The organism is Mesorhizobium sp. YM1C-6-2 (assembly GCF_003666685.1).
Taxonomy (GTDB): Bacteria; Pseudomonadota; Alphaproteobacteria; order Rhizobiales; family Rhizobiaceae; genus Mesorhizobium_K.
This window is the reverse complement of record NZ_RCIZ01000012.1, coordinates 1-56276: the sequence shown is the minus strand read 5'-3', so window position 1 is coordinate 56276 and position 56276 is coordinate 1. Positions and strand designations below refer to the sequence as shown.

At 63.2% G+C, this 56276-nt stretch carries 56 protein-coding genes and 2 tRNA genes (1 of these 58 running past the window's edge); 15 read left to right on the top strand and 43 right to left on the bottom strand.

Features of this window, described 5'->3' with window-relative positions:
* The 3 genes from D8676_RS22980 to D8676_RS22970 form a co-directional block, all read left to right on the top strand.
* Positions 1-601: the 3' portion of a LysR family transcriptional regulator gene (locus D8676_RS22980; RefSeq protein ID WP_245427086.1), read on the top strand. 374 nt of this gene lie to the left of the window's left edge; 601 of the gene's 975 nt are visible here — the last part of the coding sequence; its start codon lies beyond the left edge, outside the window; its stop codon occupies positions 599-601.
* Positions 602-956: 355 nt separating this feature from the next.
* Positions 957-1032, top strand: a tRNA-Lys gene (locus tag D8676_RS22975).
* 228 nt (positions 1033-1260) lie between these two features.
* Positions 1261-1749 carry a BA14K family protein gene (locus D8676_RS22970; protein WP_245427084.1) on the top strand — a complete coding sequence of 163 codons (489 nt, stop codon included), beginning with the start codon at positions 1261-1263 and terminating at the stop codon, positions 1747-1749.
* Positions 1750-1816: 67 nt separating this feature from the next.
* Here the strand turns inward: D8676_RS22970 and glpK are convergent, their stop codons facing one another.
* From glpK to D8676_RS22900, 14 genes are all read right to left on the bottom strand, one after another.
* Positions 1817-3307, bottom strand: coding sequence for a glycerol kinase GlpK (glpK, locus tag D8676_RS22965; protein WP_121583425.1), 1491 nt, complete (start codon positions 3305-3307; stop codon positions 1817-1819).
* 89 nt (positions 3308-3396) lie between these two features.
* Positions 3397-5118 (bottom strand): ABC transporter substrate-binding protein, encoded by a 1722-nt coding sequence (locus D8676_RS22960; RefSeq protein WP_121583424.1) that lies wholly within the window; start codon positions 5116-5118, stop codon positions 3397-3399.
* A gap of 73 nt (positions 5119-5191) precedes the next feature.
* Positions 5192-5599 (bottom strand): DUF2160 domain-containing protein, encoded by a 408-nt coding sequence (locus D8676_RS27465; RefSeq protein ID WP_245427082.1) that lies wholly within the window; start codon positions 5597-5599, stop codon positions 5192-5194.
* The gene (locus tag D8676_RS22950) at positions 5599-6417 is read right to left on the bottom strand and encodes a carbohydrate ABC transporter permease (protein WP_121583491.1); all 819 of its coding nucleotides are present in this window, start codon (positions 6415-6417) and stop codon (positions 5599-5601) included. The genes D8676_RS27465 and D8676_RS22950 overlap by 1 nt, the downstream gene beginning before the upstream one ends.
* 103 nt (positions 6418-6520) lie before the next feature.
* Complete coding sequence (locus D8676_RS22945; RefSeq protein WP_121583423.1) at positions 6521-7387, bottom strand: sugar ABC transporter permease; 867 nt, start codon at positions 7385-7387, stop codon at positions 6521-6523.
* 6 nt (positions 7388-7393) lie between these two features.
* Complete coding sequence (locus tag D8676_RS22940) at positions 7394-8464, bottom strand: ABC transporter ATP-binding protein (protein ID WP_121583422.1); 1071 nt, start codon at positions 8462-8464, stop codon at positions 7394-7396.
* 10 nt (positions 8465-8474) lie between these two features.
* Positions 8475-9557 carry an ABC transporter ATP-binding protein gene (locus tag D8676_RS22935; protein ID WP_121583421.1) on the bottom strand — a complete coding sequence of 361 codons (1083 nt, stop codon included), beginning with the start codon at positions 9555-9557 and terminating at the stop codon, positions 8475-8477.
* Between the two features lie 39 nt (positions 9558-9596).
* On the bottom strand, positions 9597-11129 hold the full coding sequence (gene glpD, locus D8676_RS22930) for a glycerol-3-phosphate dehydrogenase (RefSeq protein ID WP_121583420.1): 1533 nt from the start codon (positions 11127-11129) through the stop codon (positions 9597-9599).
* A gap of 106 nt (positions 11130-11235) precedes the next feature.
* Entirely contained in the window at positions 11236-12000 is a 765-nt protein-coding gene (locus D8676_RS22925; protein ID WP_121583419.1) for a DeoR/GlpR family DNA-binding transcription regulator, read from the bottom strand.
* A gap of 106 nt (positions 12001-12106) precedes the next feature.
* Positions 12107-13531 carry a pyridoxal-dependent decarboxylase gene (locus D8676_RS22920; RefSeq protein WP_121583418.1) on the bottom strand — a complete coding sequence of 475 codons (1425 nt, stop codon included), beginning with the start codon at positions 13529-13531 and terminating at the stop codon, positions 12107-12109.
* 67 nt (positions 13532-13598) lie between these two features.
* Positions 13599-14333: a proteasome-type protease gene (locus D8676_RS22915; RefSeq protein WP_121583417.1), complete on the bottom strand. Its 735-nt coding sequence runs from the start codon at positions 14331-14333 to the stop codon at positions 13599-13601.
* Between the two features lie 29 nt (positions 14334-14362).
* A complete protein-coding gene (locus D8676_RS22910; protein ID WP_121583416.1) occupies positions 14363-15157 on the bottom strand; it encodes a transglutaminase family protein in 795 nt (264 codons plus the stop codon).
* A gap of 13 nt (positions 15158-15170) precedes the next feature.
* Positions 15171-16112 carry an alpha-E domain-containing protein gene (locus tag D8676_RS22905; RefSeq protein WP_121583415.1) on the bottom strand — a complete coding sequence of 314 codons (942 nt, stop codon included), beginning with the start codon at positions 16110-16112 and terminating at the stop codon, positions 15171-15173.
* A gap of 18 nt (positions 16113-16130) precedes the next feature.
* Positions 16131-17525, bottom strand: coding sequence for a circularly permuted type 2 ATP-grasp protein (locus tag D8676_RS22900; protein ID WP_245427098.1), 1395 nt, complete (start codon positions 17523-17525; stop codon positions 16131-16133).
* Between the two features lie 309 nt (positions 17526-17834).
* Here D8676_RS22900 and D8676_RS22895 point away from each other — a divergent pair, with 309 nt between their 5' ends.
* A complete protein-coding gene (locus tag D8676_RS22895) occupies positions 17835-18254 on the top strand; it encodes a DUF4864 domain-containing protein (RefSeq protein ID WP_121583413.1) in 420 nt (139 codons plus the stop codon).
* 7 nt (positions 18255-18261) lie between these two features.
* Here D8676_RS22895 and tgt read toward each other — a convergent pair whose 3' ends face one another.
* From tgt to coaD, 7 genes are read right to left on the bottom strand one after another with little or no spacing between them, the layout of a single operon-like run.
* Positions 18262-19392: a tRNA guanosine(34) transglycosylase Tgt gene (gene tgt, locus D8676_RS22890; RefSeq protein WP_121583412.1), complete on the bottom strand. Its 1131-nt coding sequence runs from the start codon at positions 19390-19392 to the stop codon at positions 18262-18264.
* The gene (locus tag D8676_RS22885) at positions 19385-19654 is read right to left on the bottom strand and encodes a hypothetical protein (RefSeq protein WP_121583411.1); all 270 of its coding nucleotides are present in this window, start codon (positions 19652-19654) and stop codon (positions 19385-19387) included. Before D8676_RS22885 ends, tgt begins: the two co-directional genes overlap by 8 nt.
* A 2-nt stretch (positions 19655-19656) precedes the next feature.
* On the bottom strand, positions 19657-20733 hold the full coding sequence (gene queA, locus D8676_RS22880) for a tRNA preQ1(34) S-adenosylmethionine ribosyltransferase-isomerase QueA (RefSeq protein ID WP_121583410.1): 1077 nt from the start codon (positions 20731-20733) through the stop codon (positions 19657-19659).
* Positions 20733-21182, bottom strand: a complete 450-nt coding sequence (locus D8676_RS22875) for a DMT family transporter (protein ID WP_121583409.1) — start codon at positions 21180-21182, stop codon at positions 20733-20735. Before D8676_RS22875 ends, queA begins: the two co-directional genes overlap by 1 nt.
* Positions 21183-21207: 25 nt before the next feature.
* Positions 21208-21720 carry a peptidylprolyl isomerase gene (locus tag D8676_RS22870; protein ID WP_121583408.1) on the bottom strand — a complete coding sequence of 171 codons (513 nt, stop codon included), beginning with the start codon at positions 21718-21720 and terminating at the stop codon, positions 21208-21210.
* Positions 21721-21742: 22 nt separating this feature from the next.
* Positions 21743-22324 (bottom strand): peptidylprolyl isomerase, encoded by a 582-nt coding sequence (locus tag D8676_RS22865; protein ID WP_121583407.1) that lies wholly within the window; start codon positions 22322-22324, stop codon positions 21743-21745.
* An 18-nt stretch (positions 22325-22342) separates the two neighbouring features.
* The gene (gene coaD / locus D8676_RS22860; protein ID WP_121583406.1) at positions 22343-22846 is read right to left on the bottom strand and encodes a pantetheine-phosphate adenylyltransferase; all 504 of its coding nucleotides are present in this window, start codon (positions 22844-22846) and stop codon (positions 22343-22345) included.
* A 181-nt stretch (positions 22847-23027) separates the two neighbouring features.
* On the opposite strand from coaD, the gene D8676_RS27875 reads away from it, so the two are divergent.
* Positions 23028-23159 carry a hypothetical protein gene (locus D8676_RS27875; protein WP_281034297.1) on the top strand — a complete coding sequence of 44 codons (132 nt, stop codon included), beginning with the start codon at positions 23028-23030 and terminating at the stop codon, positions 23157-23159.
* Positions 23160-23199: 40 nt separating this feature from the next.
* Here the strand turns inward: D8676_RS27875 and gyrA are convergent, their stop codons facing one another.
* From gyrA to D8676_RS22805, 11 genes are all read right to left on the bottom strand, one after another.
* Positions 23200-25971 carry a DNA gyrase subunit A gene (gyrA, locus tag D8676_RS22855; protein WP_121583405.1) on the bottom strand — a complete coding sequence of 924 codons (2772 nt, stop codon included), beginning with the start codon at positions 25969-25971 and terminating at the stop codon, positions 23200-23202.
* Between the two features lie 210 nt (positions 25972-26181).
* Positions 26182-26652, bottom strand: coding sequence for a YbaK/EbsC family protein (locus D8676_RS22850; RefSeq protein ID WP_121583404.1), 471 nt, complete (start codon positions 26650-26652; stop codon positions 26182-26184).
* A gap of 23 nt (positions 26653-26675) precedes the next feature.
* A complete protein-coding gene (locus D8676_RS22845) occupies positions 26676-27485 on the bottom strand; it encodes an MBL fold metallo-hydrolase (RefSeq protein ID WP_121583403.1) in 810 nt (269 codons plus the stop codon).
* Positions 27486-27488: 3 nt separating this feature from the next.
* On the bottom strand, positions 27489-28295 hold the full coding sequence (locus D8676_RS22840; protein ID WP_245427079.1) for a TatD family hydrolase: 807 nt from the start codon (positions 28293-28295) through the stop codon (positions 27489-27491).
* A 5-nt stretch (positions 28296-28300) separates the two neighbouring features.
* Positions 28301-29848, bottom strand: coding sequence for a methionine--tRNA ligase (metG, locus tag D8676_RS22835; protein WP_121583402.1), 1548 nt, complete (start codon positions 29846-29848; stop codon positions 28301-28303).
* A 91-nt stretch (positions 29849-29939) separates the two neighbouring features.
* Positions 29940-30992, bottom strand: coding sequence for a DNA polymerase III subunit delta' (locus D8676_RS22830; protein WP_121583401.1), 1053 nt, complete (start codon positions 30990-30992; stop codon positions 29940-29942).
* Positions 30993-30996: 4 nt separating this feature from the next.
* On the bottom strand, positions 30997-31671 hold the full coding sequence (gene tmk / locus D8676_RS22825; RefSeq protein WP_121583400.1) for a dTMP kinase: 675 nt from the start codon (positions 31669-31671) through the stop codon (positions 30997-30999).
* 134 nt (positions 31672-31805) lie between these two features.
* The gene (locus tag D8676_RS22820) at positions 31806-32942 is read right to left on the bottom strand and encodes a D-alanyl-D-alanine carboxypeptidase family protein (protein ID WP_183097214.1); all 1137 of its coding nucleotides are present in this window, start codon (positions 32940-32942) and stop codon (positions 31806-31808) included.
* Between the two features lie 163 nt (positions 32943-33105).
* Positions 33106-34287 (bottom strand): septal ring lytic transglycosylase RlpA family protein, encoded by a 1182-nt coding sequence (locus D8676_RS22815; RefSeq protein WP_245427096.1) that lies wholly within the window; start codon positions 34285-34287, stop codon positions 33106-33108.
* A gap of 326 nt (positions 34288-34613) precedes the next feature.
* On the bottom strand, positions 34614-35357 hold the full coding sequence (locus D8676_RS22810) for a TylF/MycF/NovP-related O-methyltransferase (protein WP_183097207.1): 744 nt from the start codon (positions 35355-35357) through the stop codon (positions 34614-34616).
* 141 nt (positions 35358-35498) lie between these two features.
* On the bottom strand, positions 35499-35702 hold the full coding sequence (locus tag D8676_RS22805) for a hypothetical protein (RefSeq protein ID WP_121583397.1): 204 nt from the start codon (positions 35700-35702) through the stop codon (positions 35499-35501).
* A 1191-nt stretch (positions 35703-36893) separates the two neighbouring features.
* On the opposite strand from D8676_RS22805, the gene D8676_RS22800 reads away from it, so the two are divergent.
* Positions 36894-36983, top strand: a tRNA-Ser gene (locus D8676_RS22800).
* A gap of 403 nt (positions 36984-37386) precedes the next feature.
* Here the strand turns inward: D8676_RS22800 and D8676_RS22795 are convergent.
* The 5 genes from D8676_RS22795 to D8676_RS22775 all read right to left on the bottom strand — a co-directional run bounded on the left by D8676_RS22795 (position 37387) and on the right by D8676_RS22775 (position 43836).
* Positions 37387-38160 (bottom strand): alpha/beta hydrolase, encoded by a 774-nt coding sequence (locus D8676_RS22795; RefSeq protein ID WP_183097206.1) that lies wholly within the window; start codon positions 38158-38160, stop codon positions 37387-37389.
* Between the two features lie 387 nt (positions 38161-38547).
* The gene (locus tag D8676_RS22790) at positions 38548-41304 is read right to left on the bottom strand and encodes an autotransporter outer membrane beta-barrel domain-containing protein (protein ID WP_183097205.1); all 2757 of its coding nucleotides are present in this window, start codon (positions 41302-41304) and stop codon (positions 38548-38550) included.
* A 365-nt stretch (positions 41305-41669) separates the two neighbouring features.
* Complete coding sequence (locus tag D8676_RS22785) at positions 41670-42065, bottom strand: hypothetical protein (protein WP_245427077.1); 396 nt, start codon at positions 42063-42065, stop codon at positions 41670-41672.
* The gene (locus D8676_RS22780; protein WP_121583394.1) at positions 42062-43387 is read right to left on the bottom strand and encodes a recombinase family protein; all 1326 of its coding nucleotides are present in this window, start codon (positions 43385-43387) and stop codon (positions 42062-42064) included. The genes D8676_RS22785 and D8676_RS22780 overlap by 4 nt, the downstream gene beginning before the upstream one ends.
* The gene (locus D8676_RS22775) at positions 43384-43836 is read right to left on the bottom strand and encodes a DUF2924 domain-containing protein (protein WP_210210752.1); all 453 of its coding nucleotides are present in this window, start codon (positions 43834-43836) and stop codon (positions 43384-43386) included. The genes D8676_RS22780 and D8676_RS22775 overlap by 4 nt, the downstream gene beginning before the upstream one ends.
* A gap of 494 nt (positions 43837-44330) precedes the next feature.
* Here D8676_RS22775 and D8676_RS22765 point away from each other — a divergent pair, with 494 nt between their 5' ends.
* From D8676_RS22765 to D8676_RS22745, 5 genes are all read left to right on the top strand, one after another.
* Entirely contained in the window at positions 44331-45044 is a 714-nt protein-coding gene (locus D8676_RS22765) for a hypothetical protein (RefSeq protein WP_121583391.1), read from the top strand.
* Positions 45041-46924 (top strand): 7-cyano-7-deazaguanine synthase, encoded by a 1884-nt coding sequence (locus D8676_RS22760; protein ID WP_121583390.1) that lies wholly within the window; start codon positions 45041-45043, stop codon positions 46922-46924. Before D8676_RS22765 ends, D8676_RS22760 begins: the two co-directional genes overlap by 4 nt.
* Before the next feature lie 158 nt (positions 46925-47082).
* Positions 47083-47298, top strand: a complete 216-nt coding sequence (locus tag D8676_RS27975; protein WP_121583389.1) for a helix-turn-helix domain-containing protein — start codon at positions 47083-47085, stop codon at positions 47296-47298.
* A 206-nt stretch (positions 47299-47504) separates the two neighbouring features.
* Complete coding sequence (locus tag D8676_RS22750; protein ID WP_121583388.1) at positions 47505-48026, top strand: hypothetical protein; 522 nt, start codon at positions 47505-47507, stop codon at positions 48024-48026.
* Entirely contained in the window at positions 48023-49072 is a 1050-nt protein-coding gene (locus tag D8676_RS22745; protein ID WP_121583387.1) for an AAA family ATPase, read from the top strand. Before D8676_RS22750 ends, D8676_RS22745 begins: the two co-directional genes overlap by 4 nt.
* A gap of 191 nt (positions 49073-49263) precedes the next feature.
* On the opposite strand, the gene D8676_RS22740 is transcribed toward D8676_RS22745, so the two are convergent.
* From D8676_RS22740 to D8676_RS22725, 4 genes are all read right to left on the bottom strand, one after another.
* Positions 49264-49509, bottom strand: a complete 246-nt coding sequence (locus D8676_RS22740; protein ID WP_121583386.1) for a hypothetical protein — start codon at positions 49507-49509, stop codon at positions 49264-49266.
* 128 nt (positions 49510-49637) lie between these two features.
* Complete coding sequence (locus tag D8676_RS27870) at positions 49638-50255, bottom strand: cold-shock protein (protein WP_121583385.1); 618 nt, start codon at positions 50253-50255, stop codon at positions 49638-49640.
* A 196-nt stretch (positions 50256-50451) separates the two neighbouring features.
* Complete coding sequence (locus D8676_RS22730) at positions 50452-50757, bottom strand: hypothetical protein (protein ID WP_121583384.1); 306 nt, start codon at positions 50755-50757, stop codon at positions 50452-50454.
* Between the two features lie 68 nt (positions 50758-50825).
* Positions 50826-51338 (bottom strand): EF-hand domain-containing protein, encoded by a 513-nt coding sequence (locus tag D8676_RS22725; protein ID WP_245427076.1) that lies wholly within the window; start codon positions 51336-51338, stop codon positions 50826-50828.
* Positions 51339-51760: 422 nt separating this feature from the next.
* Between D8676_RS22725 and D8676_RS22720 the strand changes: the two genes are divergently transcribed.
* From D8676_RS22720 to D8676_RS22705, 4 genes are all read left to right on the top strand, one after another.
* Positions 51761-52477 carry a recombinase family protein gene (locus D8676_RS22720; protein WP_121583383.1) on the top strand — a complete coding sequence of 239 codons (717 nt, stop codon included), beginning with the start codon at positions 51761-51763 and terminating at the stop codon, positions 52475-52477.
* 218 nt (positions 52478-52695) lie between these two features.
* Positions 52696-53949, top strand: a complete 1254-nt coding sequence (locus D8676_RS22715) for a site-specific DNA-methyltransferase (RefSeq protein WP_245427075.1) — start codon at positions 52696-52698, stop codon at positions 53947-53949.
* A gap of 85 nt (positions 53950-54034) precedes the next feature.
* Positions 54035-54475 (top strand): hypothetical protein, encoded by a 441-nt coding sequence (locus D8676_RS22710; protein ID WP_245427074.1) that lies wholly within the window; start codon positions 54035-54037, stop codon positions 54473-54475.
* Positions 54472-54807 carry a hypothetical protein gene (locus D8676_RS22705; RefSeq protein WP_121583381.1) on the top strand — a complete coding sequence of 112 codons (336 nt, stop codon included), beginning with the start codon at positions 54472-54474 and terminating at the stop codon, positions 54805-54807. Before D8676_RS22710 ends, D8676_RS22705 begins: the two co-directional genes overlap by 4 nt.
* Before the next feature lie 558 nt (positions 54808-55365).
* On the opposite strand, the gene D8676_RS27460 is transcribed toward D8676_RS22705, so the two are convergent.
* Entirely contained in the window at positions 55366-55596 is a 231-nt protein-coding gene (locus D8676_RS27460) for a hypothetical protein (protein WP_121583979.1), read from the bottom strand.
* Between the two features lie 128 nt (positions 55597-55724).
* Positions 55725-56123 (bottom strand): hypothetical protein, encoded by a 399-nt coding sequence (locus tag D8676_RS22695; protein WP_121583379.1) that lies wholly within the window; start codon positions 56121-56123, stop codon positions 55725-55727.
* Positions 56124-56276 lie beyond the last annotated feature (153 nt).

Below are 56276 nucleotides of genomic sequence, written 5' to 3'. Positions count from 1 at the left end.
GATCGGCTTGGCCGTGCCGGCGATTCGGCGAATCCGGAAAAAATATCCGCGCATCGAGATCAGCGTCCAGGTCGACACCAGCGGAGTGCTGGCGCGCGAACTGCTCGCGTCGCGCCACGACTTCATTATCGCGCGCATTCCCGACGACCTCAATCCACGGCTCTTCGAGGCGCGCGTCATCGGCATAGAAAAGGCCTGCCTGATCGTCCGGCGCGGCCATCCGCTGGCCGACGGACGAGCTGCGGAACTCGAGCAACTGACCAATTACGACTGGGTGTTCCAGCCGGGAGGGTCGCTGCTCAGGCGCACCATCGAGACGATCTTCATGAGCCGCAACGTGCCGCTGCCCGATCGAATCCTGAACACGACGTCGCTGCTGCTGACGATGGTGATGGTGGCGCAGTCGGACGCCATCGCGCCGGTGGCGCTCGACATGGCGAAGTTCATCAATGCCGAAGACGGGCTCGACGGCGCCATCGAGATCCTGCCGATCTCCTTCGATATCGACGTGCAGCCCTACAGCCTGATCATGGCGCGCAACCGGGCGCTCTCGCCGGCGGCCAAGCTGCTCTACGACCACATACTGGAAGAGATACGATAGACGGCCGCCGCTTCCCTAGAAGAAGTGGTGCGTGCGTCCGCAGGAGGAGCCGACCATCGCGCAATTCGACGGGCTGTAGGGTTTCGCCGTCGATGTCGCCTGACAGGCCGTCAGTGCGAAGGCTGCGGTGATCAGGAGAAATGCGAACGTGGTGCGATGGCTCCGAAGCATAACGACCTCTTTCGATTGCTCCCAGCGACCGGAACGGGGATCAAATACCTGCCTTGCAGCGCTTGCAAGCGGAACAGTGTGGGCGGATGTCGATCCGGTTTAAAACCCGCCTTTTTCCGGTTGACCCGTTCGGGCACTCTCCCTATGTTCCGCCGCAATTTCGAGGGTGCTTCGCGCCCTGCGGGAGCGCGTAGCTCAGCCGGTAGAGCAACTGACTTTTAATCAGTAGGTCCTGGGTTCGAGCCCCAGCGCGCTCACCAACACAGCCTGGCCTCAATCACCTGTTCGCTTCCGATCCGCGACCGTCGTATCCTCCTCCTCAGGCGGTTACGCAGCGTAAGAAATCGAACATTAAAATTTTGCAATCTGGGGTGTAACGAGGAACTATTCGCGCCTATCTGCCGTTTGCCGCCTGAAGGGACCGTACGTCTGGTCCAGAATGAGGATTCGTTATGAAAAAATTCCTGTCAGCTTTATGCGCCACTGCGATGACGGCGTCGTTCGCCCTGGGCGGCGCCCTCCCGGCGAATGCGGCGCCGATCCATATGCCGAAGGCTCCGGCGGCGGAGCACTCCGATGTCGTAAACGTGCAGGACTGGCGCTGGAAGCGGAACCGCCCGAGTTTCGGCAACGAACGGGTGAACCGCAACATCCGCCGCGGCAACAGGCATTGGGACAATCGGAGATATGTGGACCGCAGGGGCAACTGGCACAACGGTCATCGCGGCTATCGCTACAAGAGGCATTGGGACGACCGCTACTACAACGGGTTCTGGTTCCCGGCCGGCGCCTTCATTGCCGGCGCCATCGTCGGCGGTGCGATCGCCAACAGCAACAATGGCGGCTACTACCGCGGCGGTGGCGGCAGCGCGCATGTCGAATGGTGCTACGACCGCTATCGGTCCTATCGTGCCTCCGACAATACGTTCCAGCCCTATAACGGGCCGCGCCGCCAGTGCTATTCGCCCTATAGCTGATCGCTGAACGCATATCGAAAGAAGGCCCGCGTCGGAAACGGCGCGGGCCTTTTCATGAGCGGCCGGATCAGACGGTGAGCGTGCGGCGGACGGCGTCGCGCCAGCCGTTCAGCTTAGCGTCGCGGGTCTTCGCATCCATCTTCGGCTTGAAGCGGCGCTCGAGCGCCCAGCTCCTGGCAAAGTCCTGGCCTTTCGGCCACACCCCTGCCCTGGAGCCGGCAAGCCATGCGGCACCCAAGGCTGTGGTCTCAAGGATCTCAGGCCGGTCGACCGGCGCGTCCAGTATGTCGGCCAGCCGCTGCATCGTCCAGTCCGACGCCACCATGCCGCCGTCGACCCTGAGCACGGTGGAATTGGAAGCGCCCTTCCAGTCCTTCTTCATCGCATCGAGCAGATCGCGCGTCTGGTAGGCGACGGCCTCGAGCGCTGCCCGCGCGAATTCGGCCGGCCCGGAATTGCGCGTCAGGCCGAAGATCGCGCCGCGCGCGTCGGCGTCCCAGTGCGGCGCGCCGAGGCCGACGAAGGCCGGCACGAGATACACGTTCTGCGTGTCGTCCGCCTTGGCCGCCAGCTCCCCGCTATGGGCGGCTTTCGAGATCATCCTGGCGCCGTCGCGCAGCCATTGTACGGCCGCGCCCGCGATGAAGATCGAGCCTTCCAGCGCATAGGTCGTCCTGCCGTCGAGGCGGTAGGCAATGGTGGTCAGCAGCCGGTTCTTCGAACGCACGATGTCGGCGCCGGTGTTGAGCACCGCAAAGCAGCCGGTGCCGTAGGTCGATTTCATCATGCCCGGCTTGAAGCAGGCCTGGCCGATGGTGGCGGCATGCTGGTCGCCGGCGACGCCGAGGATCGGGATCGCAGCGCCGAAGATGGCTTTCTCGGTAACGCCGAAATCATCGGCGCAGTCCTTCACGACAGGCAGGAGCGTCGCCGGGATATCCAGTATCTTCAGCAGTTCCGCGTCCCACTCGTTCTTCTCGATGTTGTAGACGAGCGTGCGCGAGGCATTGGTGGCGTCGGTGGCGTGGACCCTGCCGCCGGTCAGCCGCCAGATGAGGAAACTGTCAATCGTGCCGGCGAGCAATTCGCCTTTTTCGGCGCGCTTCCTGGCGCCTTTCACGCGGTCGAGCAGCCAAGCGATCTTGGTGCCCGAGAAATAGGGATCGAGCAGCAGGCCGGTCTTGCGCGAGAACTTCTTCTCCAGTCCCGCCTTCCTAAGCTTTGCGCAGAGCGGCGCGGTGCGCCTGTCTTGCCAGACGATCGCATTGTGGATCGGCTTTCCGGTCGCCTTGTCCCAGATGACCACGGTCTCGCGCTGGTTGGTGATGCCGATGGCTGCGATCCCGACCGCCTTCACCTTGGCCTTGCGCAGCGCTTCCTTCGCTGCCCAGAGCACGCTCTGCCAGATCTCCTCCGGGTTATGCTCGACCCAGCCCGAGGCCGGATAGAACTGCGTGAACTCCTTCTGGCCGACACCGGCGATCTTCATCTTCCCGTCGAAGACGATGGCGCGCGACGATGTCGTGCCCTGGTCGATGGCGAGAATGTAGCCTGTCATGATCCCTCCGATCAGCCGAACAGGGAGGCGGCATCACGCCGCCTCCCCGTTCTTCGTTCCGTCCGGGCGCGAACGCCCGACCGATATGCTTACTGCCAGCTCTTCACCAGTTCGTCGTAGTTGATGGTGATCGGCTTTTCCTTCTCGTTCTCGATCTTGAGCTGCGGCGCAAGGTTGCCCTTCGAGACGGCATCCTTGTTCCAATATTCGAGGTCGTGCTCTTCGGCGAGCTTCGGCCCCATGTCGCCCATGACGCCGGAGCGCTCCAGACGCGCGAGGACTTTCTCCTGCTCGGCGCAGAGCGAGTCCATCGCCTCCTGGGCGGTCTTGGCACCCGACGACGCGTCGCCGATCGCCTGCCACCAGAGCTGCGCCAGCTTCGGGTAGTCAGGAATGTTCGTGCCGGTCGGCGACCACTGGACGCGGGCCGGCGAACGGTAGAACTCGATCAGGCCGCCGAGCTTCGGTGCACGATCCGTGAAGGACTGGTGGCGGATCGAGGACTCGCGGATCAGCGTCAGGCCGACATGGCTCTTCTTCACGTCCACCGTCTTCGACGTCACGAACTGCGCGTAAAGCCAGGCGGCCTTGGCGCGGTCTTCCGGGGTCGACTTGAGGATCGTCCAGGAACCGACGTCCTGGTAGCCGAGCTTCATGCCGTCCTTCCAGTAGACGCCATGCGGCGACGGGGCGAAGCGCCACTTCGGCGTGCCGTCCTCGTTGACGACCGGCAGGCCCGGCTTCACGAAGTCGGCGGTGAAGGCCGTATAGGTGAACATCTGCTGCGCGACCTCGCCCTGGGCGGGGACCGGGCCGGATTCGGAGAAAGTCATGCCCTGGGCGGCGGCAGGCGCATAGGCCTTCAGCCACTGCAGGTACTTCTCGATCGAATAGACCGCAGCCGGGCCATTGGTGTCGCCGCCGCGGGCTACGCAGGAGCCGACGGGGCGCGAGTTCTCGTCGACCTTGATGCCCCACTCGTCGACCGGCTTGCCGTTCGGGATGCCCTTGTCGCCGTTGCCGGCCATCGAGAGCCAGGCATCGGTGAAGCGCCAGCCGAGCGACGGGTCCTTCTTGCCATAGTCCATGTGGCCGTAGACCTTCTTGCCATCGATCTCGCGGCCGGTGAAGAACTCGGCGATGTCCTCATAGGCCGACCAGTTGACGGGAACGCCGAGGTCGTAGCCGTACTTGGCCTTGAAGTCCGCCTTGTTCTTCTCGTCGTTGAACCAGTCGTAGCGGAACCAGTAGACGTTCGCGAACTGCTGGTCGGGAAGCTGGTAGAGCTTGCCGTCCGGAGCCGTGGTGAACGACGTACCGATGAAGTCGGCGAGATCGAGGTTCGGGTTGGTGACGTCCTTGCCCTCGTTCGCCATCCAGTCGGTCAGGCTGCGCGCCTGCTGGTAGCGCCAATGCGTACCGATCAGGTCCGAGTCGTTGACGTAGGCGTCATAGATGTTCTCGCCCGACTGCATCTGCGTCTGCAGCTTCTCGATGACGTCGCCTTCGCCGATCAGATCATGCGTGATCTTGATGCCGGTGATGTCGGAGAACGCCTTGGCGAGCGTCTTCGATTCATATTCGTGCGTCGTGATGGTTTCCGAGACGACCTTGATGTCCATGCCCGCGAAAGGTTTCGCCGCATCGATGAACCACTGCATCTCGGCCTCCTGGGCGGCGCGGTCGAGCGTCGACAGGTCACCGATCTCGGCGTCGAGGAAGGCCTTGGCTTCGTCCATTCCGGCGTAGGCTTGTCCAGCCCCAAGCAGCAGGACAAGGGCAGTCGTCGATGTTAACAGATGCCGTCGCATTTCGTTTCCTCCACAAGGTTACAGTGCGATCGGAGCGGTCGCCGGCACGCGGCCGCTCCAACTATTTCCCCCTCTATACGTAGCGGAACACGCCAATCGCGTAGACCACGGAGAGAGCGAGAGCCCACCACAGGTTGGAGCCCACAAGCCCAAGCCATGCGAGGTGGATGAATGCGCTGCCGAGCAGCGATAGGAACAGACGGTCGCCGCGGGTCGTCTCGAAGCGCAACAGGCCGACGCGCGGATTGCCGCCCGGCGAGGCGTATTCCCACACCGCCATCAGCGCGAGCAGCAGGAATATCGTCAGGAAGAACAGCGCGGTCGGGAAGGTCCAGGCCATCCAGCCGCCGGGGATCAGGGGCGCGCCCCAGTCGCGGGCTTCGTCGCGCAGTGGCACGAAGGAGGCAAGCGCGGCGGCGAGCACAAGGTAGGCGGCGAGCACGGCAATCAGCGGGATGGGCCAGCGGCGGGCGGTCGTCATCATACCCTCCCCAGGGCGAAGCCCTTGGCGATGTAGTTGCGCACGAACCAGATCACCAGCGCGCCCGGGATGATGGTCAGCGCACCGGCGGCGGCGAGCACGCCCCAGTCCATGCCCGAGGCCGACACGGTGCGAGTCATGATCGCGGCGATCGGCTTCGCATCGGTGGTGGTCAGGGTGCGTGCGATCAGCAGTTCCACCCAGGAGAACATGAAGCAGAAGAAGGCGGCGACGCCGACGCCCGACGCGATCAGCGGCATGAAGATCTTCACGAAGAAGCGCGGGAAGGAATAGCCGTCGATATAGGCGGTCTCGTCGATCTCCTTGGGCACGCCGGACATGAAGCCTTCCAGGATCCACACCGCCAGCGGCACGTTGAACAGGCAGTGCGCGAGCGCGACCGCGATATGCGTGTCGATCAGCCCGAAGGCCGAATAGAGCTGGAAGAAGGGCAGCGCGAAGACGGCCGGCGGCGCCATGCGGTTGGTCAGCAGCCAGAAGAACAGGTGCTTGTCGCCGAGGAAGCGGTAGCGCGAGAAGGCGTAGGCGGCCGGCAGCGCGACGGCGATCGAGATCACCGTGTTCATGACCACATAGATGATCGAGTTGATGTAGCCCTTGTACCAGGACGGGTCGGTGAAGATCACCGCATAGTTCCGGAGCGTCGGATCCCGCGGGAACAGCGAGAAGGCGCCGAGGATCTCCTGGTTGGTCTTGAAGCTCATATTGACCAGCCAGTAGATCGGCAGGAGCAGGAAGACGATGTAGATGGTCGGCACCAGCCACCAGAAGCGGGATTCCTCGCCGCGGCGGCGCATGGCCCTTGCGACGGCATCCTGTCCGGCGCCGCGGGCGCCGGCGGCCGGCGAGCCTATCTCAGCACGGACCGCCACGGCGACGTTGTCCTTTCCGTTCGCCATCTCAGCGCTCCTGCCCGTAATTGGTCATGACGGTGTAGAACACCCATGACAGCAGGAGGACGATGAGGAAGTAGACGATCGACATCGCCGCCGCCTCGCCGAGATTGAACTCGCCGATGGCGAGCTTGACGAGGTCGATCGACAGGAAGGTCGTGGTGTTGCCGGGGCCGCCGCCGGTGACGACGAAGGGCTCGGTGTAGATCATGAAACTGTCCATGAAGCGCAGGAGCACCGCGATCAAAAGCACGCGGTTCATCTTCGGCAGCTGGATGTAGCGGAAGATCGCCCAGCGCGACGCGCCGTCGATCTTGGCGGCCTGGTAGTAGGCGTCAGGGATGGAAACGAGGCCGGCATAGCACAGGAGGACGACGAGGCTCGTCCAGTGCCACACATCCATCAGGATGACCGTGATCCAGGCGTCGAAGGGATCGTTGACGTAGTTGTAGTCGATGCCGAGCGCGGCAAGCGAATAGCCGAGCAGCCCGATGTCGATACGGCCGAAAACCTGCCAGATCGTGCCGACCACGTTCCACGGAATGAGCAGCGGCAGCGCCATCAGCACCAGGCAGACCGAAACGCCCCAGCCGGAGCGCGGCATGTTGAGCGCGATGAAGATGCCGAGCGGTATCTGGATCGCCAGGATGATGGCCGAAAAGACGAGGTTGCGCCCCATCGAATTCCAGAAGCGGTCAGACGCCAGCACTTCCTGGTACCAGTCAGTGCCGGCCCAGAAGAACTCGTTGTTGCCGAACGTGTCCTGCACCGAATAGTTCACGACCGTCATCAGCGGGATGATCGCCGAGAAGGCGACCAGCAGCAGCACCGGCAGCACCATGAACCAGGCCTTGTTGTTCCAGGGCTTGTCCATGGCGCTCTAGCCTCCCATCTCGACGCGCCAGGAATCGGCGTAGAGGTTGATGCCTGCCGGATCGAATTCGATCCTGGGGTCGGCGGGAATCTCCGCGTCCTCGCCGACGATCACCGCGACGTCGCATCCTTCGAGGCTGGCCCGCACCACCTTGTGGCGGCCGATGTCCTCGACCTTGCGGATCGTTGCCGGCATGCCGGCGGCACCGAGCCGCACATATTCGGGACGTATGCCGAGTTCGATCGCGCCGGCGCCGGCCATCTTCGGCGCACCCGGAAGTTCGATCGTCTGGCTGCCGAGCTTCGCGTTGCTGCCGTCGACCGAGACGGGCAGGACGTTCATGCCCGGCGAACCGATGAAGTAGCCGACGAAAGTGTGCTTCGGCCGCTCGAAGAGTTCGGCGGGCGTGCCGATCTGCACGACCTCGCCCTCATACATGACGACGACATGGTCGGCGAAGGTCAGCGCCTCGGTCTGGTCGTGCGTGACATAGACCATCGTGTAGCCGAAGCGCTTGTGCAGCTGCTTCAACTGCGAGCGCAGCACCCACTTCATGTGCGGGTCGATGACGGTCAGCGGCTCATCGAACAGGATGGCGTTGACGTCGTGGCGCACCAGCCCGCGGCCGAGCGAGATCTTCTGCTTCTGGTCGGCGGTGAGCCCCCTCGCCCGGCGCCTCACCATGTCGGCGAGCCCGGTCATCTCAAGCGTTTCGCGCACGCGGCGGTCGACGTCCGCCTCCGGCACGCCGCGGTTCCTGAGTGGGAAGGCCAGATTGTCGTAGACGGACATGGTGTCGTAGACGACCGGGAACTGGAACACCTGGGCGATGTTGCGCTCCTGCGTCGACAGGTGGGTGACGTCCCTGCCGTCGAACAGCAGTTCGCCGTGCGAGGGATGCAGAAGGCCCGAGATGATGTTCAACAGCGTGGTCTTGCCGCAGCCGGACGGCCCGAGCAGCGCATAGGCGCCGCCGTCCTCGAAGGTGTGGTGCACCTCCTTCAGCGCATAGTCTTTCGGCGAGCTGGGATTCGCCCCGTAGGCGTGGCGGATGTGGTTGCATTCGATGCGCGCCATCCTCGCCTCCCTAAGCCGCCAGCTTTTCGCGCGCCGCGGCCGACCGGCCCTCAGCGTCGAAGACCATGATGTGGCGTGGATCGATGAACACCTCGACCTCCTGATCCGGCTCGAACGAGAGCACGCTGTGCTCGAGCATGACCCAGCGGACGTCGGCGAAATCGAGATGCACGAAGCTTTCCGAGCCGGTGATCTCGGTGACCGAGACCTTGGCCTTCACCGGCACGGCAGAAGCGCTCGGTCGCGACAAAGAAAGATGGTGGGGTTGAAAGCCGACCGTATAGCTCGCGTCGGCGATGCCGGCGAGGTCCTCCGGCACAGGGAGGTTCACCCCACCATCAAGCAGGAAGCTCGATCCGCTCTTCCTCAGGACGATCGTGTTGAGCGGCGGATCGGCGAAGGTTTTCGCGGTGACGAGGTCCACCGGCCGGCGGAACACATCGATGGTCGGGCCGAACTGCGTGACGCGGCCTTCGGACAGCGTCGCGGTGTTGCCGCCGAGGAGCAGCGCCTCGTGCGGTTCGGTGGTAGCGTAGACGAAGATGGTGCCGGCTTCGGCGAAGATCTTCGGCAATTCCTCGCGCAGTTCCTCGCGCAGCTTGTAATCGAGGTTCGCCAGCGGCTCGTCGAGCAGGACCAGCGACGCATTCTTGACGATGGCGCGGGCAAGCGCGGTGCGCTGCTGCTGGCCGCCCGACAGGTTGAGCGGCGTGCGGTCGAGATAGGGTGTGAGCTTCAGGAGCGAGGCGGCGCGCTGCACCTCGCGCTCAATCGTCGCCTTGTCGGCGCCGGCGACCCTGAGCGGCGATGCGATGTTCTCGTAGACCGTCATCGCCGGATAGTTGATGAACTGCTGGTAGACCATGGCAATATTGCGCTTCTGCACCGGCATGCCGGTGACGTCGGCACCGTCGAACCAGACAGAGCCCGACGTCGGCGCATCGAGCCCGGCCATCAGGCGCATCAGGCTGGTCTTGCCGGAGAGGGTCGGTCCGAGCAGCACGTTCAGCGAGCCGTGGCGAAGCGTCAGCGACACGTCGCGGATATGGTCCGCGCCGGACACGGTCTTCGTGACATTTCGCAGTTCGAGCATTCCGCCGCCTCCCTTGGCCGATACTCTCGAGTTCAGCTTCTACTCCGCGGCTGCAGTGTGCAAGCCGGGCTTCAGTCCCTTCATGTATTCGTCGAGCGCGGCTGCCTCCTCGCGGGAGAACGTCAGCCCGCGCTTCGTCCTGCGCCACAGCACGTCCTCGGCCGTTACCGCCCATTCCTGGTCGATCAGATGGCGGACCTCCGCCTCGTAGAGGTCCGGCCCGAATTTGCGGCCTAGATCGGCTTCCGACCTCGCAAGGCCGAGCAAGGTTTTCGCGCGCGTGCCGTAGAGACGGCTGAGACGGCGCGCGAGATGGCGATCGAGGAAGGGGTAGTCGGCCTTCAGCCGCGCGACCTGGGCGTCGAAACCGGTCGCAGGGAAATCGCCGCCGGGCAGCGGCGCATTCGCGGTCCAGGACTTTCCCTTCGGGCCGAGGAAATGCTCGATCTTCTCCAGCATGTGTTCGGCGAGGCGGCGATAGGTGGTGATCTTGCCGCCGAAGATGTTGATGACAGGCGGGCCGTCCTGCGGGTGATCGGCCTTCAGCACGTAGTCGCGCGTCGCTTCCTGCGCCTTCGACGCGCCGTCGTCATAGAGCGGGCGCACGCCCGAATAGGTCCAGACGATGTCCTCCGGCATCACCGGCGCTGCGAAATATTCGCTCGCGGCATCGCAGAGGTATTTCGTTTCGGCATCGCTGATCTTCGCTTCGTGGGGATCGCCGGAATAGTCCCGGTCGGTGGTGCCGATCAGCGTGAAATCTTCCTCATAAGGGATGGCGAAGATGATGCGGCCGTCATTGTTCTGGAAGAAATAGGCGCGGGGATCGTCGTACTTCTTGCGCACGACGATGTGGCTGCCCTGGACGAGGCGGACATTGTGCACGTCGTTCTGGCCGAGCGCGGCGGCGAGCACATGGTCGACCCACGGGCCGGCCGCGTTGACGATGAGGCGCGCCCTCACCTCCTCGACCTGCTGGCTGCGGAGGTCTTCGACGGCGACGACCCAATGGTCGCCTTCGCGGCGCGCGCTCGCCACCTTCGCGCGGGTGCGGATCGTGGCGCCCCTGTCGGCAGCGTCGCGGGCGTTGAGCACGACGAGGCGGGCATCGTTCACCCAGCCGTCGGAATATTCGAAAGCCTTGGTGAAGATAGGCTTCAGCGGCTTGCCGGCGGGGTCGCTGCGCATGTCGATCGTGCGCGTCGCCGGCAGGAGCTTGCGGCCGCCGATATGGTCGTACAGGAAGAGGCCCAGCCGGACGAGCCAGGCGGGGCGCGGACCGCCCCTGTGATACGGCAGCACGAAACGCATCGGCCAGATGATGTGTGGCGCGTTGCGCCACAGCACCTCGCGCTCCATCAGCGATTCACGCACCAGCCGGAATTCGTAATGTTCCAGGTAGCGCAGTCCGCCGTGGATCAGCTTGGTGGAAAACGACGAGGTGCCGCTGGCAAGATCGTTCATTTCGGCGAGGAAGACGGAATAGCCCCGACCGGCCGCGTCGCGGGCGATGCCGCATCCGTTGATGCCGCCGCCTATGACAAAGACGTCGTGGATCGGGGATGCGTTCAATCTGTCCTCCACGCTTTCGCACCGCAGCATTCTTGCTTTTAGCGAAAGCGTTTTGGATTATTTCGAAAATGTAACGAATGTCAAACGAAATAGCGGAGACGCAGGGTCAGCTCGTCGTCTCGATCAGTTCTACCTCGGAGTCCCGGCAGATATTGCGGATGGCAGGCAGGTCGCAGCGGTCGGTGATGAAGGTGTCGACCTGGCTGAGATGGCCGATGCGCACCGGTGCTGTTCGCTCGAATTTCGTCGCGTCGGCAACGAGGATGACATGCCGCGCATTGGCGATGATCGCTTGCGCGACCTTGACCTCGCGAAAGTCAAAATCGAGCAGCGCCCCATCGTCGTCGATCGCGGAGGCGCCGATCACCGCGTAGTCGACCTTGAACTGCTTGATGAAATCGACAGCCGCCTCGCCCACGACGCCGCCGTCCGAGCCGCGCACGACGCCGCCCGCGATCACCACCTCGATCGAGGGATAGACCCGCATCCTATTGGCAACATTGATGTTATTGGTAATGACCATGAGCCCGTCATGGTCGAGGAGCGCCTTGCTGACGGCCTCCGTGGTGGTGCCGATATTGATGAAGAGCGAGGCGTGGTCGGGGATCAGCCGCGCCGCGGCGAGGCCGATCGCCTCCTTCTCGTCGGCAGCGATCTTGCGCCGCGCCTCATATTCCATGTTCTCGATGCCGGAGGGGAATAGCGCCCCGCCATGGATGCGCGTCAGCAGGCGCTGATCGCACAAATCGTTGAGATCCTTGCGGATCGTCTGCGGCGTGACCGCAAAATGCTGGGCAAGATCATCGACCAGGACGCGGCCGTTGTCCTTGGCCATCTGGATGATTTCGTTGTGACGCTCGGACAGGAACATGGGGAACCTCCGCTTTCGTTTTTAGCAGAATCACGTAAAAACGAAAGCGGATATCAGAGACTCACGACGGCCGAACGACCTTATCGCTAACGAAACGCGTCCATGGTCACGCCTTTCCGCCGTTCAGACCGGAGGCGATCTCGGTGATGGCGTGAAAGGCAGCATCGACGTCGGCCTCGGTCGCGTCGAACTGCCCCGCCTGGAAGCGGATGGCGACGCGGCCGTCGATGCGCGTCTGGGTGAGATAGATGCGGCCGTCGTCGTTGATAGCCGTGACGAGCGCGAGATTGTGCTCGTCGGTCATGTGCTCGTCGCGGGCCTGATGGCGGAAGCTGAACAGCGACAGCATCGGCTCGGTGACGATCTCGAAGCCCGGCACCTCGGCGAGCCGCGAGGCAAGCTTCTCGCTCCAGCGGACGTGATTGCGGATCATCTCGCGCAGGCCTTCAAGCCCGTGCGCCCGGAGCAGAAACCACAGCTTCAATGCGCGGAAGCGGCGGCCGAGCGGAACAGTCCATTCCGAATAGTTGACGACGCCATCCTTGCCATGGGTCTTCAGATATTCCGGCTTGATCGCCAGCGTGCGCACCAGGCTTTCGGGATCGCGCACGAAATGGATCGAACAGTCAAACTGCGCGCCGAGCCATTTGTGGGGGTTGAAGACGATCGAGTCGGCCTCCTCGATGCCCGTCCAGAAATGCCGGAACTCCGGACAGATCATGGCCGACCCGGCCCAGGCGGCGTCGACGTGAAGGTAGAGGCCGTACCGACGCGCGATGGCCCCGATCGCCGCGATGTCGTCGGTCGCACCGACGCTGGTGCCGCCGACGCAGGCGATCACGCCGGCCGGAAGATGGCCGGCCGCCACATCGGCCTTGATCGCAGCTTCGAGGGCATCCGGCGTCATCGAGCGCCAGCGGCCGCCGGTCGGCACGCGCACGAGATTCTCCTCGCCGATGCCCGAGACCCATATGGCGCGGTCTATGGAAGTGTGGACCTGGTCGGAGGAATAGACGCGCAGGCGCGGCTGACCCGACAGGCCGGAACGGTTGCCGGACCATCCGAGCGCGCGCTCGCGCATGACGAGCACCGCAGAAAGCGTCGCCGACGATGCCGAATCCTGGATGACGCCCGAAAAACCTTCCGGCAGGCCGAGCGCCTGGCGTAGCCAGTCGATCACCTTCGTCTCGAGTTCGGTCGCGGCGGGCGATGTCTGCCAGAGCATGCACTGGGCAGCGATCGCACTGACAAGGTATTCCGCGACGACGGAGACCGGCGCGGCGTTGGCCGGGAAATAGGCGAAGAAACGCGGGTGCTGCCAATGCGTCATGCCAGGCATGATGTCGCGCTCGAACTCGGAGAAAATCTTCTCCATCGGCTCGGGCGTTTCCGGCGCGGACGGCGCGATCAGCGCAGCGATGTCGCCCGGCTGCGCCTGCGCCCGCACCGGCCGCTGGCGCAGCGTACCGCGATAATCGGCGCCCCAGTCGGCGGCGCGATGCGACCATTTCCGGAACTCTTCGTGATCCAAGAGATGCCTCCCCGGCGACGCGATTTTCCCCGACAGTACCGGAAGACGACGGCGCCGGGAAAGGTGCTCAGGTGTCAGGGAAATCGGGCAGGCTCCGGAACGCCTGCCTGAGCGCGTTGGACCAGCCGTCCGAGATGGTGCGGTAATACGGGTCGTCCTGCGCGATGCGTTTCTTCAGCCCGATCCTGAAACTGTCCTTCTCGTAGAAGAGCAGGTCGAGCGGCAGGCCGACCGACAGGTTGGACTTCAGCGTGGAATCGAAGGAGACGAGCAGCAGCTTCACCGTCTCGGCAAGGCTCATCGTCCGGTCGTAGGCGCGCACGATGATGGGCTTGCCGTATTTGGTCTCGCCGACCTGGAAGAACGGCGTGTCGTCGCTGGACTCGATGAAGTTGCCTTCCGGATAGATCATGAACAGCCGGGGCTCGGTGCCGCGGATCTGCCCGCCCAGGATGAACGAGGCGTTGAAATAGGAATCGGCCTTTTCGCCTTCCGGAGACGAGTGGGCGATGACCTCCTTGACCACATTGCCGACCAGCTTGGCCGTCTGGAACATGGACGGCATCTCCAGAAGGGTCGGCGCGCGCTCGTTGGGAGCCTTGGTGCGCTCGTCGAGCATGCTGACCACGGATTGCGTGGTGGCGAGGTTGCCGGCCGACATCAACACGATGACGCGTTCGCCGGGCACCTCCCAGACATGCATCTTGCGGAAAGTGGAGATCGAATCGATACCCGCATTGGTGCGCGTGTCCGACATGAACACGAGCCCCCGGTCGATCTTCAGTCCTACGCAATACGTCATCGAATCGTTTCTGGCAGCCGCAACGCCGATTACTGCTCTACCGTGATCGCGACGGCAAGCTGTTCTTCGGCCGGCCCGAGGCGAATCCCCGACGCCGGCATGGCGTCGCGGTAGTCGCGCCCCACAGCCATGCGTACATAGCGCTCATCGGGTGAAATGCCATTCGAGGCGTCGAACGCTACCCAGCCGAGGCCGAGAACATGCGCCTCGGCCCAGGCGTGGCTGGCTGCCTGGTCGACCGTGTCGTTCATCATGAGATAGCCGCTGACGTAGCGCGCCGGGAAGCCGAGCAGGCGCGCCGCGGCGGCGAAGATATGCGCATGGTCCTGGCAGACGCCGGTGCCCTGCCCCAGCGCCTCCTCGGCGGTGGTGCCGGCATGCGTGGCGCCGATCGTGTAGACGACGTCGTTTTGGATGGTGTTCATCAGCCGGTGCAGGCGGTCGAGTTCCGAGCCTTCGCCGATCGAGGCGGCGAGTTCGCGTATCCCGTCGCCGGGCGCCGTAAGCGCGGTCTGGTACTGGAAAAGCCACAGCGGCGCGAAACCCTTGTGCTCGCCGAACACGCCGGCTGTATCGAACGTCTCGACCTCGCCCCAGGCATCGATGCCGATCATGGTCGCGTCGCCGGCGATGCTGACCAGCCGCGTCTCGTTCTCGAAATGATCGACGAAACGCGCCTCCTCGTTGGCACCGTCCACCTTCAGCGACCAGCTATGCACGGTCTGCGTCCTGCCGGTGCGCGGCACAAGCCGGAGCCGCTGCAACGCATAGGGAACCGGGATGTCGTAGCGATATTCGGTCCGGTGCGAGATTTTCAGCCGCATCGTGCCTCGCGATTCAGTGGAAGCGGTAATCTTTGGCGACCTCGTCGCCGAGACGGTAGTTGTCGCGGATGAAGTCGGTCAGGAATTCGTGCAGGCCTGCATCGAATATCTGCTTGATCGAGCCGACCTTGAGCTTCGCCAGCGTGCACTCCACCGTGTCGTGGCAGGGAAGCCTGAGACCGTAGTCCTGCTCGCGGAAATGCAGGTGCTCGGCAAGGAAACGGTAGCAGAATGTCAGCGAGCGCGGCATGCGGCCGTTGAGGATGAGGTAGTCGGCGATGTTGGTCGGACGATATTCGGCATCGTAGACCCAGCGATAGGAGCGGTGCGCCGAAACCGAACGCAGGATCGATTCCCACTGGTAGTTGTCGAGCGTGGAGCCGACCCAGGACACCGACGGCAGCAGCACGTAGTATTTGACGTCGAGGATGCGCGCGGTGTTGTCGGCCCGTTCGACATAGGTGCCGATCTGGGCAAAGTCGAAGATCTCGTTCCTCAGCATGGTGCCGTAGAAGCAGCCGCGGATCAGCGCCGTCTCGCGCTTGATGGCGTCGAGAACCTGCGGCAGGTCGCGCTCGTCGATCGGCTTGGCGAGCATGCGCTTCAGCGCCATCCAGGCCTCGTTGATGGCCTCCCATGTCTCGCGCGTCAGCGCGGTGCGCACCATGCGCGCGTTGAAACGCGCCGTCTCCATCGAAGACATCGAACTCGACGGGTTGGAGGTATCGCGGATCAGGAAATCCGAGACGGCGCCCACTGTATATTCAGCGTATTTCGCGCTGAACCCGACATCGGCGCCGGCCGACAGAAGCACCGATTTCCACTCGTCCTCGGCGCCCTGCGTGCGGGTGAGCGCCATGCGCAGCCCAGCGTCGACCAGACGCGCCATGTTCTCAGCCCGCTCGATGTAGCGGTTCATCCAGTAGAGGCCATTGGCGACGCGTCCGAGCAGCATTCGAAATCTTCTTCCCCCTCAGTCGTCTAGCACCCAAGTGTCCTTGGTGCCGCCGCCTTGCGACGAGTTGACTACAAGCGACCCTTCCTTGAGCGCTACCCTGGTGAGACCGCCCGGCACGATCTGGATGCGGTCGGAGACCAGCACGAAGGGCCGGAGATCGACGTGGCGGGGGGCGAGCCCGGCCTCGGTCATGATCGGGCAGGTAGACAGCGAGAGCGTCGGCTGGGCGATGTAGTTGCTCGGATTGGCTGCGATCTTTTTGGAGAATGTCTCGCGCTCGGCCTTGGTGGCGGCGGGGCCGACCAGCATGCCGTAGCCGCCCGACCCGTGGACTTCCTTGACCACGAGATCATGCAGGTTCTCCTGCACATATTTCAGGCTGTCCGGCTCCGAGCAGCGCCAGGTGCGGATATTCCCGAGGATCGCCTTGCGGCCGGTGTAGAACTCGATGATCTCCGGCATGTAGGAATAGATCGCCTTGTCGTCGGAGATGCCGGTGCCCGGCGCGTTGGCGATGGTGATGTTGCCGGCCCGGTAGACGTCCATGATGCCGGGCACGCCGAGCGCGGAATCCGGATTGAAGGTCAACGGGTCGAGGAAGGCGTCGTCGACGCGGCGGTAAAGCACGTCGATTTGCTTGTAGCCTTCCGTGGTGCGCATCGCGACATGCCCGTCTACGACACGCAGATCATGGCCCTCGACAAGCTCGACGCCCATCTGATCCGCCAGGAAGGCGTGCTCGAAATAGGCGGAATTGTAGCTGCCGGGGGTCAGCACCGCGATGGTCGGGGTCGTGCGCACGGATTCCGGCCGGACCGCGGCTAGCGACTGGCGCAGCAGTTGTGGATAGTTCTCGACCGGACGCACCCTGACCTGCTGGAACAGCTCGGGGAAGAGCTGCATCATCGTCTCGCGGTTCTCCAGCATGTAGGAAACGCCGGAGGGCGTTCGCGCATTGTCCTCGAGCACGAAGAACTCGTTCTCGCCTGTGCGTACGATGTCGACGCCGATGATGTGCGTATAGACGCCGGCCGGCGGCCGCACACCGATCATCTCAGGGAGGAAGGCGACGTTCTCGGCAACGAGTCTTTTCGGCACGCGGCCTGCGCGGAGGATTTCCTGCCGGTGGTAGATGTCGTCCAGGAACGCGTTCAGCGCCTGGACGCGCTGCTCTATGCCCTGCGTCAGCCGACGCCATTCGGAGCCCGAAAGGATGCGCGGCACGATGTCGAAGGGGATCAGCCGCTCGGCCGCCTCCGCCTCGCCATAGACGGCGAAGGTGATGCCCGTCTTGCGGAAGACGCGTTCGGCGTCGCGCATCTTCTCAGTCAGCCTGGCAGGATCCTGCTGTTTCAGCCAGCGGTCATAAGCCGCATAAGAATGTCGGAGGCCGGATTGCTCCGGCTGCATCTCGTCGAACGCTGCCAAGCGCATACTCCCCTGTGACGCCATTTCAAATCGCGTTTCCGGGAAAAGCAAGCGCAATCGGTGGTTTCGGCCTCGACTTCGGTCAGCCGGCTTGAATTGCATAAAATGCGGGCAGACCGCAGCGGCGCGGGTCACGTTGCGCCCAGGGAGCGTGCAAGACTAGTTCCAGTGCGGATCATCGCCACAGAAAGAACGGATGCGATCTATATGGCTTGCTGAAACCTCGAAGCACCTTCCTGCGTATGATATGGTGCAGGGCAAGCGACTGCATCGCCCGGCGAGGAGACGAGCATGCGCCCGATCGGTTCGTTCATTCTGGGGATGACTCTGCTGCTGCCGTCCGCGGCTTTTGCCGGGGATGCGGAGGTCAGGGCGGCGCGAGGCACGATCGAAGCGCAACTGAGAGCGTTCCAGGCGGATGACGGCGCTCTCGCCTATTCATACGCAGCGCCAGGCATCAAGCGCATCTTCCCGACCGTCGATATCTTCATGGGCATGGTCGAGAGCGGCTACCAGCCGGTCCGCAACCCGCGCAACTTTGCCTTCGGCAAGGCCGAGGAGGTGGGAGGTAACGCGATCGTGCAGCAGGTTCTGCTAACCGGCCCGGACGGCAAGGAATACGAAGCGCTCTACACGCTCGAACTTCAGCCCGACGGCGTCTACCGCATCACCGGCGTCAGCCTGAAGGCATCCAACGCACTAAGCACATGATGCGCCGCTAGAGTGCCGGCAAATCGCCCCGCGCCCAGCCTTCGGTGATCTCCGCGGCGCGATCGGCGAAGCGTCGCGCCTCGATGGCGTCGCGGATGTCCTGCATCAGCTGCTGGTAATAGGAGAGATTGTTCCAGGTGAGCAGCATGGCGCCAAGCGCCTCGCCGGACTTCACGAGGTGGTGGAGATAGGCGCGGGAATAGTCGCGCGCGGCCGGGCAGTTGCTCTCCTCGTCGAGCGGACGGGGATCGTCGGCATGGCGGGCGTTCTTCAGGTTGATCTTGCCGCGGCGGGTGTAGGCGAGGCCATGGCGCCCTGCCCTGGTCGGCATCACGCAGTCGAACATGTCGACGCCGCGCGCCACCGATTTCAGTATGTCGTCGGGCGTGCCGACGCCCATCAGATAGCGCGGTTTTTCCTCCGGCAGCTCCGGACAGGTGACGTCGAGCATGTCGAGCATGACGGCCTGCGGCTCGCCGACCGCCAGCCCGCCGATCGAATAGCCCTTGAGGTCCATCGCCTTCAGCGCCTGGGCCGAGCGTATGCGCAGTCCGGCCACGTCGCCGCCCTGCACGATGCCGAACATCGCCTTGCCCGATTGCTCGCCGAAGGCCGTCTTGCAGCGCTCGGCCCAGCGCAGCGACAGTTCCATGGCCCGCTCAATCTCCTTTGGCTTGGCCGGGAGCGCCACGCATTCGTCGAGTTGCATCTGGATGTCGGAATCGAGCAGTCCCTGGATCTCGATCGAGCGCTCCGGCGTCATCTCGTAGGGCGCGCCGTCTATGTGCGAACGGAAGGTGACGCCGCTCTCGGTCAGCTTGCGAAGCTGGGACAGCGACATGACCTGGAAGCCGCCGCTATCGGTGAGGATGGGATAGGGCCAGCGAGCGAATTCATGCAGGCCGCCGAGCCGGGCGACGCGCTCCGCGCCGGGCCTGAGCATCAGGTGGTAGGTGTTGCCGAGGATGATGTCTGAGCCGAGGTCGCGGACCTGGTCCATGTACATGGCCTTGACGGTGCCGCCGGTGCCGACCGGCATGAAGGCCGGCGTGCGCACGTTGCCGCGCGGCATCGACACTTCGCCGCGCCTGGCCTTGCCGTCGGTCGCGATCAGGCGGAAGGAAAATTTGCTACCCATTGAACTCCTTGTCGTGCACCGGCGCGTCCGGCGCCTGCGCATCGAGAGACTGGCGGTAGCGGATGCAGCCGCGCATGAATTTCGGCCAGGGCGGCACCGCGATCTCGGGCTCCGTTCGCTCCGGCAGCAGCTCCCAGAGGTCGGGATGATGCCAGCAAAGATCGTGGCCCGTGGAGTCCCGGTGCTTGCGGATGCCGTTCCGCAATTTCTTCACTTCCGCGACCAGTCCATCGCGGCTCATGGTGGCGATATCTTCGTCCATGATCATTCCTCCGTGCGAAAAAGCAGGCTTGCGTCGCCGTAGGAGTAGAATCTGTAGTGCGTTTCGATAGCGTGGGAATAGGCCGCGCGCATGCGCTCCAGGCCGGAGAAGGCCGAGACGAGCATGAACAGCGTCGAGCGCGGCAGGTGGAAATTGGTCATCAGCGCATCGACGACGCGGAAGCGGTAGCCTGGCGTGATGAAGATGTTGGTCGCACCCGACCATGCGGCGAGGCGTCCGTCCTCCGCAGCGGCGCTTTCGAGCAGCCGAAGCGACGTGGTGCCGACTGAGACGACGCGATTGCCGCGCGCCCTGGCGGCGTTGATCGCATCCGCGGTCGCCTGCGAGACATGGCCGGTCTCGGCATGCATCTTGTGGTCGGCCGTGTCGTCCGCCTTGACCGGCAGAAAGGTCCCTGCCCCGACATGCAGCGTGACGAAACGCCGCTCGACGCCGCGTGCGTCGAGCGCCGCGAACAGCTGCGGCGTGAAATGAAGCCCGGCGGTGGGGGCTGCGACGGCGCCCTCGTCGCGGGCGTAGATCGTCTGGTAGTCGGTGCGGTCGCGTTCGTCGTCATCGCGCTTGGAGGCGATATAGGGCGGCAGCGGAATGTGGCCGACCGCATGCAGAGCCTCGTCGAGGAACGGCCCGGAGAGATCGAAGCCGAGCAGCACCTCACCGCCCTCGCGCTTCTCGATCACGGTCGCGTCGAGTTGCCCGAGGAAGCAGGAATTGCCGTCATGGCCGAAATGGATGCGGTCGCCGGCTGCGACGCGCTTGCCCGGTCGGACGAAGGCGAGCCAGCGGTCAGGCGCGACGCGCATGTGCAGCGTCGCATCGATCTCGGCCGAGGCGTCGCCACGCCTGCGGATGCCAGTGAGCTGCGCCGGAATGACCTTGGTGTCGTTGAAGACGAGCACGTCGCCGGCATCGAGCAGCGACGGCAAGTCCTGCACGACGCGATCCTCGAACGCCTCCTGCGGACGGACCACGAGCAGCCTGGCCGCATCGCGCGGGGTCGCCGGGCGCAACGCGATGCGCTCCTCCGGCAGGTCGAAATCGAAGAGGTCGACGCGCATCAGGTAAGCCGGACAAGCACGGCGCCCGTCATGAGCAGCACTGCGCCGACCAGGCGGCCGAGCGAGATCTCGCGGACCGCCATGCCGAGGAAGCCAATGCGATCGAGCAGCATGCCGGCGACCAGCTGCCCGGCAACCAGGAACGCCATCAGCGCGGCAGCGCCGATGCGCGGGATGAGTATGGTGGAGATGGTGACATAGGCGCCGCCGAGGATACCGCCGGCGACAAAGAGCCAGGGCGCCGGCGCCTTCCAGTCGAGCGAGATGCCTTGGCCGCGCGTCACCAGCATGGTGGCGAGGCCAAGCACGATGGCGCCCGACAGAAAGGAGAAGGCGGCGGCCGCGACGGGAAGCCCGAGGCCGCGCGCGAGCTGCGAGTTGATCGGCGCCTGGACGGCGATGAAGGCGCCCGACGCTATGCCGAGCACCGACCAGAACAGTCCCATCATCGCCGTACCGCCCGCGCGTTCAGGTTTACTTTACGTCAGCCGCGACCTTCATCGAGACGATCTTGTCGGGATCCTGCACCGGCTCGCCGCGCTTGATCTTGTCGACATTCTCCATGCCTTCGATGACCTGGCCCCAGACCGTGTACTGGCGGTTGAGGAAGCCGGCGTCGTCGAAGCAGATGAAGAACTGCGAGTTCGCCGAATTCGGGTTCTGCGCGCGCGCCATCGAGCAGGTGCCGCGGCCATGGTTCATGTTGGAGAACTCGGCCTTGAGGTCCGGCCTGTCCGACCCGCCCATACCGGCGCGGCCAGGGTTGAAGTCCTTGCCGCCGGACTTGCCGAACTTCACGTCGCCGGTCTGCGCCATGAAGCCGTCGATGACGCGATGGAACACCACGCCGTCATAGGCGCCTTCGCGCGCCAGTTCCTTGATGCGGGCGACATGGCCGGGCGCCAGGTCGGGAAACATCTCGATGACGACATTGCCTTTGGTCGTCTCCACGATCAGCGCGTTCTCGCGATCCTTGATCTCGGCCATTCTGAAAATCCTTTCGTATGTGTCAGTTGTTGTCGGCGGCGATCCGCACCTTGACCATGCGGTCGGGGTCGGTGACGGTGCCGTTGTCTGCCTGGTCGCCCTTCTTGATGTTGTCGACCAGTTCCATGCCGCCCTCGACCTCTCCGACCACCGTATATTGGCCGTTGAGGAAGCCAGCGTCGCCGAAGGTGATGAAGAACTGCGAATTGGCGGAGTTCGGATCCTGGGCGCGGGCCATGCCGACCGTGCCGCGTACGAAGGGCGTGTCGGAGAATTCCGCCGGCAGGTCCGGCTTGTCGGAGCTGCCCATGCCGGCGGCCATCGCATCGTAGCCGTCGTTCAGGTCACCGTACTGCACGTCGCCGGTCTGCGCCATGAAGCCGTCGATGACGCGGTGGAAGGCCACGTTGTCGTAAGCGCCTTCGCGCGCCAGCGCCTTGATCTGCTCGACATGCTTCGGCGCGAGGTCAGGCCGCAGGGCGATCGTCACGTCGCCGTCCTTGAGCGTGATGATCAGCGTATTCTCGGGATCCGCGGCATAGGCGAGCTGGGAGGCGGCCAATGTCGCGGCTACGACGCACGCCGAAGCGAGCCTTTTCAGCATGGGATATTCTCCTGAACCTTATCTGGATTTGAATTTCGCCTTGAGCGGAGCGACCACCGCCTTCGGCACGAAGGGGCGGATGTCGCCACCCATCGATGCAATCTGGCGTACGAGTGTGGCGGTAATCGTGCGGACCGACGGGCTCGCCGGCAGGAAGACGGTCTGCAGGTCCGGCGCCATGGTCTCGTTCATGCCGGCCATCTGCATCTCGTAGTCGAGGTCGGTACCGTCGCGCAGGCCGCGGATCATGATGGATGCGCCGAGTTTCCTGGCGGCATCGATGACCAGTCCGTCGAAGGAGACGACCTTGATGCGCTTCGCATCCTTGCCGAGCTCCTGTTTCGCCACCGTCTCGATCAGCTTCAACCGCTCCTCGAAGGAGAACAGCGGCGTCTTGCCCGGATGGATGCCGATCGCGGCATAGATCGTGTCGGCGACCGCGAGCGACGCTTTGAGCACGTCGAGATGCCCGTTGGTCAGCGGATCGAAGGAGCCGGCATAGATGGCATGGCGGTCTGTCATTGGCGTGCTTCTAGAGCCTTTCAGTTCCGGATGGAAGCTGTACGCCCGACTACAGATGCAAATCGCATGAACGGCAGATGAACGGCCCGCTCACGCTCGATTAAAGGCGGCCCGACTAGATGTGAGGCGAGCTTATTGAAACCAAATCGCCCGCAATACGTTGTGGCGCAGGAGTTTCGCCATGATGATCTACATGCTAGCCGCCGCAATGACCATCGCCATGCTGATCGCCACCGCTTTCGGCCTTCACCAGGAAAGCGAGCGCATGAGGCTGAAGGAAAAGAGGACCAACCTGCGCGGCTTCGGCCACTGATTACCGCCTGCGAAGCGGCTTTGGGCCGCCTCGCATCAGCTTAACCTTGGTCTTCGGGCCCTTCTTCTTCAGACGCAGGCGCTTCCTCTTCCCCGCCATTCGGCTCGGAAATACGCTCTACCGAAACGACTTTCTCGCCTTCCGCCGTATTGAAGATGGTCACGCCCTTGGTGGCGCGGCTGGCGATGCGGATGCCCCCGACAGGCACGCGGATGACGGTGCCGCCGTCCGAAACCAGCATGATCTGGTCCTCATCGCCGACGGGGAAGGTCGCGACCAGGGGGCCGATCTCCTCGACCTTCGAGACGTCGGTGGCGCGGATGCCCTTGCCGCCGCGCCCGATGACACGGAAATCATAGGATGACGAGCGCTTGCCGTAACCGTACTCCGTGACCGTGAGCACGAACTGCTCGCGCGCCTTGAGTTCTTCATAACGCTCGTCGGAAAGGTCCGTCTCCTCGCCGACCTCCTCGTTGGTCAGCGCGATATCCTCTTCGCCTTCAGCATCCTCGGCCGAAGCTGCGCGGCGCTCCGCCGTAGCCCGCTTGAGGTATGCGGCGCGCTCGGCCGCCGAAGCCTCGACATGCTCGATGATGGTCATCGAGATGGCGCGGTCGTTGTCGCCAAGCTTGATGCCGCGCACCCCCTGCGAGCCGCGGCTCTGGAACACGCGGACATCCGTCACGGGGAAGCGGATGCACAGGCCGGAATCGGCCGTCAGCAGCACGTCGTCGTTCTCCGTGCAGGTCTCGACCGCGAGGATGGCGTCGCCCTCCTCTTCGAATTTCATGGCGATCTTGCCGTTGCGCTTCACGTCGGCGAAATCGGAAAGTTCGTTGCGCCGCACCGTGCCGCGCGTGGTGGCGAACATGACGTGCAGCTTGTCCCACTCGGATTCGTCCGGCAGCGGCAGGATGGCGGTGATGCGGTCGCCCTCCTCCAGCGGCAGCATGTTGCGCAGGAATTTGCCGCGCGACTGCGGGCTGCCGATCGGAAGGCGCCAGACCTTTTCCTTGTAGACGATGCCGCGCGAGGAGAAGAACAGGATCGGCGTATGCGTGTTGGCGACGAAGAGTCGGGTGAGGAAATCCTCGTCCTTGGTCGACATGCCGGAGCGGCCCTTGCCGCCGCGCGCCTGCGCCCTGTAGAGCGAAAGCGGCACACGCTTGATGTAGCCCTCATGCGTGACAGTGACGACCATGTCCTCGCGCTGGATGAGGTCCTCGTCCTCCATGTCGGCGCCGCCGTCGGTGATCTCGCTACGACGCGGCGTGCCGAACTCGTCGCGCACGGCGGTAAGCTCGTCCTTGACGATCTGCTGGATGCGCACGCGAGAGGCGAGAATGTCGAGGAAATCCTTGATCTCCTCGCCGATCTTGCCGAGTTCGTCGCCGATCTCGTCGCGACCGAGCGCCGTCAGCCTCGAGAGCTGCAGCGCGAGGATGGCGCGCGCCTGCTCCTCGGAGAGATTGTAGGTGCCGTCGTCATTGATCCGGTGGCGCGGATCGTCGATCAGCAGGATAAGCGCTTCCACGTCGCCTGCCGGCCAGCGCCGCTCCATCAACTGCTCGCGCGCCGTCGCCGGATCCGGCGCCCGGCGGATCAGCTTGATCACCTCGTCGATGTTGGCGACGGCGATCGCCAGACCCACCAGCACGTGGGCCCGCTCGCGCGCCTTGCGCAGCAGGAATTTGGTGCGCCGGCTGATGACCTCCTCGCGGAAGGACACGAAGGCCCTCAGCATGTCGAGGAGCGTCATCACTTCAGGCTTGCCGCCGTTCAGCGCGACGACGTTGGCGCCGAAGGACGTCTGCAGCGGCGTATAGCGGTAGAGCTGGTTCAGGATGACGTCGGAATTGGCATCCCGCTTCAGCTCGATGACAACGCGATAGCCCTGGCGGTCGCTTTCGTCGCGGATGTCGGAGATGCCCTCGATGCGCTTGTCGCGCACGAGTTCGGCCATCTTCTCGATCATGGTCGCCTTGTTGACCTGATAAGGCATCTCGGTGACGATGATCGCTTCACGGTCGTTGCGGATCTCCTCGACATGCACCTTGCCGCGCATGATGATCGAGCCGCGACCAGTCGAATAGGCGTTGTAGATGCCGGAGCGGCCGAGGATGATGCCGCCGGTCGGGAAGTCCGGACCGGGCACGATCTCCATCAGGTCGGTCAGGCTGATCGCCGGATTGTCGATGAGCGCCATCGCGGCATCGCACACCTCGGAGAGATTGTGCGGCGGGATGTTGGTGGCCATGCCGACAGCGATACCGCCGGCGCCGTTGACCAGCAGCGCCGGAAAGCGCGCCGGCAGCACCCGCGGCTCCTGGGCGGAGCCGTCATAGTTGTCCTGGAAATCGACGGTTTCCTTGTCGATGTCCTCGATCAGCTCGTGCGCCACCTTGGTCAGGCGAGACTCGGTGTAGCGCATCGCCGCCGGCGGATCGCCGTCGATCGAGCCGAAATTGCCCTGCCCGTCGATCAGCGGCACGCGCATCGACCAGTCCTGCGCCATGCGGACCAAGGCGTCGTAGATCGAGGCGTCGCCGTGCGGGTGATATTTACCCATCACGTCGGCGACGGGACGCGCCGACTTCACATATTTGCGGTTCCAGTGGTAGCCGCTCTCATGCGAGGCAAAGAGGATGCGCCGGTGCACCGGCTTCATGCCGTCGCGCACGTCGGGAAGCGCGCGCGACACGATCACGCTCATCGCGTAATCGAGATAGGAGCGCTGCATCTCCTCGATGATGGAGATCGGTTCGATGTCGGAAGGACCTTCCGGCCCGCCCGGTTTTTTCGGGTCGTTCAAATCGGTTCACGCGCAAAGAGAATCATTGATTCCTTATATAGGAGCGCGCCCGATTTCTCCAATCGCCGCAGCGATTTAAGCTGCGGCGGGGATCTTTTTCCAACGCTTAATCAGCGAGCTATTTCAAGCAGTTGGACGAGGGTGTCAAAAAGCCGCGGAAAGTCGGTTTCCAAAGGCGGCCGATCGCCACCGCCCAGCCTTCGCCGGCGGTTATTCGGCGATGTCGGCGACCGTCGCCTTCGCCGCGGCAAGAAGCTTGCCCGGCTCCGCCCTGAAGACGGCGTCGTGCGCGCCGGCGGCTGCCCAAACGGCGTCGTGCTTCAGCAAGGCATCCTCGGCGAAGGCCGGCACCGGCGCCGTATGCCCGATGGGCGACACGCCGCCGATCGCAAAACCGGTGCGGTCGCGGATCAGGCGCGGGTCGGCGCGCTTCAGCTTTTCGCCGGCAAGCACCTGGGCCTTGGCAAGGCTCAGCCGGCTCGACCCCTGCAACAGGAAAAGATAGAGCCCGTCGGTCGCTTCGCCCTGGAAAATCAAGGATTTGACGATCTGGTCGACGCCGCAGCCGCACTGCTCAGCAGCTTCTTCCGAAGTGCGGGTCGAAGCGCCCATGCGCCTGACCTCGATCTCCATGCCCGCTTGCCTGGCCGCTTCCGTCACGCGTTCGATGCTGCCTGCCATGGAATTTCCTATTCGATTTCGGCCTAAAAGGGGATTTCCAGAACCATGCCGTCATAGGCCGGCTCGACATAATCCGGCGTTTCGGCGGCAACCGTCGCATAATCCAGCGGCGTGTGCATATGGGTCAGCACGGCTCGCCCGGGTTTCAGCCGTTCGATCCATTCGAGCGCCTCGCCGAGCGAGAAATGGCTGGGATGCCCCCTGTATTGCAGGGCATCGACGACCAGCACGTCCAGCCCGCGCAGCCGCTCCGCCGTCGCCGGCGGAAAGCCGCTGACATCGGGACAATAGGCCAGCCGGCCGACGCGGAACCCGAGCGAATGGATATCGCCATGGATCTGCGGCAGCGGTTCGAGGGTGAGGTCGCCGCCCTCGCCTTCGATGGTGAACGGCGCTGGCGGATCGATCAGATGCGCCCTGACGATCGGCGGGTAGGAGCCGCCGGGCGGCGTCTCGAAGCAGTAGCCGAAGGCCTGCTTCAGCCGCGTCAACGTCTGCGCGTCGGCGTGGATGTCTATCAGCCTGCGCTGCTCCAGCCAGTAGCCGCGCAGGTCGTCTATCCCGTGGATGTGGTCGGCATGCGGATGGGTGTAGGCAACGGCGTCGATGCGATCGACTTTCGCCGCCAGCATCTGCGCGCGGAAATCAGGCCCGGTATCGATGACGACGCGGGTGACGCCGCCGTCCTCCGCCACGCGCTCGACCATGGCCGCGGTCCTGGTGCGGCGGTTCCTGGGATTGGCGGGATCGCAATCGCCCCAGTCGCCGATGATGCGCGGCACGCCCGGCGAGGAGCCGCAGCCGAGCACCGTGAAGCGCAGCCGGCTCGCCACCGTTCAGCCGTCCTGCCGTACGGCCTTGGCTGCCTTGGAGAACAGCCGAAAGAAGTTCGTAGTCGTTATTTCCGATATTTTTTCGTCACTTACGCCGATTGTCTCAGCAAGGACTTTGGCCGTGTTGACGACATAGGACGGTTCGTTGCGCTTGCCGCGCAGCGGCACCGGGGCAAGGTAAGGCGCATCCGTCTCGACCAGCAGCCGGTCGGGCGGGACCTCGGCTGCGATCGAGCGCAGTTCCTCGGAATTCTTGAAGGTGAGGATGCCGGAGAAGGAAACGTAGCCACCGAGCTTCACGCCGGTGCGGGCAAGCTCGCGTCCCGACGAGAAACAGTGCAGCACGAACGGGAATGCACCCTTCGCCGTCTCCTCTTCGAGCGTCGAGGCGATTTCCTCGTCGGCAGACCGCGCGTGGATGACCAGCGGCAGCCCTGTCCGCCGAGCAGCATCGATATGGGTGCGGAAACCCTTCATCTGCGCGTCGCGCGGCGACTTGTCGTAGTGGTAGTCCAACCCGGCCTCGCCGATCGCCACCACCTTCGGATGCGCCGATAGCCGCACCAGTTCCTCGGCGGTGACATCGAGTTCTTCCGCCGCATTGTGCGGATGCGTGCCGACCGAGCAGAAGACGTTGTCGAACTCCTCGGCGATCGAAAGCACCTGCGCGAAGCGCCGGACGCGCGTCGATATGGTCACCATATGGCCGACGCCGGCGGCTTTCGCCCGCGCGACCACCGCCGCCCGCTCCTCGGCAAAGTCGGGGAAATCGAGGTGGCAGTGGCTGTCGACGAGCGTCATCTCGGGCATGGACGTCAGGCTTCCTCGGCCTGCTCGACATAACGCGGGAAGACGGGCGTGGGCGCAGGCAGCGACGTGCCCGACACCAGCGCATGCGCGTCGGCGACATGCGCGAAGCTGCGCTCATCCTCCGGCACCGCCAGCAGGTCGAGCAGCTTGGCTGCCGATCCGGGCACGAATGGCTGGCACAGGATGCCGACCCGCCTGATGATCTCGGCCGTGGTCCAGAGAACGGTCTCCATGCGCGCCGGATCCGTCTTCTTCAGCGCCCACGGCTCCTGCCCGGCGAAGTAGCGGTTCGCCTCGGCGACGACGCCGAAGATGGCAGCCAACGCCTGGTGGATCGCCTGCTCGGCCATTGCCTTGCGCGCCGTGACCAACGCGTCCGCCGCCTGGCCAAGGATCGTCTTGTCGGCCTCGGCGAGACTGCCCTTTGCCGGCACCAGGCCGCCGCAGTTCTTGGCGATCATCGACAGCGAGCGCTGCGCCAGATTGCCGAGATCGTTGGCGAGGTCGGCATTGGTGCGGTTGACGATCGACTCGTGGCTATAGCTGCCGTCCTGACCGAAAGGCACCTCGCGCAGGAAGAAGTAACGCACCTGGTCGAGCCCGTAATGCTCGATCAGCGCGAACGGGTCGACCACGTTGCCGACCGATTTCGACATCTTCTCGCCGCGGTTGAACAAGAAGCCGTGCGCATAAACGCGCTTCGGCAGCTCGATCCCCGCCGACATCAGGAAGGCCGGCCAGTAGATCGCGTGGAAGCGTACGATGTCCTTGCCGATGATGTGGGTCGCCGGCCAGTAGCTCCACTTCTCGTTCGAGGTGTCCGGATATCCCGCCGCCGTTATGTAGTTGGTCAGCGCGTCGACCCAGACATACATCACATGCTTCTCGTCGCCCGGGACCGGCACGCCCCAGTTGAACGTCGAGCGCGAGACGGACAGGTCCTTCAGCCCGGACTTCACGAAGCTGACGACCTCGTTGCGCCGCTCCTGCGGACCGACGAAGCCCGGTGTCCCCTCATACAGGGCCAGCAGCTTGTCCTGGTAGGCGGAAAGCCGGAAGAAATAGCTCTCCTCCTCGTTCCATTCCACCGGCGACCCCAGCGGCTCGCGGCGCACGCCGTCGTCGCCGACGGTGGTTTCGCTCTCGTCGAAATAGGCTTCCTGGCGGACCGAGTACCAGCCGCTGTAGCGGTCGAGGTAGATGTCGCCATTGGCGGCCATGCGCTCCCAGATCGCCTGGCAGGCCTTGTAGTGGCGCTCCTCGGTGGTGCGGATGAAGTCGTCGTTGGACGCGCCGAGCGCGGCTTCCATGTCGCGGAAGATCGCCGAGTTACGGTCGGCGAGCTCCTTGGGCGCGATGCCTTCCTTCTCGGCCGTCTGCTGCATCTTGAGCCCGTGCTCGTCGGTGCCCGAAAGGAAGAAGACGTCCTTACCGTCGAGCCTCTGGAAGCGCGCCAGCGCATCGGTGGCGATGACCGTATAGGCATGCCCGATATGCGGCTTGCCGTTGGGATAGAAGATGGGCGTGGTGATGTAGAATTTTTCGCGGGACATGGGACAGCCGTTCAAAAAGCAAGACGGAATGTTGTGGGGCAGATAGCGCATCGGGACGGCAGAAACCATCCCGGGCCGCAAAGGCCGGGCTTCACATTCGGAACGTGTCTTGCAGGCGGACGATCATGTTCAGCGCGTGTTGTTTGCGATCGAGGTTATATGTCTCGGTCTCTTCCACCGCAACCCGTATTTCCTGCCAGTCCTGGGAGTAGCGATCCGCGCTGGCCGCATCGCCCTTGAGGGCAGCCGTGCTCGCGGCGTCTGCGAGAAGGTCGAGCAGATGGCGGTTGAAGATGTCGAACTGGATGGCGCGATCGCGCCCGGAGACCGCGTCGGCCAGCCGGTGCGCACCCGGGATATCCAGTTTCGAGGCGCGCACGATCGCGTCCGTCGCCTCGGCAATCTCCAGCCCGCCATACTGGGTGAGCAGGACGGCCATGCGCACGCTGCCGCCCGCGCGCTCCGCCAGTGCCTGGCGCGAAGGCTCGTCGGCAGGCGGCTGCACGTCGAAGGTGGAGAGCGCGGCGATGAGGTCGCCCTGGCTGAGCGGCGAAAGCCGGACTGTCTGGCAGCGCGAGCGGATCGTCGGCAGGAGCGCGCCTGGCGAATGCGAGATCAGGATGAACACGGTGCGTGACGGCGGTTCCTCGAGGTTCTTGAGCAGCGCATTGGCGGCGCTGACATTCATGTCGTCGGCCGGGTCGACGATCACGACGCGATAGCCGCCGTCGTGCGAGGTCATGGAGAGGAAGCGGCTGACCCGCCTTATCTCGTCCACCGTGACGACCGTCTTGAAACCCTTGGTCTTCTCGTTCTGGGGCCGTGTCAGGTGCAACACCGAAGGATGCGCGCCGATGGCGATCTGGCGGAACAGGGCCGAGTCCGGGTCGGGCGTCGCCAGTTCGACCGGCGCGAGTTCGTGTCGGGGAAACTTCAGCAAATGATAGGCGAGATGAAAGGCGAGCGTGGCCTTGCCGACGCCGAGCGGCCCCACGAAGAGCAGCGCATGCGGCAGCTTGCCGGAACGATAGGCGGCGGCCAGCATCCCGGCCGCCTCGCCATGGCCGTAGAAGCGGGCGTTCTCGGCGGGCTCGGGGATGCCGTCCAGCGTGTCGTGCTGCTCGGGTGCGATGCGTTCGAACATGCGCCTAGGCTCCCTGCGTCGCTTCCTGCTCGGCAGGCGACCGCGAATCGAGTGCCGCGAAAACGGCCTCCGTCACGGCGTTCTCGACGGTCTCCGTATCCGCCGACGCATCGATCACCACGCAGCGCTTCGGCTCCTTGCGCGCAATGTCGAGAAAAGCCTGCCGGCGCCGCTTGTGGATGGCGAGCGTCTCCTTCTCGAAACGGTCGGCGGCCTGATCGTCGCCGCGGCGCGCGGAGGCGCGCTTCAGCCCCTCCTCCGGGTCGATGTCGAAGATCAGCGTCAGGTCGGGCATGACGCCGTTGACCGAAACCCGCTCGATCTCCTCCAGCAATGCTGGATCGATGGTGCCGGTAGCCCCCTGGTAGACGCGCCAGGAATCGACGAAGCGGTCGCAGAGCACGACCTTGCCGCGCCGCAGCGCAGGACGGATCAACTGCTCGATGTGATCGGAGCGAGCGGCAGCGAAAAGCAGCGCCTCCATCTCCTGTCCGAAGGGCTCGGCCGCACCCGACAGGATGACGTGCCGCACAGCCTCGGCCCCGGGCGAGCCGCCGGGCTCCCGCGTCACCACCGTGGGGTAGCGCTTGTCGCGCAGCTTCTGCGCCAGCCGCGCTATCTGCGTCGACTTGCCGGCGCCCTCGCCGCCTTCGAATGTGATGAAAAACCCGCGCGCCAAATCCTGAAATCCATGTCCCGGCGACGCCTCACGCCGCCGACACCGTATCTAGAGCATCGAACGGCCGGTTGAAATCACTTCGGCACGCGCCGGGAACATTTGCCGGCCCAAATTTTGGCGCCGCCGCCAGCAAATTATCGCAGCCAGCCGACCATCAGCTCGCCGACGGCATCGAGCGCACGCTGCTGCAGCGTGCCGAGGCCGACATTCTCCGCCGCATAGAGCGGCGTTTCCTGGCTCATATTGTCGCCGATCCAGACCCTCAGCACGCCGACGGGGGTACCCGCCTTCACCGGCGCCGTCAGCGGCCCCTGGTAGACTATGCGGGCGACGAGGCGGTCGGTGTTGGTGAGCGGGATGAAGATGCTGATCGGGCCCTTGGCCTTGAGCGCCACGCCCGACTTCTCGCCGCCGAACACCTGGGCTTCGCCGATGACTTCATCAGCGGCGAAAAGCTCGGTCTTCTCGAAGGCGCGCAGGCCCCATTCGAGCAGCTTGCGCGACTCCTCGGCGCGATCCTGCTCGCTCGCCATGCCGCTCATCGCGGCGAAGACGCGGTTCTCGCCGCGCGCGACCGAGCCGACGATCGCGTAGCCGGAGGCCTCGGTATAGCCAGTCTTCATGCCGTCGGCGCCGATCTCCATGGCGAGCAGCGGGTTGCGGTTCGGCTGCGAGATCTTGTTCCAGGTGAACTCGCGTATCCCGTAGAAGCGGTAATATTCCGGATAGGTCTGCCACATGTAGCGAGCCAGCGTGACGAGTTCGCGCATGGTGACCACCTGCCCTTCGGCGGGCAGTCCGTTGGAATTCTTGAAGACCGATTTCGGCATTCCGATCATGCGGGCACGCTCGGTCATGAGAGCGGCGAAATTCTCTTCCGTCCCGGCCATGCCTTCCGCGATCGTGATGCAGGCATCGTTTGCCGACTGCACGATGACGCCCTTGATCAGGTCCTCGACCCGAATCTCCGAATTCACCTTTGCGAACATGGTCGAGCCGCCCGACTTGGCGCCGCCCTTCGTCCACGCGTTCTTGCTGACGGCGAACTTGTCGTCCATCGAAAGCCGCCCGACCTTCAACGCATGGAAGACCACTTCCATCGTCATCAGCTTGGCCAGCGAGGCCGGCGGGATCAGCTTGTCCGCATCCTTCGAGTAGAGGATCGTGCCGGTTTCGGCGTCGATCATCACCGCCTGCTTGGCGCGTGTCTCGAAAAGTTGGGACTGCGGCTGCGACTGCGCCGGTCCGATGCCCAACGGGCCGAAGATCATCGCGAGCGCGATGACGAAGGAGAATGCGCGTGTTGCCATGAGCGCGAAGTCCTGCAGTGTTGCGGCTGAGATGCGAAAGCCTATCAGGCTTCGCATCGCCCGATCAACGATCGATCAACCGGAAGCTGCAAAAATCGCGAATATGTGAGAAGCGACGCCGGGCTCAGTCGCGAACGGTTATGGCGTCCGGCGCTCCGTGCGACCAGGCGGCCTGCAGCAGGTCGTCGATCGACCGGCCGTTGCCGATTAGGTTGACGCCGTACCACATGACGCCGTCGATCTCGGTGGCTTCGATCTCGGTCTTGCCGAACGCCGCGAGCGTGCTAGCGAGTTTCCGGGCCTCGCCTTCGCTGGTGAACGAACCAGCCGCAATGTAGGGGCCGCGGGCAGCCACGTCGCCGTTCATGCGCTTCCAGGAACGCACGACCGCGGCGGCATCGAGTTCGTCGAACGAGGCGAAGGCGGAAGCCGCGCCTGACTTTCCGTCGGCGGCATAGGAGAGCGACGCCATGGCGACCTGCATCTCGCCGACGCCGCCCGGCCGCTCGGGCGCGATCGGACCGAGGGCCGGCAGGGCCAGCCCGCTCGATCCCGTGGACATCGTGTCGACCAGTTGTCCGGGGAAGCCGGCCGGCCCGACATTGGCCGTCGGCGTCGGCCCGTTCATGGCGATCATCACGCCGGTGGGCATCCCGTCGGACGGATCCGGTGCACGGTTGCCGGGGCGATAGGACGCCATCAGATATTGGTCGTCCTGGCCGTCGAGCGGCGCCCGGCCGACATATTCGACCTGCACCTTGGCGGTGCCGGCATGGGTGTAGTCGAGCATCTCGGCGGCGCGCTTCGACAGATCGATCAGCCGGTTGTGCGAATAAGGCCCGCGGTCGTTGACGCGCACGATGACCGAACTGCCGTTGTCGAGATTGGTGACGCGCGCATAGCTCGGCAGCGGCATGGTCGGGTGCGCCGCGGTCAGATGCGTCATGTCATAGACTTCGCCGTTGGCCGTGAGTCGGCCATGGAAGGCGTCACCGTACCAGGAGGCGAGACCCGTCTTCCTATAGTCGGTGTCTTCCTTCGGATAGTAGACCTTGCCGCGCACCTTGTAGGGCTTGCCGACCATGTCGCGGCCACCGCCACGTGTCAGATTCGCCATCTTCGTGGTGACACGCGGGCTTGCCTTCACTCCGTATTCGGCTTCCGAGAAATATTCCTTCGAAGGCTTTTTGACGTTCGCCATCGCCGTGGGCTGCGAGGAGGTGCAGGCGGCAAGAAAGCCTGCCGCGACGGTGACTGCAAGGACGGCTGTAGCGTTGAGGAGGCGCGAGCGCGCCGAAGAATCGATGGTCAAAATTGTCCCCTGACGACTCGCGAATGCGCCGTAACCTGTCCCCTAGCCCCTCAATATGCACGGGAAGGCTTAGCAGCTTGTTAAGCGATTATGTCGGGAAGCGGGCAGGAATGTGGCAAGGCCGGCTTTCGCCGGTGGCCCGTCGTTGCGGGGCCCTACGAACATTCGCTCTTCCGCAGCAGCGGGGCCGTTCGAACGGTGGCGTGGTGAAGTCCTGACAACCCTCAAACGCAAAAAAAATTCCCGCCGTGGGGACCAGCGGGACCGATTGATGACCTCGGCCTGAACGAGGTCACGACGGTGGACGGGGAGACGGGTCTCTACCGTTTAGAAACCAGAGCCTGCCCGGTGGGCAACTCGATAATCGTCTCTTTGCGGCCGGAGAAAAATTCGTCGAATGCCTTGCGGGCTCCAGGGCATTTTGCGGAGCCGTAATCGTCGCAGACGATCATCCCGCCCTTTACCGTCCGCTCGTAGAAAAACGCCAATGCGTCGCGGGTCGGCTCGTACAGATCGACGTCAATGTGGACGAAGGCGAACTTTTTGTCAGCGACCGCCGGCAAAGTGTCGGGGATCCAGCCAACATGGAAGGTGATGTGGTCAAAGCCCGAGAGGTTCTTTCGCGCAACAGCTTCGTCGGTGCCGAGGTCCCCAGCCGCCCAATGAACGTTCCCTTTTCCGTCGCGGTCCTCCTCGCTCGGCTTCGAAAGACCCTCAAAGGAATCGAACAGATGATAGTGGCGCTTGCCGAGGTCGGCCGTCAGCATGAAAAGCGTGGACCGGCCTTGCCGCACTCCGCATTCTGCAACGTCCCCTTGCACTTCGCTGATCGACCGCAGGCAGCTCTGAAGCACGAAGCAGCGCGGATCGGGGATGCCCTGAACGCCTTTTACGCGCCCCTTCGCCTTGACGTAGTAGGGCTGCGAACTCCAGAGCATGTGATCCTGATAGAGGTGAAGCCCGGCACGCTTCACATGCCTCTTTACCCGCCCTCTCCTCGCCTGCCGTTTTTCCTGCTCCGATCCGAACGCAATCGTGAGCTTCTCTTTAATTGAGCGAAACATAATATATCCCGATATGCCTGAACCTCCAGTTGCATCGATAGCCGGGAGCCTGTCAATATGGTCCCCGACCGCGGCGCCCATGGCTCTGGAGGGCGCCGGACCAACTCCGCTGTTGCGCCCCGATCTTCGGCTCCAGTTTCGCTATTCGCTCGTTGGTTGCATTGACACCGTCTTCAGCACCTCGGCAGGCGCAGTTGTTGTCTGCTCCTGGAATAGCACCTTATCCTCGCGGCCGCGGGCCGAGTTGTTTTCCAGGACCGTGACACGTGTTCGGAGCGTGTCCAGATCCTCGCCGGTGCCGCGGCCCGGCTCCACATGCCGATCGTCAAAGGGGACGATGAACATGTCGGCGTCATCCCGGCCTTGGTGACGTCGTAGAAGCTGGCGCAGCGGTCCGTGCGCGCGTTCTGCCAGTCGAGCGCCCTCCGCTCAGCTGACCGCCACGCGCACCGCCATGCCCATGGCAAGGACGGCAAGCGGCTCCTGCTTACGGCAGTCGGTCTGAGGTCGAGCAGCGTCAAGCCAGCCTCCGCCCTGCCCTACCGCGCCGCCACTTCCTCGGCAGCCGGTCATTCCCGCAGCCAGTCGAGATCAAATTGACCGAGACCGCACGCATGTCAGGTCCCTTCGATTGTGGGTTTGGCGAAAGATGTGTTAGTATTTCGGTGGGTAGGGGGAATATTTGATGCTTTATCATCTTCGCGGAATACTCGGCTTCCTGCGTGCTCTCTGGGATGTCAGAAAGGACGGCAGGCGACGGGATGATGACGAGGACGAGTTTGGTTCGGATCGATAGACCGCGCCGTTATTGCCAGCCGAACATTGAATTTCGGAGAAGCAGAGGGCGTGGGTAGAGCCCTCAGTATGCGTGGTAGTGCAGCACCATACATGGCCCAAAGGGTGGTGGTGATATCTGAGCTGATGACATGCCGCCTGGCACTCCCATTCGAGCGCTTCGGGGAACGCCAGACTGGCTCGTCGCAAAGCCGAGCGTCTTGCCGGCCATGCGCACAGTCGGGACATGCGCGCTTTTGAAGCCAGCCACGGCACCGATGCTCGGTCCGTCCAGCGGCTGCGCGCCCTTCTTGCGGATCAGTGACGAAACCACGAGCCGTAGCGTGGAGCGAAGGACGAGCTACCTTTACGGCCCGAAAATCGAGCGGAAGAAGATGCTGGCCTATGACGCCGCGCGGACCGGCGCCCTGCCGGTCGAGATGCGCCCTGCTCGCACGTCGTGCGGGCATGCAGGCAGACGCGGCCGAGCAGGTTGACGCTGCGATCCAGAAGGCGCTAAAGGCGGGCCCCTGAAATGGTTCGGTAGCAAATCCGGCAGCAAGATCTTTGACGAGGCACCGGGAAGCAGGACAACCCAACGATTTCAAGGACTGGATGGGTGGCCGAGCGGTTTAAGGAACCGGTCTTGAAAACCGGCATTGTATAGTATGAAAGGCGTGCTATTTCAGTGGTTTAACTGCAATATTTGTGGAAGAATGCAGCATAAATGCAGCAGCCACTACCAAATATACCGCAAACGATGGAAGAGTGGCCGAGTGGTTTAAGGCACCAGTCTTGAAAACTGGCGTACGGGGAACCGTACCGTGGGTTCGAATCCCACCTCTTCCGCCAGTTGCCCTCGCGAAAGCGTTCTCTCAATCTGGCTCCAGCTAGATTTTCTTGTTGTTTTCGAGGGTTATACCGGATGAGCCATTAACCGGCTCCGGCCTCTGGGGAAGCGGAAGCGTTCTCTCGGGCCCTATGCTCTCCAAACCTATTAACCGGCGCCTTTCGGTGAACAGCTTGCAACTAACTGGTTTCGCTTAAAAAGCCAACTTGCCCGCAGGCTTGGTTGACAAGACCAGTCGGATGGAGACGGGAACCGAAATCGAAGTGCCGACGGGCGTTGTTGGCCGAGACCAGAATGCGGCTTCTTCCGTCAAAACTTGGACACACGGACAACCCTGTCGGCGAGCATCGTGTCAACGTCGCCCTGCTCACCCCAATTCGAGTAGCCGTGGATCCCGTCGACGCGTTAGTTCCCCAGCAGCAGTCGCGTAGTTGTCTCGGCATAGAGGCGAGGCGCGGTGTTCATGGCCTCGTGGGCCTGTCCTTCCAACTCCTGGATTTCGACATGCGGCAGGTTGTTGGCAAGCGCATCGGTTGCGAAGGCATGTCGCGGGCTTTCGGTCCCGACCTGCAGCAGAACCGGAACCTGCAGGTCCCGGAAAGTGGCCGGATCGAACCGGTAGCTGCACAGGGCCAAAATGTCGTTCAGCGATGCTTCGGCATCGGAGACGATGGACGGCCATGCGTCCGCAATTCGGAGGTCGTCGATGTCATCCGCCGTCAGCCCCAGAACTTCAGAGAAGAAATCCTCCGCCAGCCCGTTCCAGTCCGAACCCTCCGCCCTCTGTTTGAGGCGGACCAGTACCTCCGGAGCGGCCGTATCCGGCCAGGGCGGTTCGTAGAGCACGAGCTTGCGAATGTGCCGGGGGCTGTCGGCGGCCGCTCGCAGAGCGACCTGCGCGCCGTACGAGTGCCCCAAGAGATAACCGGGTTCTGCCAGCGATGCCAGGAACGCCGCGAGGTCTTCAGCCTCCTCAGCCAGGCTCGGACCAGATGTCGTCTTCCCGCGACCGCGGCGTGCGATCGCATATACTGTAAAATGCTCCTCCAGGGCGGGGCGCACCATCGCCCAGTTTGTCTCATGATCGCTGAAGCTGCCGTGGACGAGCACCAGCGGAGGGCCCTTGCCGGCCTTTCCGTATGACAGTGTCGCGCCACTGGGGCAGGAAAAGAATTGCATCATCCTCATCCATGAAGTGGGGGATTGCTCGCAAGGGACGATTCGACCGGTGTCAACCATAACGCTCGCCACCCGCACCAGTAAGTCGAAGCGCCGGCGGTGTCGAGGCTAGTTGGGCGCGAGCGAGCAGCCGGAATGAACATACTGCGCTCGGCAGACTGGGGGCCGTTAGATGACGGTCGGCTTCTGGGCAGGCCTCGCACGACAGCAGACATTCCAGCACTACACCCGGCCCACAGGCGCATAGCGGGCCGCCTAGACAGGTTGTCCAAGACTAGAGCGGAGCGACTGGTGGATGTTCATTCGGACCCGCCGATAGATGCCGAAGCTTGGTAACTCCAGTTCCCCGGTCCGGTCCGAATGCATAAATCTCCCGAAAGCTTACACCTAGAATCTTGTGCTGAAGCCGAGCGTCCCCTTGACGCCATGGCTGCCCTCGAAGCTGGTCGAGGCGAGCGCCTCGCCGTAAAGCGCGTATTTTCCGCCGGCCCAGCGATAGGTACCGCCGACGCCGAGCTCCGCGCCGAAGGAGTCCGGCTCGAAGGCGACGTTGACGCCGGCCACGTCGACCGCCGTTCCGTTGAGGAACTCGTAGGTCAAATTGGCGATGCCGTAGACATGGCTGCGGCGGTCCGCGTCGGCCGCGTCATGGTTCAGCGCCACGCCGATCCGGCCCTTCAGGCTGTCGCCACTGTCGAGCGAGACGGTGGCGCCGAACGGATCGGTGAAGTCGTCGAAATCGACCGAGGTGTAGGCGAGCTGCGCCTGCGGGGTGAGCGACCAACTGCCGCCGACGCCGATCTTGCGGCCGGCCTCGATGCTGAAGGCGTAACCGACGCCGTCATTGCCGTCGGCGAGATCGCCGACGGCGTCGGCGGAAAGATCGCTCGACAGTCGATTAACCGAGGCTTGGCCGTCGACATAGATGCCGTCATTGCCGTACCAGGTCAGCGTCGCGCCGACGCCGTAGCTGTCGGTCGAACTGTCGCCGCTGCCGGTGTCCGACGAGATGTCGGCGTCGACCCGGCCATACTGCGCGTTGAAGCCGCCGATCAGCCTGCCCGAGCCGTTCTCGGCGAGCAGCCCGTCGATGCCGACCTGCAGCAGGAAGCGGTCGCTGTCATAGGAAGCGCCGGTGGTCGACTCCCCCTCGACATGGCCGTGGGCGCCTTCGATCCGGGTCCACAAATTGCGCGGGCCGGCATAGCCCGCCGCCGCGTCGGCGACCTCGTCGCCCGGCCAATAGCGGTCGCCGACGCGCTGCTGGAGGGTCGGCAGTTCGGTCAGGCCGAGCATCACGATCGGGTAGTTCTCGTAGACCGGCACCGTCGGGGCGAGGATATCGGTCGTGCGCAGGTACCAGTCGCCGTCGACGACAGTGGGCGTGCCCTGGAAGAGACCGTAGAGATAGGCGCCGCCGATCGCCGGCGCGCCCAGGGTAAACAGGCCCGCTTGTGAGGCGCCGTCTACCTGGATGATCCTGATGCCGTTGACCGTCTGTCCGCCAACGCCGCCCAGATTGGTGACGAAGACCTGCGTCGGATTGCCGTCGGAATTGTTGCTGCCGAACTGCGTATTACCCGTGATGATGAGATGATCGGTGAGCGAATCATCGCCGCCGAGCACCGTATCGATCAGCAGCGCCCCGCCGCCTTGGCCGTTGTAATCGCCGGCGATCGTCAGGTCGCCGAGGCCATTGTTCACGCCGGCGATGCCGGGCGCGATGTTGCCGCCGGTATGGCTGGTCGGGCCGACCGCGCCGATGCCGGCCAGCGTGCCGCCAAAAACGTTCATCACCCCGCCCAGCGCGCCGTTCACCTCGAGAGTGCCGCCATAGACGCTGGTAAAGCCGGTGAACCCCAGTTGGTCGATGTTGAAGATCGTCCGCCCGGCGGCTTGGTATATCGCGCCGTTGCCATCGGCGTTGCTGATGATCGGGATGTCGAAATTGTAGCCGGTCTCGGTATGGTTGAAAATGATGGCGCCCTCACCCGCGCCGAAATTGATGCTTGCGGCTTCGATGAAGCCTGCGCCCTGCGCGGCCTCTCCCTCGCCGCCGCCGATATTGAGGACGCCACGACCGCTCGCACTACTCGTGATGGCAATGGTCCCGGCGCCATCGTTCACCGTCACCCTGCCACCCTGAGCGACGGTAAGTTCGCCCTGGCCGGACGAAGTCGATATCCGGACGTTGCCCGTGGTCGTAGTGATGCTTGATCCTGCGCCGGAGACAAAAACCTCGGCGGCACGCCCCGAACCCGCCGCTATATCGAGGGCCGTGGCCGTTACCTGGCCCTGGTCGAGAACGGAAAGGGAGCCGTTGAAGACGCCGAATGTTCCACTGCTTTCCCAGGTCGAACCCGCGCCGGAAACCACGCCGATGGTGGATACGCCATTCAGAAAAGAATGACCGCCGAAGTCTACACGCCCTGAGTTGATGCGCCCTCCATCCAGAACCGTGAAGAAGGCTTCAGAGGAATACCCGGATTCTATACGGCTTGTGGCTTCAAGCAAGGACCCTGCGCCGCTGACAATCACCGAGGATGTGCTGCCTGCCCCCGTGCTGGCTCTCAGGCCATCGGTACCGTTATATATGATTGCTCCGCCGTTGGTGATTTCGACAAGCGCCTGCGAGTTGGCTCCGCTCGCCAGATCAAGTGGACCATATAATACCGTCCCCGGGCCGGTCACCAGAAGGCTTCCGCTCGATCCGGCGCCGCGCGCCACATTTATAGTGGGAGAACTAGTTTCCGTATTGAGCTGAGCGCCATCCCGATATTCGACGACTCCCTCGTTTACAGTATAAATGCCGCTATAGACTGATGACCCGGTAAATACGGCGATCCCGTCACCCGCCTTTGTAAACAGATTGGAGCCGGCGATATTGCCGTTCACGGTGAGCGTTTGACCGGCTTCAACGTCGAGAACGGTATCCCCGCTGGCGGACAGGGTGAAGCTGCCGGTGTCGATCGTCAGCGACTTGGTGATTGTGGGAAGGGGCGTCGCCGAAACCGCGATATCGTTCTGAAGGATGATTACCGCACTGGGGTCGGGATTTGTGCCGTCGGAGAGGTCGGCGAGCGTGTCGCGCAGCTGGGCTTCGCTGGACACGAGATACTCGGCCGCCGACGCGGGTTGCTGCATGAGGCAGGAAATGCCCAGCGCAATACATGATGTGCTTAGTTTCAATCCAACAATACTTGATGAAGGTTTCCCTAATCCCGAGTATTTAGTATATTCAGGACAGCTAATAAAATTAATTCCCATAATTCCCGCCTTTTATGCCGATGATTCTGTTATTCATCTTTGGCGGACATAATCAAGCCATAATTGACAATTCATGAAAGATCGGTGGCTTGGCGGTTCCAGATAGCGAACACGATTTTGTGTGCGGGCAGGCCAATGGCGCGGCCACGACCTCCAGCATGACCACCAGCGATGTCTGCTTTCGGACAACAGCAAAGCTTAGCTCTACGGCCGACATCAGGCGCGAAGCTGCCGGAACGCACCTAACGCCGGTCAATGCCGCAAGTGCGCCTCTGGACCGTCCAGTCGCCCTCGAGCCCGGTGCGCAACGTCTCCGCAGACATAGCCATCGCCGGGCGCCCGTCGAGAATGGCCTCGACAATGTCGGGCGCGAGGAACGTTAGCCGCAGAATGCGCGTCAGATAAGACGGTGCAATCTTCTCATGCTGTGCCAACTCGGCGATGGTGGTGAATTCCTCTGACTCGAGCATCCGCTTCCAGCGGAATGCCCGCGCCAGCGCCTTGACCAGCGTGTTGTCGATCTTTCGCTGTTGAGGCGTGCCGTCCGGCAGTTGCATCTCCTTGCGCCCGCCCCGCCTTACTATGCGGAACGGGACATGGAGCGTCACTGTGTCGGGTATTGGCGTGGTGCGGCTCATGCGGCTTGCTCCAGGTTACCCGCAAGCATCTCGCGCGCAAGCCCACCAAGGCCGTCGACCCGGAGCCGGACGTTGAGCCCGTCGGTGCCGACGTCGACGCGCTCGACCAGCAGCGCCACGATGCGCGCCTGCTCGGCAGGAAAGAGCTCACCCCACATTGGATCGAGGCGGTTCAGCGCGTCGCGGGCGTATTCCCCGGTGATGTCGCTATCTGCCGCGCAGACCGCCTTCCATGTCCCCGCCACGATCTCGGGCTGGCGGAACACGGCGCGAAGTTGATCGATGACGGCGGCTTCTATTTCCCCTGCCGGCACGCGGCCAACCGAGCACAACCCGGCCCCATGCTTAAGCACTGTCTGGCTTACATAGTATCGGTACAGTCGCCCGCCCTTGCGCGTATGGGTTGGAGAGAACGCTGCGCCGTCAGGACCATAGAGCAGCCCCTTCAGCAGCGCCGGCGTGTCGGCCCGTGTGTGGGCGGCGCGTTTGCGCGGGCTCTCCTGCAGGATGGCGTGAACCCGGTCCCACGTGTCCCGATCGATGATGGCCTCGTGCTCGCCCGGATAGCTGGCACCCTTATGGACCGCCTCGCCGATATAGGCGCGGTTGTTCAGCGTCCGGTAGAGATACTTCTTGTCGATCGGTTTTCCCTGCCGGGTTTGCATGCCTCTGTTGGATGCCTCGCGCGCCAGCACCGTGCCGGAACCGACCTCGAGGAAGCGGTCGAAAACCCAGCGGACATGCGCGGCGGCTTCCTCGTCGACCACCAGCTTCCGGTTTTCGACCCGGTAGCCAAGCGGCGGCACGCCGCCCATCCACATTCCCTTCATACGAGACGCGCGGAACTTGTCGCGGATGCGCTCGGCCGTCACCTCGCGCTCGAACTGGGCGAACGAGAGCAGGATGTTCAGCGTCAGCCGGCCCATCGATGTGGTGGTGTTGAAGGACTGGGTGACGGAGACGAACGTGACGCCATTGCGGTCGAAGACGTCGACCAGCCTGGCGAAGTCCATCAGCGAGCGCGACAGGCGATCGATCTTGTAGACCACCACCACATCGACCAGCCCGTCATCGATGTCGGCCAGCAGCCGTTTGAGGGCGGGTCGCTCCAGCGTGGCGCCGGAGATGCCGCCGTCGTCATATCGGTCGCGGACCAGCACCCAGCCTTCGGAGCGTTGGCTGGCAATGTAGGCCTCGCAGGCCTCGCGCTGTGCGTGGAGAGAATTGAATTCCTGCTCCAGCCCCTCCTCCGAGGATTTGCGAGTATAGACCGCACAGCGCAGCTTGCGCACGACCTTCGATTTCTCCGAGGGTATGGTCATGCCCCTCCCCTGCGATGGTTCCTGAGGCCGAAGAAGGTCCAGCCGTTCCAGCGCGTGCCGGTAATGGTGCGGGCGATGGCCGACAGCGACTTGTAGGGCCGCCCCTGCCATTCGAAGCCGTCAGCGGTGACGGTCACGACATGCTCGACGCCCAGCCATTCACGCAGGAGCCGTGTGCCGGTGATCGGTTTGTCGCGGTCCGCGCGGATGCGGCGGGTCGTTCCATTGCCGCCGTCCAGTTGCTCGCCGAGCCGCTCCAGCCGCCGGATGGTCTCGGGATGCAGCCCGCCATAGGCGAGTTCCTGGATGCGATAGGCCAGCCGGCTTTCGAGGTAGCGGCGATTGAAGGGGGGCGGCTCGCTGTCGAAAAGGTCCCGCCACTGCTGTTTGAGGTCGGTCATGGGGCCGGTCTTCAACGCAGCCAGGCGCGCGGGAATGGGGTCGGAAATGGTCATGCGCTTCTCCGCTCGATTGCGGTTGCATGACCGCTCTGGTCGGCCGCACAGTCCAGCAAACCATTCTCCGGATCTGCAGATGTTTCACTTGACTGTCGCGCCCGAAGCCGAACCAGGCCGAGCGCCAGAAGCGCGCAGAGTTCGGCACGGCGTTCCGCGGGCGACATCAGGGCTGGTCGCAGAGCGTTAGGTCCAGTCCTGGAGAAAGTTCGAGAATCATTTCCCATAAGAACCGGCGTAGACCCGGTTCCAAACGATACCTACCCGGTCAAGTAGGCGAACGCGTATGTTCGCAAACGAAAGCAACTCCACAAAAATGTCTTCATATGCGCCGGGTCCGGTCAACGATGACGTAAACTCTGCTCCGGGAAGCTCTGGCGTACCGAGGTGACATCCAGGGGGGAGCCATGGGTCACATCAGGCTGGGCAAACCACCCGCAACACGGAACTGGCGCGAGGTGGTTGAGCTCCTTGGGGCTCGCCGGCTGGTGATCGCCGACATCGCCGCCGCTGTGGAGCGAAGCGCCGATCGGTCGCTTTCGACCGCGGTGCAGGATCCTGGCTTCGTCGAGTCCTTCTGGTTGCTGCTGAAGCTTCCACAGGCCGTTGCAGCGGAAGACCGCGAAGCCGCCGTCCAGGCGCTAGGAATTCATGTACCGGCCGATGCCGGCCTCGCCGATCTCATTGCCGGTTTCGAGGCAGCCTTCGAACGTTTCCGGCAGCGCAGTGTTGTCGGCTTTTCCGACTTCGCCTTTATCGCGCGGGACGCTGCGATCTCTGCCCTTGCCGGGCTTGTGCGCGACCGGGGACCAAGCCTGTGGGTGTCAGGAGCGGAGGACGAGCGCGCGACGATCGCCAGTTTCGCGTCGACTACGCGTTTCGGCGAGCTGGCCCAGGCCTTCTTCACCAATGTCCTGCGGGGGCATATCCGATATTTTCTTGATCGCGAGGTGCCGCGCCAGCTCGGTGTTGGACATGCGCTGGCTTCGGTGGCCGACGCGGAATATTTCGATGAGGCGGTTCGGCGGCATTGCCGGGAGACGACGATCATCATGCGGGCGTTCGCCAGAGACTGGCTGGGCAAGTATCGATTTCATCTCGACAAGGAACTCACGCGGGAGGACGCAGCCGCCCTCGCCGCCTATGCCTTCACTAAGATCAGGCTTGAACTGAACCGCCGCAGCGGACGTCTCGCGGCATGAAGGAATACGCCTTCATCTGCGGAGGGGCGATTGCCCCGGACCTCGCCTCCGTCGATCAAGTTTTCCGGATGAATGTCGCGGGACCGGATCGAAACGTCAATCTGCGGCTGGCAGACGCCAACCGCGCCCTCGTCAGCGATCTGCCTGATCTCCTGATCGATTTGCTGGAACTGGCCGCCTACGTCTACTGCGCCGATCAGCGGGCAAGACGCGGAACCGAGAAGCTGTCGATGGCCGGAGAGGCATGGAGGCGCAAGCTTTACTTCGTTGTGCCGGTTCGATGTCGTGACATATGGGAGAGCGCGGCTGTTCGCGAACGGTTAGAAGCAATGCTCGGTTATCTGTCCGATGACGTCTACGTGATGGAATTCGTCGACAGCCACGCACCTGCCGAGCAGGCGCAGACCTATTTCGAATTCTCCGAGAGTGGCGACGGGTTCCAGGCGGATGACGTCGTGCTGTTCTCGGGAGGCATGGATTCGCTCACGGGCGCCGTTGAGAGCCTCGTCGGTGGCAGGCGACTTGTCCTGGTCGGCCACCATTCGGCGCCCAAGGTTGTGAATGTGCAGACCGAACTGGCCGAGGAGCTTCGGCAAAAAGGCTTTGGCAGCCAACTGTTCCACGTGACGGTCAACGTCACCAACACGGGCGTCCGACCCGTCGAGCCCACGCAACGTACCCGTTCTTTCCTATTCGCGAGCCTCGCGTTCGTGCTCGCCCGCATGTTTGGCCGCGACGGCTTCACCTTCTACGAGAACGGCGTCGTCAGCCTCAACCTGCCGATCGCTGCCGATGTGCTTGGCGCGCGCGCCACGCGGACCACTCACCCAAAGGTAATCCGCGGTTTCGAACAATTCTTCTCAGCACTCGTGGACAGAGACATCTCGATCGAGACGCCCTTCCTCTGGCTGACCCGCAAGGAGGTCGTCGAGCGGCTCGAATCGACAGGTCACGGCAGCCTGCTGGCAAAGAGCGTCAGTTGCGTTCATCCGATCGGCTGGACCGCAGAGGTCCGGCATTGTGGTGCATGCTCTCAATGCATCGATCGGCGGTTTGCGGTTCTGGCGGCGGGTGTCGAGCACCATGATGTCCGCGACGGTTACCGAGTCGATCTGCTGACGGGCGATCGACGGTACGAGGACATCGACCCGTCCGTCGCCTATGTGACGTTCGCGCGCACAATCGAAAGACTGCACCGCGACCAGTTTCAGGAAGAGTTTCCGCAGGTCTGCTCAGCGTTGCACAATGTGCCCGGTCTGTCAGCAGACGAGGTGCTGGAACGCGTCTGGGACCTGCACCGGCATCACGCGCAGGGCGTCCTCGCCGTAATTGCTGATGCTACGGAACGCCATGTCGGTGACCTGGTCCGGGGCAGGCTCGCGTCGACGTCCCTGCTCAATCTCTGCTTCACGCGAGGCAATGTGCAACTGGTGGGTCCCGATACGACATCGAAGACGGCCGCATTCTTGGATGACTTGTCCGCTGCCAGCTGCGAGTTCGCTATCGACGAAGCTGGAAGGAGGATTTGCTTCAAAGGCGGTTTTGTCATCGAAGGAGCTCTTTACAGGCTGATGCGGGAACTTCTGGGCCGGCACCGCGACGCCAAAAGCCGCGCCGAGGAGGTTCCATTCTATTGGACCGACGACCTCGCGGCGGCGCTGGGTATTGAGGAATCGACGCTTCGCCGGCAAGTGGTGCGGCTGCGCGAAGATGCAGAAGCCCGGCTAGCCGTCGACCACGGCGTGATGTTTCCGAATGGTTTTATCGAGAATCAAAAGTCCAAAGGGTACCGGCTTTCCCCCGAGCTCCGTGAGGTATCTTTGGCCGATTTACCAGCCCATGTCACAAACCAGACGGGCGATGTCACAAACGGAATGTGACGGCATTGGAATCGCTTCGTCCTGTCCGCCGATGCGTCACAAATCGGGTTACGTCTAGCCATGTCGCGGTGCGGCGAAATCTTGACAATACCTGGCATCGCTAACAGCGCACGCTCTCTGCCTGAGCAAGGGCGGCGCCTCGCCAGGAGCACCAAGACATGCAGGAAGGCAATCGCATCTTCCTAAATCAGGCCGAACTTGCGCGCCGCTGGCGCATAAGCCCCAGAACTCTCGAGCGGTGGCGGTGGTTGAAGACCGGGCCAACCTATACAAAGCTTGGCGGCAAGGTCGGCTACGCGCTAGCCGACATAGAGGCCTACGAGCGCCGACGCCGTGCGGAGACGCACTCCTCCATCCTCGGTTCGTGGAGGTGACCCATGCGAGCCGAAACAGGAAACCCGGTGGCGGGTGCAACCGCCAGCCGGGCAGATGTCTCAACGCCTGTCAGCACTGGAGACGCGGTCAGTTCTAGCGAGTGCACGCGGCAACAACAAGCCAGATATATTCTGAAGTTTTACGAGCTTTCGCTTGCCGTCGCGCTCGTCGTCGCGGAGCATGTCTATGACAGCGGGAGGCGCACATGATGGCCGCCCTCCCCGCCCCAAAGCTTCTGCTTCCCACGCAGAACGAGATCGACTGGCTGCTTTCCCGGGAAGTTTCGACATTTGCCCTGGTGCGACCGATGGCCATCATGGTTGCCGTCGGCGATTTGGGGCAGGACGGACACTTTGAAGGCGCCGATACCGGTGCGCGTTGGCTCGCCTTCGAGCAGGAACGCGATCTCGTCCTCTGGCAGCCGAGAAGGAGGCTGCTCGTCTCTGAATGCCGCCGCGCCTTTGCCCTTGGGGAGGACATCGTCGACAACCCTGGCACCTATGCCTTCGACTGCAATCTGAACATCTTTGCCGATCCGCTGGAATGGCTTCGCGCCAACCGCGACGGGATCGTGATCATCGACTGGCGAAGGGCATTCGACCGGCTCCGCGATGTCCCTCGTGTCGCCATTGCGGAGGCTCTCTTGCCGACATACCGGCAGGCTATGAGACCCGGCCGCATGCCCGAACTCCTCGTGATCCCTGAACGGCGGAGGGCTGCGGCATGAACAACCTCGCACCGATACCCGTGTCCCACTACGAAAGAGACAAAGCCGGGAGCGCCCGCTTCGTGGTTACGAACACCAACACGATCATGGCGACCCAGTTCGCCCCGATCCGCTGGGTGGTGCCTGACTATCTGCCCGAGGGACTATCCATCCTTGCCGGCCGCCAGAAGCTGGGCAAAACCTGGCTGGCGCTGGATTGGGCCATCGCCGTCGCCACAGGAGGCGCGGCCATGGGCTCGGTCTTCTGCGAGGTCGGCGATGTGCTGTACATCGATCTGGAGAATGGCCACCGCCGGATACAGGGCCGCATCAACATGCTGTTCCCGGGCGAACGCAACCGACCGGATCTCGGACGGCTGGGCTGGGTCAACGACGCCCCTGATCTCAACAAAGGATTTCTACCCGCTCTAGATGACTGGCGGTCATCCGTCATCGAACCCAGGCTGGTCGTCATCGACGTGCTGCAGCGGATCAAGCCTGCCGGCAAGGCTGGCCAGAATTCGTATGAGAGCGACTATGACGCGATGTCTGCCTTGCAGCGCTGGGCGACAGAGCGCCGCGTTGCAGTGCTCTGTCTCCATCATACCCGAAAGGGTGGCGCCGACGATCCCCTGGAGGCGCTCAGCGGCTCCAACGGCCTGTCCGCCTGCGCCGACACGACGCTCCTGCTCGATCGCGACGGTAACGGCACCACGCTCTACGTTCGCGGCCGGGATGTGGAGGAGAAGGAAAGCGCGATGAGTTTCTTATCCGGTATGTGGAATCTTATCGGTGAAGCCGCCGAAATAAGAAGGACGGATGAACGCTCCCGAATCTTATCGGCACTTCTTGCTGCCGATGCTCCGATAAGCCCACGCGAGATCGCGATAGCAACCGCCATGCCACGGAACAACGTCGATCAGCTGCTGTTCAAGATGGGAAAGGCCGGAGAGGTTCGGAAAGCCGGCCGCGGCGGCTACGTCCACCCGGATCGCACCGACCTGATCAAGGCTGACGATAAGATCGATAAGAAGATAAGGACGAGCACTGCAGAGGCGACCGGCTGAGGCGCTTTCTTACTTTCTTATCGTTCTTATCATGGACTGCCCAAGGCTTCCTGCCCCGCCATCACGCCCAACTGAAAGGCCCTGCTGAAAACGACATAGGCAAAGTGCGGTTCGATGCCGTAGACCTTGAAGTACAGGCGACTTGAAGTACAGGAGAACCGTCCCATCCCCCTGCGATCTTAAGATGGGTCTCACCCTGAACCGTGTTCGTTCCGCCTGGCTTTTTCGACACTGTTCTGTTCTTCACCACCGTCGGGCCGGCTTAGCGTGACCGTGCAACGGATTAGCGTGTTCCAGTCGGGTCCATGCTCGATGATCAGGTGCAACTCGGAAATCTCTTCCAAGAAGTATTCGATGCTGATCGGGCCATTCTCGTGCTGATATTCAAGCACAGCTTTCCACCGCTTGTCGCCGTGCAGTGTTACCACGTTGGTCATCGGCCACCCCCCGATCAGCGATCAACCGAATCTGTTCGGTCTCAACCACGTTACCATCCTACAGGATTTACGCCGTCGAAGTCGTCTGGCGGGAAAACGCAGCATCCGGAATTCCAGTGTTCGCGCAGTTAGCGAAGTCGTATTGTTCGCGCCTCGAGCCCTTTGTGGCTCCTGCTGTACGTGATGATCACGTTCTGTCCGACTTCGAGGTTGGAAACGCCGCTGCGGGCCAGAGTGGTCGCATGAACAAACACGTCCTTCCCGCCGCCATCCAACGCTATAAAGCCGAACCCCTTGGTAAGGTCGTATCGCTTTACGACGCCGGTGGTTTCCTGCTCATCAAGATCGGGCGCAGGGTCTGGTGCTTCGGCGGATTGCTTGGCAACCGACGGGGAGAACGCACCGTCTCCGAGTACAGAGACAACCTCGACAACCTGAGGCCCTTTCTGGCCCGGTTCAGTTAGTACCTGGAGGCGTGCACCCTCGGGAAGGCTGTCATGTCCCGCAGCTTGCAACTTCGACAGGTGAATGAAGGCATCAGAGCCATCGCTCAGCTTCAAGAAGCCGAAACCCTTCTCCGCGTTGAACCAGAGTACCTCTGCATCACATGCGGGAGACTTGCTGGCTGACGAAGCCGCCTGGCGTGCTGGCCTGCGGTCAAAGTAGCTTGGTTCCGAGGTCTCAATGTGGTTGTCGCTCTCGAAGCCTTGGCTCCTCGGCTGACGGTGATCTCGATACCTGCCCATTCCAAAGTTGTCCGTAGAGGGAGAGACGCCATTATCACCGGGAATGAGCCGCGATCAACATGGTTCCAGGTTATCCCTGAAAGTTTGAAAGACCAGCCTCTCGGATGCATTCGCAATAGCCGCAATGGCAAAAACTGCAGCTGGTACGATCCGCGGCCATTCTGATCCCAGAAGCCTGCACTCCCTTGCGTGTAGTCTACAACACCTCACAAGTGGCACAACGAACGACAATCTGTTCCTGCTGCAAATCTCGCTCAAGCTCTTCCTTGAACGCCGTCCACCAGCTTCGATCGAGTGTATCCACCATCACTTCGGCGATGACTATTCGGTCCTGCGAAATGCCGTCGCTCTCTTTCCAAAGGCCCTGCGCAGGCGCGCGCGAGAACGCGGTGGCACCGCCGAAACGATCCGCAAGTCGCCGCACCAGCGCTCGTATTTCGTGGTGGTGTACGGGGCTTCCATCTCCCCGATCCAGCGGGACAAATACTTCGACCAGATACATGTCGCTATTGTCCGCGGGGATGCTGTCCCACTTCCCACATCTAAGTGGGAAGTGGGATAGCGGTCGACTTAGTTGGCGTCGTCGTCATCCGGTTGCACCGGAACGCCATGGAAAAACGTCTCGATTTCGGTCATTTCCACCTTGCCGTCGCCATTCTCGTCCACAGCCTTGAAGATGCGGCCATGGAAGTCCTGGATCTCTGCTAGCGACAAGGCACCGTCGCCGTCAGCATCGACGATCGCGAACATCAAGCGCATGCCCGCGCCATGCATCATCGCCGAGCGCATTCCGTCGCCGTCTCTATCGCTGCTGGCATGATGGTGGTGCCATTCCTTCTTCCAGTTCCGGCTGCCATCACGGCGCGCCTCGCGCATGGATCCGTCGCTCATCATCTCGAGCATCATGTCGCGGACGGTCTGCCGCATGGCGTCCGATTCCATTCCGCCCGGCTGCGAGCGTGTCGTGGTGCTTTCCGTGGGCGAAGCTGGCGCGGGCGAGGTGGTTTCTGTCTGGGCCAAAGCTGGTGCGGCCGCCAGCATCAATGCCATCGTGGTGATTGAAGCGGTCTTGAACATGGTCATCTCGTTCTCCTCTGCCGATGACGTGCCTGAACAACTGTCCGGCCGATCAAACGTTCCTGTGCTCACCCAGACTTGAGGACAAGCCGAAACGGGGTGTCACTGTTGGGCGCTGCTGCGATGATCGCGCTGCTGGCAGCCTAACAGCAGGTGCCGAGCTCTTGTGGGCCGCACAGCACGTCAGAGTGCCCACGGGGGAATGTCCCGTCTAAAAAAGGGCGGCTATCGCTACACGGTGCACGCAATTCCGAACTGCCGGCCAGGCTGCCTTCGCCACCGATCGCGGCGCCACGGGGAAGGCGATGCGCAGTGCACGAAGTCCTCGTGGGCCGATAGCAATCGAAATCAATAGCTTACTTGCGTTTCAGCGCCTTGTGAGCAGACTGCAAACGCTGGTTTGCAGTCTGAACACCCGAGGCTCATTCATGTTGCAGCGCGCAATCGCCTACTACCGTGTGTCGACCCAGCGGCAGGGCCGGTCCCGCCTCGGCCTCGACGCCCAGCGTGCCGCTGTCGAGGACTTTGCCAGAGCGCAAGGGTACGACATCCTGGAGGCGTTCACCGAGGTGGAAACCGGCAAGGGCTCCGACGCTCTGGATCGGCGACCCGTATTGGCTGCGGCACTCGCCACCGCTCATCGAGCCCACTGTCCGGTGATCGTCGCAAAGCTAGACCGGCTCTCGCGAGACGTGGCCTTCATTGCCGGGCTGATGACGCGGCGCGTGCCGTTCATCGTCACCGAGCTTGGCGCGGATGCCGACCCGTTCATGCTGCACCTCTATGCGGCGCTGGCAGAGAAGGAACGCCGGCTGATATCGGAGCGAACCCGGGCAGCCTTGGCGGCCCGCAAGGCCTTGGGCGCCACGCTCGGCAACAGGACGAACGCGGCGCAGGCTGCAGCCCGGGGTCGAGGCGCAGCCATACAGGCGGCCGAGGAGTTCGCCCGGTCGACCCTTCCGTTCGTTCGTGCCCTGCAGCAGGCGGGGATCACAAGCCTGCGCGGGCTTGCGGCGGAGCTGAATGCCCGCGGCGTGCGTACGGCGCGCGGCGGCACATGGCAGGTCTCGAACGTCCGCAACATGCTGGCGCGCCTTGATGTGCAGGCACAGGGACAAGAGAGCGTGCCAGCCGTTTCCTGCTGACGCAGCAGCCTGGTGAGCTGAAGGAACTGCTTTCCCTCCGCTACTCTACGAAGGCCTGCGCTACCGCACGCAGCCTGTTTGCGTTTCCTGCCGATCATCGTTCTCATCGTTCATGACATTCCAGGGACCGTGATTGCATGGACACCGAGGCTGCTTCCGATGAGATCATCTCTATTCCCACAGCGGGTCAACTGCGAACGCGCCGGTCGGCTAGTAACGTGGCTGACAGCTTGGGCAGCCGCCGCCTCGCAGTGGAGTATCGTCCTGCCGCGGCTCTGATCCCCTTCGCCAAGAACGCCAGGACACACAGCGAAGCGCAGGTGGCGCAGATCGCTGCCTCGATCCGCGAATTCGGCTGGACGAACCCGGTCCTGGTCGACGGCGACAATGGCGTCATTGCCGGTCACGGGCGGCTGCAGGCGGCAAGAAAGCTCGGAATGAGCGAAGTGCCGGTGATTGAGCTGGCGGGTTTGAGCGAGGCACAGAAGCGGGCCTACATCATCGCGGACAACAGGTTGGCGCTCAACGCCGGCTGGGACAACGAACTGCTCGGGCTCGAACTGGCCGATCTGGGCAAGCTCGGCTTCGACCTGTCGCTCACCGGCTTCGATGATCTGGAGATCGCGGCCCTGACCGGGGCCGGCAATCCCGGCCTGACCGATCCCGACGACATTCCCGAAGCGCCGGCGCGGGCGATCACCCTCCCCGGCGACCTCTGGATCATGGGCAAGCACCGGCTGATCTGCGGCGACAGCACCGACGCCGGTGATGTCGAGCGGGTGCTCGCCGGCGTCAAGCCACACCTGCTTGTGTCGGATCCTCCCTATGGCGTCAGCTATGACCCGGCATGGCGTGAGCGGTTCGGCGATGGTCATGGCCTCGCCAAAGGTAAGGTGCTGAATGACGACCGTGCCGACTGGCGGGACGCATGGGCGTTGTTTCCCGGCGATGTCGCCTATGTCTGGCATGGCGCGCTTCACGCCGCCACAGTTGCCGCCAGTCTCGAAGCCAGCGGCTTTGCCGTACGGTCGCAGATTATCTGGGACAAGACGCGGCTGGTGATCGGCCGCGGCGACTACCACTGGCAGCACGAGCCGGCCTGGTATTGTGTCCGCAAAGGCAAGAAGGGCCACTGGGCGGGAGATCGCAAGCAGACCACCGTGTGGGCCATCCCGCACAGGAAGTCGCCCACCGGGCACGGCACCGAAAAGCCGGTCGAATGCATGCGCCGGCCGATCGAGAACAATTCCTCGCCCGGCCAGGCCGTCTACGAGCCGTTCTGCGGCTCCGGCACCACCATCATCGCCGCCGAGATGACCGGCCGCTCCTGCCATGCCGTGGAACTCAACCCGGCCTATGTCGATGTGGCCGTGAAGCGTTGGCAGGACTTCACCGGACAGGCGGCAGTGCTGGAGGGCGACGGATGCACCTTTGCGGATGTAGCTGTGGCAAGAGGCGGGGCGGCCCCATGAACCGCATCGAGCTAGCAGGGGTGTGGTTGCCAAATGGCGCCACGGCCAACGTCCTCATTGCGGCCTCCTCTGGCGAAGCGGTCTGATGGCCCGGCCTCGTCACCAGCCCGACGCCTTCCATCGCCGTCAGGTCGAGGCACTGGCCGGCTATGGCGTTCCCGAAGCCGAGATCGCCGGCATGGTCGGGATAGATCCGAAGACGCTCAGGAAGCACTATCGCCACGAACTCGACTTTGGCCACGTCAAGGCCAACGCCAAGGTCGCCGAGAACCTGTTCCGCAAGGCGACGGGCGAAGGCCGCGAGGCTGTCACCGCAGCCATCTTCTGGCTGAAGGCCAGAGCCCGGTGGAAGGAGGTTTCGGTCAACGAGCATTCCGGTCTCGACGGCGGTCCGATCGAGCAGGTGACGAAGATCGAGCGGATCATCTTGGCCCCAGCTGACCGGGCGAGCACTACGTTGCCATCGGACCACGTTACCACGGACGTGGCGCCGATCACCCTTTGGGAGGCAAACCCAAGCCGATGAGCGACACCGCCGATGCCGTCGGATATGAGAAGCCGCTGGCTTCCAGGGTCGAGGCTCTTGCGGGCTACGGTCTGCCTGCCGCCGACATCGCCTGCGTGCTTGCGGTCGGCGAGGATGAACTCATTGCCGTCTATGCCGACGAACTGGACAGCGGCGGCATCAAGGCGAGCGCTCGTGTGGCGGAGAGTCTCTACCGCAAGGCGCTCGGCGATGGCCGCGAGGGTGTAACGGCGGCGATCTTCTGGCTGAAAACGCGCGCCCGCTGGAAGGAAACCACGATCCATGAGGTGGACGGAAAGGTCGACCCCTTTGTACCTTCATCACACCTATGAGCACAGGAAGCTTGCCTAGCCGACGGCCCGGGGGGGGGGGGGGACGGTCACATCTCTGCAGCGTTTCGGACACGGACCGGTGGCATCGGTTTCTTTACACAACCGCGAAATTGGCAGGGGGGTCTCAGCGGATATGAGAATGGCACAAATGGCTGAACAGCGGGGTTCCTGCCCCGCTTCGCATCTGCAGATCGCCCCAGAACGGTCGACCAAGTCCGGAGTCGGATCGGCTTCGGCGGCTGACGTCTCCCATCTTCCACATGCAGGACGCTCCTGATGCGCGGCAGAAAGCCCCTGCCCTCCGCGATCAGGCTCGCCACCGGCAATCCGGGCAAGCGGCCCATCAATGCTCGTGAGCCGAAGCCGGTCACCTCAATCCCCACCTGCCCCGCGCACCTGATGCCGACCGCCAAGGCGGAGTGGAAGCGAGTTGCCCGCTACCTTCATGACCTCGGCGTTATCAGTGAACTCGATCGCGCGGCGCTCGCCGCCTATTGCCAGGCCTACAAGGACAGACTCAACACCGCCACTTCGATCGTGCCTGTCTCAGCTTCTTTGTCAGGCAGACGTAGGAGCGGCAGTTGCGGCGATTTCCATTTGCGCCCTGAACCATCGCAGCGTCTCGAGCGTCGAGGGTAGCGCATTCTGCTTTCGTGCCAAGACCTCCAGCTCCATGAACCGCAATGCAAACGGCCTCTGATCGGGCAGCGCATGCAAGAGCGAGCTCACGATGATCTTGAGGCCATCGATCTGGCCCTGCATTTCAAGGCTCTCTTCAACTTCGTTCATGAACTTCTCCTAATCGCCGATCCTCTGGGCAGGCCAGTTGACGGCCTTTCCGCGAATGCAGCCGCGCGGTCACGGGGGACGCGCCAGACAAGCCGAACGCTGCAGTTGCCAGGGCAGCGTGAGATAGGTCAGACCAGATTCTCGTCCTTCCTGAACTTGGTCAGGAAGGAGCGCCACTTCCGCTTGGCGGCACCGTCTCGCATTTTGAGGATGCGGGGCGCCATGAAGTGAACGACGGCCATTCCGCTACTACGCACGTCAGCTTCAGCAGCCGAGCGCTGTTCATAGCGAGCGTCGTCCATCGACGCGACATCATCGCCTTCGAAGGCCTTGAATTCTGCTGCGCTGCGATTGAACCGCTGCACGCAAGAATCGAACTCCGCGCGAGCGCCCTCATCAAGCCGAAGCGTCTGCAACTCATCGGAGGTAAGTTTCTCCAAGGCCGAAGCGCGCTGCTTTGACGCGCGACGCAGTGGCCTCTTCCCTACTTGGACGGCGGACGCTGTTTGGTCGATGGTATCAGTCACTTCGCTTCCCTTTCCGTTTGCTGGACCTGTGAGTCGCGTCACCGTGGTACGCGGCGGTTCGAGAGTCACACTGAGATGGGCCAGGCACGGCGCGCACGCGAGCATCGAAAATGAAAAGGCCGAGCAATTGCCCGGCCTCTGATCAGGAACTTA

Excerpts from the sequence above, each read along its gene's own strand:
- D8676_RS22730 (WP_121583384.1), bottom strand. The coding sequence starts at position 50,757 with ATGTATCTGGTCGAAGTATTTGTCCCGCTGGATCGGGGAGATGGAAGC.
- glpK (WP_121583425.1), bottom strand. The coding sequence starts at position 3,307 with ATGACAGGCTACATTCTCGCCATCGACCAGGGCACGACATCGTCGCGC.
- D8676_RS22790 (WP_183097205.1), bottom strand. The coding sequence starts at position 41,304 with ATGCAGCAACCCGCGTCGGCGGCCGAGTATCTCGTGTCCAGCGAAGCC.
- D8676_RS22725 (WP_245427076.1), bottom strand. The coding sequence starts at position 51,338 with ATGACCATGTTCAAGACCGCTTCAATCACCACGATGGCATTGATGCTG.
- queA (WP_121583410.1), bottom strand. The coding sequence starts at position 20,733 with ATGCGCGTCGACCTCTTCGATTTCGACCTGCCGGAGGAGCGCATCGCG.
- metG (WP_121583402.1), bottom strand. The coding sequence starts at position 29,848 with ATGTCCCGCGAAAAATTCTACATCACCACGCCCATCTTCTATCCCAAC.
- D8676_RS22760 (WP_121583390.1), top strand. The coding sequence starts at position 45,041 with ATGAAGGAATACGCCTTCATCTGCGGAGGGGCGATTGCCCCGGACCTC.
- D8676_RS22840 (WP_245427079.1), bottom strand. The coding sequence starts at position 28,295 with ATGCCCGAGATGACGCTCGTCGACAGCCACTGCCACCTCGATTTCCCC.
- tgt (WP_121583412.1), bottom strand. The coding sequence starts at position 19,392 with ATGGGTAGCAAATTTTCCTTCCGCCTGATCGCGACCGACGGCAAGGCC.
- D8676_RS22705 (WP_121583381.1), top strand. The coding sequence starts at position 54,472 with ATGAGCGACACCGCCGATGCCGTCGGATATGAGAAGCCGCTGGCTTCC.
- D8676_RS22805 (WP_121583397.1), bottom strand. The coding sequence starts at position 35,702 with ATGTTCATCGTCCCCTTTGACGATCGGCATGTGGAGCCGGGCCGCGGC.
- D8676_RS22935 (WP_121583421.1), bottom strand. The coding sequence starts at position 9,557 with ATGCTCGAACTGCGAAATGTCACGAAGACCGTGTCCGGCGCGGACCAT.
- D8676_RS22940 (WP_121583422.1), bottom strand. The coding sequence starts at position 8,464 with ATGGCGCGCATCGAATGCAACCACATCCGCCACGCCTACGGGGCGAAT.
- D8676_RS22915 (WP_121583417.1), bottom strand. The coding sequence starts at position 14,333 with ATGACGTATTGCGTAGGACTGAAGATCGACCGGGGGCTCGTGTTCATG.
- D8676_RS22740 (WP_121583386.1), bottom strand. The coding sequence starts at position 49,509 with ATGACCAACGTGGTAACACTGCACGGCGACAAGCGGTGGAAAGCTGTG.
- D8676_RS27460 (WP_121583979.1), bottom strand. The coding sequence starts at position 55,596 with ATGAACGAAGTTGAAGAGAGCCTTGAAATGCAGGGCCAGATCGATGGC.
- D8676_RS22960 (WP_121583424.1), bottom strand. The coding sequence starts at position 5,118 with ATGCGACGGCATCTGTTAACATCGACGACTGCCCTTGTCCTGCTGCTT.
- D8676_RS22865 (WP_121583407.1), bottom strand. The coding sequence starts at position 22,324 with ATGCTGAAAAGGCTCGCTTCGGCGTGCGTCGTAGCCGCGACATTGGCC.
- D8676_RS27870 (WP_121583385.1), bottom strand. The coding sequence starts at position 50,255 with ATGGGCAGGTATCGAGATCACCGTCAGCCGAGGAGCCAAGGCTTCGAG.
- D8676_RS27875 (WP_281034297.1), top strand. The coding sequence starts at position 23,028 with ATGATGATCTACATGCTAGCCGCCGCAATGACCATCGCCATGCTGATC.
- D8676_RS27465 (WP_245427082.1), bottom strand. The coding sequence starts at position 5,599 with ATGACGACCGCCCGCCGCTGGCCCATCCCGCTGATTGCCGTGCTCGCC.
- D8676_RS22900 (WP_245427098.1), bottom strand. The coding sequence starts at position 17,525 with ATGCAGCCGGAGCAATCCGGCCTCCGACATTCTTATGCGGCTTATGAC.
- D8676_RS27975 (WP_121583389.1), top strand. The coding sequence starts at position 47,083 with ATGCAGGAAGGCAATCGCATCTTCCTAAATCAGGCCGAACTTGCGCGC.
- coaD (WP_121583406.1), bottom strand. The coding sequence starts at position 22,846 with ATGACAGACCGCCATGCCATCTATGCCGGCTCCTTCGATCCGCTGACC.
- D8676_RS22820 (WP_183097214.1), bottom strand. The coding sequence starts at position 32,942 with ATGATCTTCGGCCCGTTGGGCATCGGACCGGCGCAGTCGCAGCCGCAG.
- D8676_RS22795 (WP_183097206.1), bottom strand. The coding sequence starts at position 38,160 with ATGCAATTCTTTTCCTGCCCCAGTGGCGCGACACTGTCATACGGAAAG.
- D8676_RS22720 (WP_121583383.1), top strand. The coding sequence starts at position 51,761 with ATGTTGCAGCGCGCAATCGCCTACTACCGTGTGTCGACCCAGCGGCAG.
- D8676_RS22785 (WP_245427077.1), bottom strand. The coding sequence starts at position 42,065 with ATGAGCCGCACCACGCCAATACCCGACACAGTGACGCTCCATGTCCCG.
- D8676_RS22710 (WP_245427074.1), top strand. The coding sequence starts at position 54,035 with ATGGCCCGGCCTCGTCACCAGCCCGACGCCTTCCATCGCCGTCAGGTC.
- D8676_RS22750 (WP_121583388.1), top strand. The coding sequence starts at position 47,505 with ATGATGGCCGCCCTCCCCGCCCCAAAGCTTCTGCTTCCCACGCAGAAC.
- D8676_RS22905 (WP_121583415.1), bottom strand. The coding sequence starts at position 16,112 with ATGCTGCTCGGACGCGTCGCCAATGGCCTCTACTGGATGAACCGCTAC.
- D8676_RS22895 (WP_121583413.1), top strand. The coding sequence starts at position 17,835 with ATGCGCCCGATCGGTTCGTTCATTCTGGGGATGACTCTGCTGCTGCCG.
- D8676_RS22745 (WP_121583387.1), top strand. The coding sequence starts at position 48,023 with ATGAACAACCTCGCACCGATACCCGTGTCCCACTACGAAAGAGACAAA.
- D8676_RS22870 (WP_121583408.1), bottom strand. The coding sequence starts at position 21,720 with ATGGCCGAGATCAAGGATCGCGAGAACGCGCTGATCGTGGAGACGACC.
- D8676_RS22850 (WP_121583404.1), bottom strand. The coding sequence starts at position 26,652 with ATGGCAGGCAGCATCGAACGCGTGACGGAAGCGGCCAGGCAAGCGGGC.
- D8676_RS22780 (WP_121583394.1), bottom strand. The coding sequence starts at position 43,387 with ATGACCATACCCTCGGAGAAATCGAAGGTCGTGCGCAAGCTGCGCTGT.
- D8676_RS22945 (WP_121583423.1), bottom strand. The coding sequence starts at position 7,387 with ATGGACAAGCCCTGGAACAACAAGGCCTGGTTCATGGTGCTGCCGGTG.
- D8676_RS22910 (WP_121583416.1), bottom strand. The coding sequence starts at position 15,157 with ATGCGGCTGAAAATCTCGCACCGGACCGAATATCGCTACGACATCCCG.
- D8676_RS22925 (WP_121583419.1), bottom strand. The coding sequence starts at position 12,000 with ATGTTCCTGTCCGAGCGTCACAACGAAATCATCCAGATGGCCAAGGAC.
- D8676_RS22875 (WP_121583409.1), bottom strand. The coding sequence starts at position 21,182 with ATGATGGGACTGTTCTGGTCGGTGCTCGGCATAGCGTCGGGCGCCTTC.
- D8676_RS22830 (WP_121583401.1), bottom strand. The coding sequence starts at position 30,992 with ATGTTCGAACGCATCGCACCCGAGCAGCACGACACGCTGGACGGCATC.
- D8676_RS22970 (WP_245427084.1), top strand. The coding sequence starts at position 1,261 with ATGACGGCGTCGTTCGCCCTGGGCGGCGCCCTCCCGGCGAATGCGGCG.
- D8676_RS22885 (WP_121583411.1), bottom strand. The coding sequence starts at position 19,654 with ATGGACGAAGATATCGCCACCATGAGCCGCGATGGACTGGTCGCGGAA.
- D8676_RS22950 (WP_121583491.1), bottom strand. The coding sequence starts at position 6,417 with ATGCGCCGCCGCGGCGAGGAATCCCGCTTCTGGTGGCTGGTGCCGACC.
- D8676_RS22810 (WP_183097207.1), bottom strand. The coding sequence starts at position 35,357 with ATGTTTCGCTCAATTAAAGAGAAGCTCACGATTGCGTTCGGATCGGAG.